This window comes from Gilliamella bombi (assembly GCF_900103255.1).
GTDB lineage: Bacteria > Pseudomonadota > Gammaproteobacteria > Enterobacterales > Orbaceae > Gilliamella > Gilliamella bombi.
The window spans coordinates 1-45962 of sequence record NZ_FMWS01000002.1 but is presented as its reverse complement, the minus strand read 5'-3'; the positions used below and the strand labels follow the sequence as shown (position 1 = coordinate 45962).

The following is a 45962-nucleotide window of genomic DNA, read 5'->3' as shown; positions in this document are numbered from 1 at the left end:
CCGTAAATTACTTGACGAAGGTCGTGCAGGTGAAAACGTTGGTGTATTACTACGTGGTACAAAACGTGAAGAAATCGAACGTGGTCAAGTACTTGCAAAACCAGGTTCAATCACTCCACATACTGATTTTGAATCAGAAGTGTATATTTTAAGCAAAGATGAAGGTGGTCGTCACACTCCATTCTTCAAAGGTTACCGTCCACAGTTCTACTTCCGTACAACTGACGTAACTGGTACTATCGAATTACCAGAAGGTGTAGAAATGGTAATGCCTGGAGATAACATCAAAATGACAGTATCATTAATTCACCCAATCGCAATGGCAGACGGCTTACGTTTTGCGATTCGTGAAGGTGGTCGTACTGTTGGTGCGGGTGTTGTTGCTAGGGTTATTAAATAATCTAGTATTAGCTACCAATAGAAAGGGTATCAATAGATGCCCTTTCTTATCTAGTCTGTTTAGCAAAATGTTTTTGATAAAAGAGCATTTTGGAAAATAGATATTACTATAAATAACATAATTATGGGTTTTATATGCTAGTAAGTAACGAGAGTCAAGATTCAAATACTATTCTAGACAAATTTAAGTGGTGTTTAGTTTTAGTATTGATTGCATTTGTTGTTTGGGGAAATTTTTATTTTGCTGAACCAAATGATATATATCAACCTAATACAATCGTTCGGATTATTGCAGTTGTTGTAATTTCGTTATTAACGCTGTTAATTGCGATTACAACAAACATGGGTAAGTCATTTTTGTTATTTTTACAAGAATCTAGAAAAGAATTAAGAAAAGTTGTATGGCCAACACGTAAAGAAACAGCACAAACAACTTTACTTGTTGCAGCTATTACACTTTTTGTTGGTTTAGCGCTTTGGGGGATGGATACAGTATTCCGTTTAGTCATCTTTTATTTAACATCAATAGGGCGTTAATATGAGCGAAACACAACAAAAGCGATGGTATGTTATTCAAGCTTATTCTGGGTATGAAGCGAGGGTTGCACAATCATTACGTGAATACATCAAATTACATAATATGGAAGATGCATTTGGTGAAGTTTTAGTACCCACTGAAGAAGTTGTTGAAATGAAAAGTGGTCAACGCCGTAAAAGTGAACGTAAATTCTTTCCTGGTTATGTGCTAGTTGAAATGATGATGAATGATGCAACTTGGCATTTAGTAAAAAGTGTACCAAGAACAATGGGATTCATTGGCGGTACTTCGGATCGACCAGCGCCTATCAGCCAACGTGAAGTTGATGCTATCATGAATCGTTTACAACAAATAGGTGATAAACCACGCCCTAAAACACTATTTGAACCAGGCGAGCTTGTTCGTGTTAACGAAGGTCCATTTGCTGACTTTAATGGTGTAGTAGAAGAAGTTGATTACGAAAAAAGTCGCTTAAAAGTATCGGTTTCTATTTTTGGACGTTCAACGCCTGTAGAGCTAGATTTTAGTCAAGTTGAAAAAAGCTAATCTTTTGATATAGTTTTTCACTGAATTAGCTGTATCTTTTAGAAAACCACAAGAGTCTATCTTGTGGTTTTTGTTTTTATGAAAGAAATATAATGCCTTTAGAAAATTTGAGAATAATAGTTCTATTGCCAATATATTTTATTAAAGTGAATCGCCAAGGTAGATAAAACCACTATAGAATCATAATTTAATTTATTATTAATATAATACAGGTAATCTATTCTTTTTTAGATTTTTTTATTCTTTTACCCATATCAAAGTGATATCCCAACCAATAGTTAGGCCAACGTGCTTCGATTCCTATATTATTAACTATTAAAGCAACCATGACTAATAAAACTGAACCTATAAGTACTGGTGTTATCAAGAATGAATAGTCAGTAATTCCAGACATCATGATTAAAATAGGGTTTGCACCAGCTGGAGCGTGAACTACACGTAGTAACTGCATCAATGCGATAGATGTCCCAACTGCTAATGCTATCGGTATAATTCCATTACTAAATAAATTAATGAACAACACACCTATAAAAGACGAAATAAAATGCCCTCCTATAACACTTCTTGGTTGTGCTAATGGAGATTTAGGTGCAGCAAATAACAAGACGCATGTTGCACCAAATGGAGCCATAATTGCTAATGTATCTCCCCACTGAGTGATTACGAGCAAAGTTAAAATCCCTAAAGTACCCCCAATAAATCCTCTCAATATAGCTACTGCGTTAGGTTTAGGTGACATCACCTCTCCTCCTTTTAATTTTTCTAGCATAAATCTTTCCTGTTTGGTTAATGTGGGATTTTAATAAAACTAGTAAGTCTATTAAGTAAACTGTATCGTTTACTTAATGTATATTTATTAACTATAAAGGTCAAACATTATTTATAATTAACTATATTAGAGTTGTTGTGATAGAATCAAAAATATTCTAGCAATTACAAATAATAAAAAATGAAATTGAAGCCTGAAATTGTTGATATGATACTTGCTGCGGCTGAATCGCTGTTTAATGAATATGGTTATCATCCTGTTAGTTTAGAGCTTATTGCAGAAAATGCAGGTGTATCAAAAAGAACATTATATAAATATTTTGGTGACAAAAATGGGCTTGTAAGTAAAGTGTTACTTAGGCGGAATGATTGTTTTAAAAAATCACTTACAGATGTTATCGCTGTTTTTTCTGAAAAAAAAGACAAAATCAATGCAATTATTTCATGGCATATAAAATGGTTTAAGAATGATAATTACCGTGGTTGTATGTTTGTACGAGCCAAGTCTGAATATAACAATAAAAGCGAAGAAATATGCGCTATTGTTAGTGAACATAAAAAGTGGATTCAAGATAGGATTTTTGAATGTCTAGGAGGCACAAAGTCATGTGAACAAGCATCTTGCCTAATTATGTTAATACTTGAAGGTATGATATCTTGCACATCCGTTTTTGGTATTGAGGGATATGATTTTGAACAGGCAAAAATGTACATCTATGATATCGTCGATAACATTGGCGAGGATAACCTATGAATTTAAATAGCTGGCTTATAGACAATGGATAGCCATTACCTCAAGCCTATTAACCGAAATGATCAATTTAATCTAAGTTAAACGATTCCAATTGTTGTTGTAATTCTAACCATTGTAGTTCTGTTTCTTCTAATTGATTTTTAAGTTGGCTTTGCTCTAGTAACAAAGTTGTAAGTTCGTTTTTTTTGCTCGCATCATAGATTGCAGGATCAGACAGTTGTTCTTCAATTTGCTTTAATTGATGGGTTAATTTATCAAGCATCTGTTCTTCTTTTTGTAACTGTTTTTTTATTGGCTGCATTTGTGCACGTAATTCAGCTTGTTTACGTTTTTGCTCTTTACGATCTTGAGCTGATATATTACTTGTATTTTCTTTTTTTGGTGAATTTATTTCGTCATTTGATTGGTTATCATTTTTTTGTGCTTCGGCTAACCATTTTTGATAATCATCAAGATCACCATCAAAAGGTTCCACTTTATGATCATGGACTAAATAGAATTCATCGGTGGTCGAACGTAGTAAATGGCGATCATGTGACACCACAACTAATGCACCATCAAAATCAATTAGCGCTTCAGTCAACGCTTGTCGCATATCTAAGTCTAAATGATTGGTTGGCTCGTCTAATAAAAGAAGATTCGGTTTTTGCCATACAATTAAAGCTAAAACAAGTCGCGCCTTTTCACCACCCGAGAAAGTTTTAACTGGCTCGGTGACTTTGTCGCCTTGAAAATCAAATCCACCTAAATAATTACGTAGTTCTTGCTCTGTATTTTTCGGTTCGGCAAGTTGCGTTAAATGCCAAAGTGGTGACTCATCGGGGCGTAGATATTCTAATTGATGTTGAGCAAAATAGCCTAATTGAACACCTTTAGCGAGATTAATATGGCCTTCTTTAGGTGCAAGTTCACCAGCTAGCAATTTAATCAGTGTTGATTTACCTGCACCATTGCGTCCTAATAAGCCAATGCGTGAACCAGGGACTAAATTAAGCTTAATTTTTTCTAGTATAATTTTATCATCATAACCCGCTACAACTTTTTCCATCCTTAACAAAGGACTTGGTAAGAATTCTGATGGTTTAAAATTAAAATGAAATGGATTATCGACATGCGCAGGTGCAATTAGTTCCATTCTTTCTAGCATTTTTATACGGCTTTGCGCCTGTTTAGCTTTTGTTGCTTTGGCTCTAAATCGATCAATATAATTTTGTAAGTGTGCAACTTTAAGTTGTTGGCTTTCATAGAGAGATTGTTGTTGTGCTAACTTTGTAGCTCGTTGAATCTCAAATGAGGAGTAGTTACCAGTGTATTCAAATAAACTTTTTTGTTCAATATGAATAATTTTATTGACTAAAGGATCTAAAAAATCACGATCGTGAGAAATTAAAATTAAAGTTCCTTGATAGTTGCTTAGCCATTTTTCAAGCCAAATGACAGCATCTAAATCAAGGTGATTGGTTGGTTCATCAAGCAATAATAAATCAGAACGACACATTAACGCTTGTGCCAAATTCAATCGCATTCGCCAACCACCAGAATAGGATTTAACGGGTGACATTAATTGCTCATTAGAAAAACCAAGACCATGTAATAATGTTGCAGCTCGTGCACGAATTGTCCATGAATCTATGGTATCAAGCTTTTCATGAATGACCGCAATTTGTTGACCATTATTTTGCTCATTGGCAATATTTAACTGCTTTTCTAATTGACGATATTCACGATCGCCATCAATCGCATATTCAATCGCAGGAATATCCAAGGCTGGTGTTTCTTGATTGACCCAAGCCAGTTGCCAGTGAGAAGGAACACTCAATATGCCTGCATCAGCTTGGATTTCACCTTTAATTAGCGAAAAAAGGGTGGATTTTCCGCAGCCATTTTTACCCACTAACCCCACTTTTTGTTGAGGATTAATGGTTGCTGATGCATTATCTAATAGCAGGTTAACGCCACGGCGCACTTGGATCGAATCAAAAACTATCATGATATTTATGTCTATTATTCAAAATAAAGTAGGTTAATAAAAATTGTTTTAATCATCTAAAATCAGGAACGTTATAAAACAATCAATTTAAAAAAAAGCCCTTTGTTGAAACGAAAAGGGCTTAAATTTAATTATTCGTAGGCCTATTTTTTAATTGCTGATAAAGCACGACGGATAAAGAACGTACATATACCAACAAAAACAAAAAGCCCTAAAAGTTGCGGTAACATACCTAAATCGAACGGTATTGCGAGTGGAGCATCATTTCCGCCATTGGTGATACTAATCACAATTACAATAGCCAATAACACGCCAACTAAGCTCTCACCAACAATCAGGCCCGATGCAATTAGCGCCGCTTTACGATCAACTTTTTTGTATTGTTCTTCTGGATCTAAATTTTGCGCTTGGGCTTTTTTGTACGCATTACGTTTAATTATCCATGATAAAAAAGTACCAATAATAATTGGTGTTGTAATGCTTGGCGGTAAATAAATGCCTAACCCAACAGCAAGAGCTGGTATGCGAAAATTAGATTTATTTTGGGCAAGAATTAAATCAACAATAATAATAGCAGCACCTAAAGCAAGTCCTATTAAAATCATCGTCCAGTCAAGTTGATGAGCAAAAATTCCCTTAGCAATTGTTGTCATCAATGTTGCTTGTGGTGCAGCTAAAACTTGGCTTACATCCATATCTTGGCGAGGTAAAGCACCAGTAAAGCCATAAGCGTTATATAAAATCTCTAAAATAGGCGCAATAACAATTGCACCAACAACACAGCCAAGTAATAATGCGACTTGTTGTTTCCAAGGGGTAGCATTAACCAAATGACCTGTTTTTAGGTCTTGTAAATTATCATTTGAAATACAAGCGATCGCCAATACAGCACTAGTTGTAAAGAGCGCAAGTGCGGTTGCAAAATTAGAACCTTCAATAGAAGATAGCATACCATTAGCTTCGCCTAAACCTAATAAGATCAATGAAATGACAACCACAGCAACAATTGCTATTCCTGATATTGGGCTTGCTGATGAGCCAACAAGTCCAGCCATATAACCACAAGCGGCAGCCACTAAAAAACCCATAATAAAAGCAAATAATACAGCGCAAAAAACTAATGTCCAAGCGACGCCTGCTGATAACCCACTATTGCCAATGAAGCTATAAAATGTCACTAACAAAATAGCTAACATACTGCCCATAATGACTAAAATAGTTTTAGGTGATAAATCCCGCTCGGTTGATGCAATATCACTGTCAGACGCATCTGAACGCATACTTTTAAACGAGATTTTTAACCCTTCGGCCATCGGTTTGATTAACGTGAGTAATGTCCAAACGGCTGCAATTGCGATTACCCCTGCACCAATAAAACGAATATCTTTTGCCCAAAATCCCATAGCAACTTCAGATAACGGTTGACTAGTATCATAATCGGTAATTGCACTTAAAATTGGAACGCCAAATACCCAACCAATAATAGTACCAATTAAAATAGCAATTCCAGACATAATTCCGATTAAATAACCAGCACTAAGTAAAGCTAATGAGAACCCCATAGGCAGTTGAAAAATAGACTTACCAGCAGTAAACCAATAAGCAGTGCTTTCTGATAACGCACGAAAACCATTAGTAAAAAGGCTAACAATGGATGCAATCACGCCACCAAATAAAATATCTTTTAGCCCATCATTAGCTTCATTATTATCGGTTTTAGATCCAGCTTTTAAAATTTCAGCGGCAGCCACACCTTCAGGATAAGGTAAATTACTTTTAACGACCATTACATGACGTAAAGGAATTGAAAATAAAACCCCAAGCATTCCGCCTGCGGCACATATTGCAAAGGTTAGCCAAAAAGGAAAGTGTTGCCAATAACCAATCATTAACAACCCTGGTAGCACAAAAATAATTGAAGATAAAGTGCCAGCTGCTGATGCCTGAGTTTGCACCATATTATTCTCTAAAATAGTTGAACCTGAAAACAGTTTCAATACAGCCATTGAAATTACTGCAGCAGGGATTGCTGACGAAAAAGTTAATCCAACTTTTAAGCCAAGATAAACATTCGATGCAGTAAAAATAACAGTAATAAGAGCGCCGAGAATGGTACCTCTTAAAGTAAGCTCGCGTAAATTATTCATATTGTTTAATAACGTTAAATTAATAAGCAGGTATTATATACTTAATTCACATTTATCGGCTAGAAGTTCCGTCTTTAAGGCTATTTTTACAATTTATATTATTATTTTTGGTGAAATAATTATCAATAATAGCAAAATATATAAGCGCCAATGTTTAAAAGAGTAACCGTTTTGCTATGAAACCATTTACAATAGTTCAATCAATGATTGATTTATGAGAGATATTTTGAACGCATTACAACGCTTACAAGCCATAACCAAACAACTTCGTGATCCTGTTAATGGTTGTCAATGGGATCGGCAACAAACTTTTGCATCACTAAAATCGTATACTTTAGAAGAAACCTATGAAGTTTTAGATGCAATTGATAAACAAGACATGGATGAGCTAAAAAAAGAACTTGGTGATCTACTATTTCACATTGTCTTTTATGCTGATTTAGCCCAAGAACAAGGAAGCTTTAATTTTGATGAGATTTGTTTATCGGTTGTAGATAAATTAGTTTATCGTCATCCTCATATTTTTACTGAAAAAAAGAATGAAAAAACTAACTGGGAACAACTTAAACAAAAAGAACGAGACCAAAAAGCGCAATACTCATTGCTTGACGATATACCCCAAGCAATACCAGCGTTAATGCAAGCAGAAAAAATTCAAAAGCGTTGTGCCTCGGTTGGTTTTGATTGGCATGATATAAAACCTGTGCTTGATAAAGTAAAAGAAGAAATTGGTGAAGTCGAGCAAGAATTAGAACGCACTAAACAAGATCCACAAAAAATTGAGGAAGAACTTGGTGATTTATTGTTTGCGACTGTCAATTTAGCTAGACATTTAAAGGTTAAATCAGAACTCTGTTTACAGCAAGCCAATAAAAAATTTACCCGACGATTTCAACAAGTAGAATCGATACTCAAACAAAAAAACTTATCTTTAATTGATGCAACGCTTGAACAAATGGAAGACGCGTGGCAAAGTGTTAAGCAATTAGAACAGATTAAACTCAATAGCGAAGTGAATAAAAATGACTGAACAAAAAAATGAATTATATCAAGAGATCGAAGCATGGGCACAAAATGCGATATTAAATAGTCCAAAATGGAGCATTAATCAGCTCGATTACTCTGAAAAAAGTATTACGGTTGTTGAAATGATCATCAGTGAACTGGCTGAAAAAAACTTTAGCATTCCAGAAGAACAACTCAACATGATATCGCAAGAATACGGATGTTATTTATTGCTCACCGCACATAAAATATACGGAGGTGAGTTTTATTGGAACGAAGAATTTCAACAACCCATGTTAATTTGCTGTGAACCTGATGCCATGATAGTCCTCATGACATGGAACAAAGTAAAAGGACGATTAGTAGGGGATAAAGCCGATCATATTGCTTATTTCTTAGATGAATTTGGCAAAGCTACTTTTCAACCCGAAAAAGGCACTCATGTGGTTTATTTGTAATAAAAATAATCATTCTTAAAATTCTTTACCAATAAAACTAAGCAAGTAGATAAATATTAACAAACTTTACATTACTGAATTGGATGGAGATTGAAAGTGAATTACAAACTTTATATAGGCAATAAAAACTATTCAACGTGGTCTATGCGCCCTTGGGTTGTAATGAAACACTTTGGTATTCCTTTTGATGAAAAGTTTGTTAGATTTGATAACCTTGACGATAAATCTGCTTTTAAAGCAACAATATCCTCAATATCGAAATATGGTACAGTACCAATTTTAGTTGATAATGATGTGGTGATATCTGATTCTTTGGCTATTTGTGAATACTTGGCTGAAAAACATCCCAACTTAGCTTTATGGCCGATAGATACTAAAAAAAGGGCTAATGCTCGCAGTTTAGTGGCTAAAATGCATTCAGGATTTTCTGCTATTAGAAAATATTTACCAATGAATATTGAAGCTGAGTTTTTTGAAATTGGGCAAATTATTTTACGTGATCATGCTGATGTCAAAAATGAAATTTCTCTTGTTGATGAATTATTATCTTCTTTCTTAAATTTTAATTTACCTCAATCTAACTACTTATTTGGTGAATTTACTATTGCTGATGCTTTCTATGCACCAATGTGTTTAAGGCTAAAAAATTTCGGTATCAAAACATCGGCAACGTTAACCAACTACATTAACACTATTTGTCAAACTCATAGTGTTAAAGAATGGATAAGTGAGGCAATGCAAGAAAAAGATTTTATTGTGGTGGATGAACCTTATCGTCTACACCGTTAATTAACAAATTCTAAGATATTTTTAAATTACTCGTGTGATAGCCTCGAATCTTTGAGGCTAAACAGATACTTTGTACACTAAAAGCAACGTTATTACTGTCTAAATAACTTAATTATTCATAAATAGTTGTTAATCGAGAAAATCTTGTTCTTAATGAAATATAATCTTTTGAAAAATAATTAAATTTAATTTCTATCTCTTGGTTTATTAATTTAAATTTCATAATAACATAAGGATGAAAATCAAATTCTATAATAAAATAAGAATGAAAATTAAATTTAATAGTAAAATGAGGATGAGAATTAAATTTAGCTGAGAATAAATCATCATAATTAAGCCTTGTTACAATTTTATTTGTATCTTTATCTGTAAAACAGATTTGTTTGTTCATTCGATCAAAATACATAAAATTCTCGTAGGTTTTATCGCAATAAAAATTTGAACGCACAAACTCATCCTTAAACTCACTTTTAAAAATTTTAATATGTTTATTAATAATAATATTTGTGTATTTAATAAATACCAGATAGTAAGCTAAAACGCCAATAATGATAAATATGAGTCCAATATAATAATTTTTGAATAAAAAACTGCAAAAAGAAAAGGCCCCCAAAAGTGGCAAACATCCGCCAGCAATAAATCTTGTAATTGAAAATAACACCTATACCTCCTTTGTATTATGTGTAAATTATATTTTGAAAAAGATATTCAATATAATCAAGCTTTAATTCCTATAGTTAAACGTATAACAGCCTGAACATTTTTATTTTTTTAATGCTTCTTAAGCTTAGTAGGGTTTAGAACATTTTGGCCTTTTACGCAAGTTAATAATATCAGTGATATTGTCCAAATTAGGTTATTTTTATGCAAAATTTCATAATGCCTAGCGACACCTCCCTGATTGAAATACTAAACAGTTTTAGTTATCGACAGTCGATAATGTGCAAAAAATTCCCTATCCCTAAAGTTGAATTATTTTCATCTTTACATTTCTTTACAAAAAAGTCCGCCAAAAAACTAGCCAACAATTTTTAAAATGATTATACTTTTATCGCTATAGGAAAACAAGCTTATTAAATAAGCAAATAATTATAAAAATTTAAATAAAACAAATAATTACTTGACAGGTGAACCATAATGCATTATCATTTTAGACACCAGACACCAGACACCAGCACTGGCAAACCTATGTCTTAAATTTATTAAATAATCTTATTCGACGTGTTTTTACACTAAGCTCATTTATACCTTCCAAATTATTTCTCAACGAATTATCGAAATTATCGAAATTATCGTTCAAATCACCTAAAACAGCTTTGCTAGTATTAGCACTGTTATTATTGTCATCGTCATGGAATGTTCAGGCGAATGGTAAAAAGGCTCGAGCGGGTAATCGTAGTGATGCAATAATAATACCGTCGCCAGTTATCAATTATGCAAGGCCGAATCTACATGTGGGTACGGGCTTCTCCGCAGGCCCAGCTGACATATGGAATCCTGATAAGGGCTTTTTAGTACAATCAATCAATCCTGAGTCATACAGCCTAAATTTTCCGACTACAGGTGCGCATAATTTATATTTTGATTTACTCATAAGTGGAGTAGATATAAATGAATTGACATGGGACCCCGTTACTTTGGGGGGAATCACTGCAACAGTGACAAATGTTGTAGCTAATGATAGGTGGATTCCTCAAGAAGATAAAGGAGAAGTAGTTGTACGCGTTAAGCTAACAGGTCCAGATGCAAGAAATCAATGGCCTAATCCGAATCCTAACCCAATTGTTATGCCGCAGTTACCACAGACGTTTGAGTTAGTGGGTAGAGATATTAATACTGGTGATGAGGTAGTAAAATATGGATTTGAATTGAGGCAGTGGTTCTTCCCTCGGTGGGGGGATTGGTTGAGATATGATCGTTATAGTGAGGCGTCAGCATGGTGTAATGGTTTGGGTTATCGCATGCCGAGGGTAAACGATTTAACCAATACAATATGTAGTGAGCTCACGGGTTTCCCCTGTATACATGGTGTACGTGGCGCCAAGCCGTGGTCACGAACTTCGTTTTACATGCGTTACATAGGTGCAGGATTTTTCACGGAGTGGGGCGACGTGGGCTACTACGCTGATGCGAACTTCATCGACGCCAAGCCCTACTCCGTCAAAAGCTACTGGACAAGCGACGAGGCAGGAGGTATAGAAGGTATCTATCGATTCGCTGTCGCCTCGGGCAACAACGACGAATTTGATTACAAAGGCAACGTCTTCCCCGTCCAAGCCGACCTTGGCATTTACACTATGTGCACCGCACCTTAGTTTTTAGCGTTTAGCCCTTAATCCTTAGGGCGCGGGGGGAGGTTATGGTGCTTGAGGGGACAATATAGACAAGAATAAAGCCCCCGCGCAAGTTGGGGCGCCGAGCTGGCAAAGCCTGCGAGGCTAGTATTTTAATGACTAAAAGTCAAAAAAGCTTCTGACTGATGATGCCAAAGCAATGATAACTTAATATAATTAAATATTATCATAATAAATATTGAGTAAAATTAGCAACAAATAAAACAGGTTATTTTGTAGCTTACTTTTTTGTTTAAATGTCAAACATTTTTTTTATAAAAATATTAAAAAGTGATGATATACGATTCTAGTAAGGTAATTTTTTGTGGCGTATAATTTGGTTCCATTAATCACTTTCTAGCTGTAAAACCAAGATGAAATTTAATGCAATAATTGTGGCTTTAATGGTTACCAGTCTATCTTGTGCTGCAACAGAACCTGCCCTTCATTGGGGTTATGAAGGCGAAAATAATCCAGAAAATTGGGGACACCTTTCGCCAGAGTTTTCAACCTGCGAAACAGGAAAAAATCAATCACCAATTAACATTGAACATGTTTTTAAAACGCACCACGATAAACTTAAACTGACGTTTAAACTAAGCAAGCAGGAAATCATTAATAACGGTCATACAATTCAAGTTAATGTTAATGATGGCAATACGCTTGAAATTGACAACGAGCTGTTTACGTTACAACAATTCCATTTTCATACGCCAAGCGAAAATAAAATTAAAGGCAAATACTTCCCGATGGAAGCTCATTTTGTTTATAAAAACAAAAATGGCGACTTAACGGTTGTTGCCTTGATGTTTAATAAAGGAAAACCTAATCCTGAATTAGCGAAAGCTTGGCAACAAATGCCAGAAGACGAAGGCAGTACCGCCACATTATCTCAATCAGTCGATATTAAGGCTTTATTGCCAAATAGATTGGATTTTTACCGCTTTAGCGGTTCACTAACAACTCCACCTTGTACTGAAGGCGTTCGATGGATTGTGTTAGAACAAGAAAGCAGTGCATCTGCTGAACAAATCGAAAAATTCCACTCAATCATGCATCACAACAATAATCGTCCAACGCAACCTTTGAATGGGCGAGTGATTGTTGATTAGTGTTTCTAGGCTCTGTTTAGTGTGAATAGAGCCTTGAATTTGTGCATTTATTATCTATCAACAAGTAAGATATATCGCTTATTTTTTAAGTAATTTTCTGCCTTGATAGTCACAACTCATATTCTATAAATACTATTAGTTAGCTTAAATTAGTTCACTTAACTATCGTTGTCTTTCTTAATTGATGAAGGCGATTATATTTAAATTAAGCTAGCAAAGAAAAGTTTTCTAACGATAGGATATTATCTTGTTTGCTAATATAACAATATTAAAAATCCCTAGAATAAACTAAAAATACAACTTAGGTTTGTAATAATACTTAATCAATAATCGATTAGATAATGCAGTTAATTAATGAATTAACTTATTAAAAAAGTTATATTATCTTCCAATAAAAATTACGTTTTATGATTAAAAAGGAATAGTTAACATGAAAGATAAAATTTTTACTATTACAGTAATATTATTAGCTGGGTTTGGCATGTCCTTTTCGGTTAACGCAATTTATGAGATAACTTGCCCCGATTCAGTTCAAGTAAAATCCATTCCGACGGAACTAGAAATATTGCCTGAAGGGTGGCAAATATTCGAACAAAAAAATCAGTTTTTGCAGGTTGATGATGGTGAAGTATATTCTGGTAAACCAGTGAATTTAGGACAGATGATACCTTTTACAATTACTATTAACGGTAAAAAATATAAACATTCATGGCATGTTGATACTAGTTATAATACATCCAATGATACTGGCTACTGGTTTAATTGTTCTTATTCATTTAATCGAGTTCGCCTGATAAAACGTATCGATTCGACCATGAAAACTTGTTGGGTAATAACTTCAAAAGATGCAAAAGGTAAAATGAAAGTAAAACTAAATTGCGATAAAAAAATACATGAAGGTCCACAATCTTTTTATTAAACGTGATGATAAAGTTAGTTTAAGTTTTCACAGTGAGTAAATTAGACAGTAAAAATAACCTTGGCTTGGATAGCTAATAGTCAATGCATTTTTTTTAATAAGATGATGTTAATTAGTCAAAATCATCTTATTTTTATACGATTAATTAGGAATAGAAAACGTGAAAAATAAAATTTTAAATTTAGCAACAATAGCCATAATAGGGGCAAGTTTTTGTGATTCAGTTAACGCAAATGAAGAGATAGTTTGTCCCGAATCGGTAACAATAAAATATTCTAAACCTGATTTAGAAGTTGTACCTGATGGTTGGGAAGTGTCTGAAGAAGGCTATGATATGAAAAAAATTGATAGTTTAATTTTGCCAGAAGATATTGCTCACAGTACTTCTTTACGTCGACTAAATCAAGTAGAAGTATATTCAGGAAAATCAGCCGATTCCGCAAAACAAATAAAACCTAAGCCAGCGACAATAAATGGGAAAAAATATAAGGCAGTTTGGTTGTTAGATGGTAGTAATGATACCAATAAATTGAGCTTTTGGGCTAGCTGCAATTATAGCTATAATAACAAAGTACAACTGATAAAGCCTATTGATGCCTCGCTGAAAACTTGTTGGGCAATTTATACCCAAGATCAGCAACAAGGAACACTTGCTAAATTAGTGTGTAGCGCTGAAAAGGTAAAATAATTTTAGTTTGGATATTCGGGAATGTGTTCAAATTTACCACAAAATATTGTCCATTAAAGATTAATTAAGATGGTCGGTTGTGCCCCCCCTTAATTTTTTGGGATTAGATCGTTATAGATTACTTTTGTATATGTTGATTTATAAAATGAATGACAGGTCGCCAGACTTCCTGTTCTGGTGCTTGATAATCCCATAAAGGTGTAACCAGATCATCTAATATTTTTAATTTAGTGATAAAATTTTTTGAGTAGGTTTGACGTTGTTCTTCCGAAATGGCTAATAATCTTTCTGAAGAAATATATTTGCGCTTTTGCCGTGGGTTTTCAATAAAATTGGCTAAACTACATAATTCTTTTTCATTTTCACATTCTGAATAGGAAAAGGGATAAGTTTGTTCTACTTGTTCAAAAGCATCTGCAATTTGTGGTAAATTTACCGCTTTCATTGCGGGTACGATATATTTTGCTGTAGCATAATTCCATAAAAGATTACACCAACCATCACTTTGCCAGTGGCTGATGGTATGAATGACAACAAAAGCATAAAAGGCATCGCGATCCAGCTTTGTGCTTAGATCAGATTCGCAAGGTATATATTCATAAATTTTATCAAAGATTTCTATTACATCCTCAAAATCAGATAGCTTTTTATTCTGAGTTAACATATTAATTGTTATCATTCTATTTCCTTATCTTATTTTATTTGAATTTTAACATATTTGAAAAGTAATGATATTTTATTTAGTTGCTGTCTTAAAACTATACTTTTTATTGGGTATGTAAAAATTGTGTTGATAATTAAATTTGGATAGATTTTAAAAGGTTTTAATCATTGGATTGGCGTAAAACAGTAAGATTAAATTTATGCTGTTTAGATGAGCAAGAGAGGTTAGTGCAACCTCTCTTGTTCTGCGATAAATGTTAATTTATTTTACGCGTGATACGTATTCACCTGAACGGGTATCTACTTTAAGGATCTCGCCAATTTGTACAAATAAAGGCACGCGAACAACTGCACCTGTTGATAATGTTGCTGGTTTACCACCTGTTCCTGCTGTGTCGCCTTTTAAACCTGGATCAGTTTCGATTACTTCAAGTTCAACAAAATTTGGTGGTGTTACTGCAATCGGTTGGCCGTTCCATAAAGTTAAAATACATTCCGCTTGATCAACTAACCATTTTGCATTGTCGCCAACCGCTTTGGCGTCAGCCGAAAGTTGCTCAAATGTATCGTTATTCATAAAATGCCAAAATTCACCATCGGTATAAAGATAAGTTAAATTCATATCAACAACGTCAGCGGCTTCAACTGATTCGCCTGATTTGAATGTTTTGTCGACAGTTTTGCCTGAAAGTAATTTTTTAATTTTTACACGATTAATAGATTGACCTTTACCTGGTTTATAAAACTCATTTTCAACAATGACACACGGTTCGCCGTCTTGCATTATTTTAAGACCAGCTTTAAACTCATTAGTACTATAAGATGCCATAAAAGCTCCAACTAAAATTCTGAATTACAAAAAATGAGTCGTATTATACAGCAAAAAGTTGAACTACCAAATAATAAAGATGAGTGGATTTTTGATCTGGCCAATGTTGTGACAGATATCAACGTTTTATACTCCTATTTAGGACTAGATCCCAATACCATTTCAATCCGCATGCAACAAGCAAAAAAGGCGTTTCCGCTTCGAGTTCCTAGGGCTTTTATTAATCGAATGGAAAAGGGTAATAGTAATGACCCACTTTTGTTACAGGTGCTTTGTGATGATAGGGAGTTATTAAAAGTTGAAGGGTATAGTCATGACCCATTACAAGAGCAAGATAATGCCATTCCTGGATTATTGCATAAGTATCACAATCGGGCATTATTGATCACTAAGACCGCTTGTGCAATTAACTGCCGTTACTGTTTTAGACGGCATTTCCCTTATCATGATAATCAAGGATCTAAGAAGAATCTTGCCATTGCGCTTGAATATATTGCAAATCATCCTGAACTTGATGAAATTATTTTATCAGGAGGTGATCCGTTAATGGCAAAAGATCATGAAATGGCTTTTTTGATTAATGCACTTGAAAAAATCCCTCATGTTAAGCGTTTACGGATTCATACGCGTTTGGCTGTTGTTATTCCTTCACGAGTAACGGCTGAACTTTGTCGGTTATTTGTTGAAAGTAGGTTGCAAATTGTAGTAATTACTCACATTAATCATTCAAATGAAATTGATAATGCAGTTGCTGACGCAGTTGGGCTTTTAAAAAAGAGTGACGTGATTGTGCTAAATCAAAGTGTATTACTGAAAAATATTAATGATAATGCCAATGTTTTGGCTCAGTTAAGTAATAAACTTTTTGATATTGGCATTTTGCCTTATTACATTCATTTATTAGATAAAGTACAAGGAGCTGCTCATTTTCTAGTTGATGATAACTCAGCTAAATTAATAATGAAACAGCTTGCCGAGCAAGTATCTGGTTATTTAGTGCCTAAATTAGCGCGCGAAATCGGTGGTGAGAAAAGTAAACAAGTACTTACTTTTTGGAATTAGTTAATTGTTTTTTTAGTTATAACTTATTATTTTATAATCTATTTATTCTATTTTATTTTATCGTATGGTAATTAAGGGTTAATGGGATTTATCTGTAAAAATCTCATTGACGAAAAATAAAATAGGCACTATAATTCCGACCTCTTTAATTAATGCTGTGGAGTTTTTACTCTGCAACCTGTTGATAATTAGATTTGGATATAAATCGTCATGAAACGCACATTTCAACCATCAGTATTAAAACGCAATAGAACTCACGGTTTCCGTGCTCGTATGGCAACTAAAAACGGTCGTCAAGTTCTTGCTCGCCGTCGTGCTAAAGGCCGTGTTCGTTTAACTGTTGCTAGCTGATTTAAAGTTGGGTGATTAAGTTCACTTTTCCTCGGGAGTTGCGGTTGTTAACTCCCTTTGATTTCAATCATGTCTTCCAAGAGTCCATTCGGGCTGGTTCTCCGTTTTTAACTTTAGTTGCACGAAAAAATAACTACAATCATATGCGGTTAGGGTTTGCTATAGCTAAAAAACAAGTGAAACGAGCTCATGAGCGTAATCGTATAAGGCGACTGGCTAAAGAGTATTTTCGGCTTCATCAACATCAATTTCCTAATATTGATTTTATTGTGATGGCCAAACAGCCAGTTATCGACTTAGATAATCAGCAACTCGTTGAAACACTGAATAAATTATGCCAACGAATCATAGCCAAATACGAGGCTTGAATAAATTTAAATTGATTATTAAACAGCATACTTATGCATTTAACTATATGATAGTTAATGTTTTTGTGTTTTTTGTTCGTGTTTATCAACGTTTTATTAGTCCTTTATTAGGTCCTAAATGTCGCTTTACACCGACATGTTCACAGTATGCAATAATTGCACTGAGACGCTTTGGATTAATAAAAGGTGGTTGGCTAACCGTTAAACGTGTATTAAAATGTCATCCTTTACATGAAGGAGGAGAAGATTTTGTTCCTCCAAAAATTAAAACCAATAGAGAAAAACACTAATGGGATCTCAACGTAATATTTTAGTCATTGCTTTACTTTTTGTATCTTTTTTTATTTGGAAAGCGTGGGAAGAAGATCACACACCTAAACCCCCGATCGAAAACCAATTAACACAACAAAGTGATGATGGCTCAATAGCTGGCGCAGTAGGTAAAACAATTACTGTAAAATCAGATGTGCTGTCACTCACTATTAATACTTATGGTGGGGATGTTCAGGCTGCACAATTATTGAAATATGAGCAAACGCTTCATTCTGGTACGCCTTTCCAATTATTAACATCTCGTCCAGATTTTGTTTATGTTGCTGAAAGCGGATTAACAGGTAAGGATGGTCCTGATAATGCAAATCAAGGATCAAAACGCCCAGTCTATCAAACTGAAAAGTCAGAATATGTTTTAGCTGATGGGCAAGATGAATTGCGTGTTCCTCTTACTTATCAAGTTAATGGTGTAAGTTATACTAAATACTATATATTACACCGTGGTAGTTATTCTATTGATGTTCAGTATGATATTAATAACCAAAGCAGTGCACCTGTTGATGTTGCCATGTATGGTCAATTAAAACAAACAATTAAATTACCTGATGATATTCCAACCGAAGGTGGTAGTGGATTAGGACAAAGCGCATTCCGTGGTACAGCTTACTCTAGTTCTAGTTCTAATTATAGTAAATACAGTTTTGATGATATCAAAGATAAAGCTTTATCGGTTGAGACTCAAACGGGTTGGATTGCGATGTTGCAACACTATTTTGCTTCCGCATGGGTACCCGCACAGGATAAAAATAATCTATTTTATTCTCGTGCAACGACTAATAATTCTCAAGCAACAATTGGTTTCAAAAGTGAATCAGCAGTTATTCCTGCGGGGAGTTCACAAATTATTGGTGCAAAATTATGGTTAGGACCAGAAATTCAAAGCCAATTGAAAGAAACAGCCAATCATCTTGATTTAGTTGTTGACTATGGATGGTTATGGTTTTTATCACAACCGTTGTTTTATTTGTTGAAGTTTATTCAGAGTTTTGTTGGTAACTGGGGCTTCTCAATTATTGTTATCACATTTATTGTTCGAGGTATTTTATTCCCATTAACTCGTGCTCAGTATCGTTCAATGGCGAAAATGAAGTTGTTACAGCCTCGCATACAAGCTTTAAAAGAGCGTTATGGTGATAATAGGCAAAAAATTAGTGTAGAAACAATGGCGCTTTACAAGCAAGAAAAAGTAAATCCATTAGGTGGTTGTCTGCCATTAATTATCCAAATGCCGATTTTTTTATCATTGTTCTATATGTTAAGTAGTACAGTTGAACTACGACATGCGCCATTTGCGCTTTGGATTTATGATTTATCAGCGCAAGATCCATACTATATTTTGCCTTTATTAATGGGTGTCAGTATGTTTTTAATTCAGAAAATGTCACCAACACCTGTTACCGATCCACTACAACAAAAATTAATGACTTATATGCCATTAATTTTTACGTTGTTCTTCTTATGGTTCCCATCAGGCTTGGTTTTATATTATATCGTCAGTAACTTATTCACAATTGCTCAGCAACGAATTATTTACTGGGAACTTGAGAAAAAGGGACTTCACGAGAAGAAAAAGAAATAGTATCGATTAAAAGGAGGAGTAATCCTCCTTTTTTGTTTTTATCTTTGGTGTTAATAATATGAATATACAGCAACAATTTAATTTAATAGGTAATGAAAACGGTTATTGGTTTGTAAGTGCTAATGGACGATTATGGCTGCCTAATGGTGAAGTTCCTGTTGGGTGTGCTGATGAATTTGGTTTTACCAATAAACTTGCTCAACCAATAGGTGAATGGAATGGGCAAACAGCTTGGCTGATTTGTGATGAAATGAAAAATGCGATGAGTTCAGTTCGTTCATTACTTGATAGAACAGATCAATCATTATTTAATTTAGCTGGTCGGGCTGTGCAACTTTCTGAATTTTATCGTTCCCATAAATATTGTGGATATTGTGGGCATGAGATGTATATCAGTAGCACAGAATGGTGTTGTCTATGCGATCACTGTAAAGAGCGTTATTATCCACAAATTTCGCCATCTATTATTGTGGCAATTCGTCATAATAATAAAATTTTATTAGCAAAACATGTTAGGCATAATCAAGATAACTTATATACCGTTTTAGCTGGTTTTACTGAAATCGGTGAAACAATGGAAACAGCCGTTGAACGAGAAGTATTTGAAGAATCAAAAATAAAAATTAAAAATATTCGTTATGTTGGTTCGCAACCTTGGCCATTTCCAAATTCATTAATGATGGCTTATTTAGCTGATTATGATAGCGGTGAAATAGTGGTAGATAAAAACGAACTCATTGAAGCAAATTGGTACCATTATACAGAGTTACCTAAAATTCCTGAGTATGGCACCATTGCTAGACGCTTAATTGAGGATACAATTATACTTTGCCGCGAATATGATGAATATGGCAATGACTAATTATATTGAATTGTTCTTGTTAGATTAACTGTTTTTGATTCGTCACCTGTTGTAATACACACAGCTTTAGTCCAATCACTGTTTGGATTATAATCTGAATAAGTACAAGTTTCTATTAGTTCTACCTCTTGTTCGTTTTTATCATTAATGATGATGTCTCCATTTGATGATAATTTAAAGGTTTTGATAATAGTTTTTTCTAATTGATTGTTTGCGTTATATACAAATTCTTTTTCTTGAGCCAACACAGGGAATTTTGTTTTTTCATCTACAGGAATATAGGCATTATATAACACGAGTTCTACACGATTGTTGTCATAAATAATTTTGCTGTTAAAAATGATATTATTTTCTGCAAAATGCGATAGAGTTGTTTCAACTAAACGATCTTGTTCATCGAACTCTGAACTTGCGACGATATCATTTTCATTGTTTTTCATACCTAGTATATTTTGTGAAGAATCAAAAGTAATATCGTAAACGTTTCTGGTATCGCCCATGCCGTAGCTATATTTAGCTGTGTCGTAGTTAATTTCGCCATGTAGCCCTTCTAAATCATAATTAGCTACAAAGCCTTTGTCATTGTAGTTAATTATCTTAGTTGATGAGCCTTGAATATGCTGTTGTTTAATCATTTTACTAAATGGTAAGAGCTCTGGCTCAGTATGGAAAAGGTAGCTATTAATAACTGCTGTTGGTAGTTGTGGTAAGGATTTTTTGTCAGATGTTTTTTTATCATCGCAACCGTTAATTAGTAATGTACTGCTAATTATGCACGTATATAAAAATAAATTATTTTTTCTCATAGTTCTATTTTCCTTTTATCCTGTTTTCTTATTTATTTTTGCACCATACTGCAAGTGCTTCACATTGCCAATCTTTCATCATATAGTACCAAGCAGAGCGCCATTTACGTACTGTATCATTGTGTAAATTTAAAGCTTTTCCTATTTGTGAGTTATTAGCCCCAGAAACAAGTAACTCAATGAATTGTAACCACAATTCAGGTTTGGGTATACGGTTTAAACTAGTGTTGCTTAAAAGACTAAAGCTATGTCGACACCGTTTGCAGCGATAGCAAGTGCGAGAACCAATTTTGGTTGTTTCGTTAGAACCACAGTGTTTACAAGTTGGATTTTGTTCATTCAATAAGGCAGTTACTTTAGCTTTAATGGTATTGTATTGTTCCACTAAAGATGGCATTAGTTTTGTTTGTTTTTGATGTGTATACCAGTTATGTAATGATGGATAATAGCTTTGAAGATAGTTAATAATAGCTCGATCTCGTCGTATAACTTTTTCGAGCGATGTTTCGAGTCGGTCCGCAATTTCTTTATAGCCCATTTTATTTATTCGGTTGGTAAAAATAAACTCTAACCAATTATAGGGCATTAAACGATAGAAAGGAGTATTGGTTGAAACGGTAAAATATTTATGACAGTCTTTACAACGATATGTTTTATTAGGTTTTGAACGAATTATATAGAATTCAGTTTTTTTACAGAAGGGACAAGATTGCACATGTTGCGATGTTATTTCTTCTAGGTCATGATGAAAAGCTTTAAATTCATCATGTAATTCGTTTGGTACGAGTTCATAAATCATTTTTTATTCCCTTATCACTTATCCCCGTAAATATTATCAGATTTTTACATAAACATATAGCTTTCCTGAAACTTTTTTACATTTTCTAGTAAAGTACAATAATTGTCCAAGTATAAATATGATAATTAATGTTTATCTATAAATTTCTTATACTGGTGAATTAAAAAGAAGTGTAAAAGTGCTATTAAATAATATGATTAATAATGTGATTTGATGAATATGAGATACTAGATAGGTAATTAAATGCTCCTTCCAATTTGAAAAGAGCAGTATTTCAAAAAATATTATTTTTGTTGATGCAACCATTCGGCTACTTGTTTGGCAAAATAGGTTAATATTCCATCGGCACCAGCACGTTTAAAGCAAAGTAAAGATTCCATAATTGCTGATTTTTCATCTAACCAACCATTTTGAATTGCCGCTGTTAACATAGCATATTCGCCAGAAACTTGATAAGCAAAAGTTGGGACAGCAAAGGTGTCTTTAACTCTTCGAACGATATCAAGATAAGGCATACCAGGTTTAACCATGACCATATCTGCACCTTCACTTAAATCTTGATAGATTTCTTGTAATGCTTCATTACTATTAGCAGGATCGAGTTGATAAGTTTTTTTATTACCACCTTTAATATTTTTCGCAGAGCCGACAGCATCACGAAAAGGTCCATAAAAACTTGATGCGTACTTTGCGGAATAAGCCATAATTTGTGTGTTAAAAAAACCGTGCTTTTCGAGTTCGTTACGTATTGCTCCAATGCGTCCATCCATCATGTCACTTGGTGCGATAATATCCACACCTGCTTGAGCTTGCATTAATGCTTGTTTAACAAGCGTTTCAACAGAGATATCATTTTGTACATACCCTTGTTCATCAATAATGCCATCTTGTCCATGCGTGGTATATGGATCAAGTGCGACATCAGTTAATACACCGAGCTCTGGAATTTCTTTTTTTAATGCTCGAACAGCTTTTGGTACTAACCCATTTTCGTTATATGCTTCTTGTGCTAATGAGGTTTTTTTTGATGGTTCAATAGCGGGAAATAGTGAAAGAACAGGAATTCCTAATTTAGCTACTTGTTCCGCTTCTTTTAACAATACGTCAATACTCATTCGATTAACGTTTGGCATCGAGGTAATTGATTCAGTAATATTATTTCCTTCAACAATAAAAACCGGATAAATTAGATCGTTGGCCGTCAAACTATGTTCTGCAACCATACGACGACTAAAGTCATGGGCACGATTACGGCGTAGGCGGCGCTTTGGATATTGACCAGTAATTAATGATGGCATGAAATACTCCTGTTTATTCTCAATTAGATTTGATTTATTATCTGACTCTATATGCTGATTAGCAAATTAATTTGTTATCTTGTAATAATTCTATTTTTTACTTTACAACATATATCGATTGAGGGTAAAATTGCGCACTAATTTTAATCCCTTGTGATATTAAACAAATTTGAGGTGAGAGGCACATGCCAGTAATTAAAGTACGTGAAAATGAACCTTTCGATGTAGCGTTACGTCGTTTCAAACGTTCTTGTGAAAAAGCAGGAGTTTTAGCTGAAGTTCGTAATCGTGAATTTTACGAAAAACCAACTACTATTCGTAAACGAGCTAAAGCAGCAGCTGTTAAACGCCATGCTAAAAAATTAGAAAGAGAAAACGCTCGTCGCACTCGCTTATATTAATATTTTAAGATTATTTATACTGAAAACTAAAATTGATATTAAAAATCAATTTATTATCTTTTTGATATAAAGAATTCTAACAAGCCGTATTTTGATACGGCTTGTTGTCTTTTTATAACACCATAACTGGTTAAAGTTTTATCATGAAAGGTCTTATTCCTCGCGATTTCATCTTGGATTTAACTGCTCGAACTAACATTCTTGATGTGATTGGTAAACGCGTTAAAATGAAAAAAAAGGGGAATAATTATTTTGGTTGTTGCCCTTTTCATGATGAAAAAACAGCTTCGTTTTCTCTTAATGAAAAAAAACAGATCTTTTATTGTTTTGGATGTGGCGCATCAGGATCTGTTGTTAATTTTTTAATGCAATATGAGCGGTTATCTTTTCCTGAAGCTATTGAGGAGTTAGCTAGCTTGCAAGGGATTCGTGTCCCTTATATTGATAACGATAAAAATCAAATTGATCAATCAAAGCACATTGAATCTAGAAATGTACGTCGAGATCTATATACTTTGATGGGCAAAATCACTGATTTTTATCAGCAACAATTAGCATTATCTACATCTACTGATGCTCAAAAATATCTTGAGCAACGGGGACTCAATGCAGAAATTATAGCACGGTATAGAATTGGTTTTGCGCCTAATGAGTGGCGTTTAACTTCACAAAGTGTGGTTAAAACAAAAGCTGAAGAAGCACTTTATGAACAAGCCGGCATGCAAGTCAGCCACGATAGGGGTAATCAATATGACCGTTTTCGTGGAAGAATCATGTTTCCTATTCGCGATAGACAAGGCAATGTTATCGCGTTTGGTGGACGAACTATCATTAATGATTCTGCAAAATATATTAATTCACCAGAAACCCCCATTTTTCATAAAGGCTTTCAACTTTACGGACTTTATGAAACGCTAGAAGTCAATCGTAATCCTCAGCAACTGATGGTGGTTGAAGGCTATATGGATGTGGTTTCGCTTGCTCAATATGGCATTGATTATGCTGTTGCTGCTTTAGGTACGGCTACATCAGAGGAGCATATTAAATTATTATTTAGAGCAACAGATTCGGTAATATTTTGTTATGACGGCGATAATGCTGGACGAAGCGCTGCTTGGCGGGCACTTAATGTTTTATTACCTTGCTTAATCGATGGTAAGAAAATAACTTTTGCTTTTTTACCTCAAGATGAAGATCCTGATAGTTTTGTGCGTAAAGTCGGTAAGGATAATTTTGAAAAATATTTAAATGAATCTTCAAATTTGTCGAAATTTTTATTTGATGAACTTTTGAAACAGGTTGATTTAAAAACGGCTGAAGGAAAAGCAAAATTGAGTTCGCTAGCTTTACCGCTACTTGATCAAATTAAGGCAAAAGCCTTTAGATTAAATTTACTGCAGAAGCTCGGTAATTATTTAGGTTTACTTGATGTATCTCAATTAGAACAATTAATTCAAGAAAATCGTTCCCAACGTGATGAAAAGGCAAATGAAAAAGCGCCTACATCACAAATGAAATTAACAACGATGCGAGTTTTAATTGGTTTATTACTTCAATATCCTAATCTTGCTGAGCAAGTTTCCGATATAAATGTGATTCGCCAGGTTAAAATGGCCGGGATCGAGATTTTTGTTGAATTACTTGAACTATGTCAACGTTATCCCAATATAACTACTGCACAAATATTAATAGAGTGTATGGATAGACCGTTTTATAAGCAGTTGAATCGTTTATCCACCTGGGAGTGTCATTATCAAGATGGCGAAATAGGCTCAATTTTTTCACATACTTTAAAAGAGTTATATGATAATATACTCGCCCAAAGGCAAGATGAACTAATCGCAAAAGAGAGAGTCTCCGGCTTAAGCACCGCAGAGAAAAAAGAATTGGCGACTTTAATACTTGTTTTATCAAAAAAAGACTAAATATATAGAGTACGTGTAGATTCCAGATATTGTTCTACATGCATAATATAAATGACCAAATAACTAAAATGGATACCTTTATGGAGCAAAATTCTCAATCACAGTTAAAACTCCTAATCATTCGAGGTAAGGAGCTAGGATACCTGACCTATGCTGATGTCAACGATCACTTGCCTGAAGAGATTATTGATTCAGATCAGATTGAAGATATTATCCAAATGATTAATGATATGGGGATTCAAGTTCTTGAAGAAGCCCCTGATTCTGATGAGTTATTACTTTCAGATAATGTCCCTGATGAAGAAGCTGTTGAAGCTGCAACAGCATTAGTATTATCTAATGTTGAGTCAGAAATTGGTAGAACAACTGATCCTGTTCGTATGTATATGCGTGAAATGGGAGCGGTTGAACTGTTAACGCGTGAAGGCGAAATCGATATTGCTAAGCGTATTGAAGATGGTATTAATCAAGTTCAAACTTCGGTATCCGAATATCCAGAAGCTATAACTTATCTTTTAGAGCAATATAATTTAATCGAAAGTGGACAAGTTCGTTTATCTGATTTAATTACAGGTTTTGTTGATCCAAATGCTGAAGAAGTTGTTGAAGAGTTACCTGAAGATTTAGAAGTTAGTGAAACCGAAATTGAAATCGATGATAGCGATGATGATAGTGAGGATGATGAAAACGAGGCATCAACTGATGATGATGTTTCTATCGATCCCGAAGTTGCTAAAGCTAAATTTGCCGAATTAAAAGAGCAACATGATAAAACGTCTGATGCTATTAAAAAATATGGCCGTGCTCATAAAAAAGCACAAAAAGAGATCGAAAATCTATCAGAAATATTTAAACAATTCCGTTTAGTTGCTAAGCAGTTTGATATTCTTGTTAATAACATGAGAAGCATGATGGAGCGTGTTAGAACTCATGAACGTGTTATTATGAGGATTTGTGTTGAAAAATGCAAAATGCCGAAAAAACTATTTATGACTTATTTTACTGGCAATGAAAATAGCATGGATTGGTTTAAGAAAGCTTTATCATCGAAAGGTGCGTTTGCGGATAATCTAAAAGATTTTGAAACTCAAATTGCTGCGCAAGTTGATTTGTTACAACAAATTGAAACTGAAACAAGTCTTTCTATTGAGCAAATCAAAGATATTAATCGACGTATGTCTATTGGCGAAGCTAAAGCACGTCGAGCTAAGAAAGAAATGGTAGAAGCTAACTTACGACTAGTTATTTCTATTGCGAAAAAATACACCAACCGAGGATTACAATTCTTAGATCTTATCCAAGAAGGTAATATTGGCTTGATGAAAGCAGTTGATAAATTTGAATATCGTCGTGGTTATAAATTCTCAACTTATGCAACTTGGTGGATAAGACAAGCGATTACTCGTTCTATAGCTGACCAAGCAAGGACAATTCGTATTCCGGTACATATGATTGAAACAATTAATAAGTTAAATCGTATTTCTCGTCAAATGTTACAGGAAATCGGTCGTGAACCAACACCTGAAGAGTTATCTGAACGCATGCAAATGCCTGAAGATAAAATTCGTAAAGTGCTTAAAATTGCTAAAGAGCCAATTTCGATGGAAACACCAGTTGGTGATGACGAAGATTCGCATTTAGGTGATTTTATTGAAGATACAGCTCTTGAGCAACCGCTAGATGCGGCGACTTCTGAGAGTTTACGTAGCGCAACTCGCGATATTTTATCAGGATTAACGCCTAGAGAAGCGAAAGTGTTACGTATGCGATTTGGTATTGATATGAATACAGATCATACGCTAGAAGAAGTTGGTAAGCAATTTGATGTAACTCGTGAACGTATTCGTCAAATTGAGGCTAAGGCGCTGAGAAAATTACGTCATCCAAGTCGATCTGATGTGCTTCGTAGTTTCTTAGAATAAATTTTATCTTTCTTGTATATCGCCACTTTTGTGGCGATTTTTTTATTCTTGTTAATCAAAGATATTAAAAATCATGAATATATTTCAACGTGTTAAGATTGATTCATTCTTATTGATTCTAATTTGTGTTGTGATTACAGCTAGCTTTTTTCCTTGTGAAGGACAGGCTAAAACGGTTTTTGAATACCTTACAACTTTTGCTATTGGCTTGCTATTTTTTATGCATGGCGCAAAACTTTCTTTTCAAGCAATTGTCTCTGGTATAAAAAATTGGCGATTACATTTGTTAATATTTACAACTACATTTGTAATATTCCCAGTTTTAGGCATGATGATGCAGTTATTAGTGCCCACTTTTTTATCACATGATATTTATTTAGGTTTTGTTTATCTTTGTGTTTTACCAGCAACAGTGCAGTCTGCAATAGCATTTACTTCAATAGCTAAAGGTAATGTGGCAGCAGCTATTTGCAGTGCCTCAGCATCAACGTTATTGGGGGTGTTTATTACCCCGCTTTTAGTTGGATTGTTAATACATACTCAAACCTCGGCATCAATGAACATAATTGATGCCATTACCTCTATTATGCTGAAACTGATGTTGCCTTTTGTTGTCGGGCATTTATCTAGACGTTTTATTGGTCAATGGGTAGATAAGTATAAAAATATTATTTCTAAAACAGATCGTTTGTCGATTTTATTAGTGGTTTATGTCGCGTTTAGTGATGCAGTTGTTAATGGTATATGGTCGCAAGTCGGTTTTTTATCTTTGTTAAATATTATATTTTTCTCAATTATTCTGTTAGTTATAGTTTTATTTATTACCACTTATAGTGCAAGATTTTTTGGTTTTAGCAAACAAGATGAAATCACAATTGTATTTTGTGGTTCAAAAAAGAGCCTAGCAAGCGGTATTCCAATGGCAAGTGTTATCTTCCCCATGTCGATGATGGGTATTTTGATCCTACCTTTAATGATCTTTCATCAAATCCAATTAATGATTTGTGCTTTTTTGGCTGCACGTTATGCTAAACGAAAAATGTAAAAAATTGTTTTGCTCATTAGCTTATTCTCAAGGATAATAGTGGCGCTAATTAACAACAGAAAGATATATTATGTTTCATCTATTTGCTGATTTAGAATTTTCAACCATTATATTATTAGTCTTAGCTTTACTTTTTGTACTCTTTTATGAGGCTATTAATGGATTTCATGATACTGCTAATGCTGTTGCCACTGTTATTTATACAAGGGCATTGAAAGAACAACTTGCCGTTTTTATGGCCGGAGTATTTAATTTCTTTGGCGTACTACTTGGTGGGCTTAGTGTGGCTTATGCCATTGTGCATTTGTTACCAACTGATTTATTACTTAATGTAAGTTCTACTCATGGGCTTGCTATGGTATTTTCTATTTTATTTGCAGCAATCATTTGGAATTTAGGTACTTGGTTTGTTGGTATTCCTGCATCAAGTTCACATACTTTAATTGGTTCTATTATTGGCGTAGCACTTGCAAATGCATTGGTTATGGATACATCAATTATTGATGCGCTTAATATTCCTAAGATGATTCAAATCTTTTTATCCTTGATTGTTTCACCAATAGTTGGTCTTGTTATTGCTGGGTTAATGATTTTTTGTCTGCGTAAGTATTGGACACGTAAAGGGCAAAGTAAAAAAAGTAGTAAAAAAAGAGAACGCATCTTTATGACTCCAGAGCAGCGAGAAAAACTTTATGGTAAGAAAAAGCCACCTTTTTGGATCCGAATAATGCTTATTATTTCTGCTGCAGGTGTGAGTTTTTCTCATGGTGCTAATGATGGACAAAAAGGTATTGGTTTATTAATGTTAGTATTGATGGGTATTGCTCCTGCTGGCTTTATTGTTAATATGAATGCGTCTACCTATGATATTACTAACACTCGTAATGCTATTGATAATATTCAGGAGTACTTTGTTACTCACAATGATGATCTAACTACGATAATAGGTAAACAACCTGCATTAGACACAAGTATTCCAGAAGGCGATTTGAATAAGTATCATTGTGACTATTCACATTCATTTATCACACTGGGTATTGCTCATAATTTATTTAATAAAATGAATAATTATGAATCACTCACTGTTGAACAACGTTCACAAGCTAGACGCATATTATTATGTTTATCGGATACTGTTTCGCATGTTGCTAAACAAGCTAATGTAACAGCAGAGGAAAAACAATATCTGAAATCTTTGAATAACGATTTACTTAAAACTGTTGAATATGCGCCGATTTGGATCATTATTTCGGTAGCTTCAGCACTAGCAATTGGAACAATGATAGGATGGCGTCGTGTAGCTATTACTATTGGTGAAAAAATTGGTAAAAAAGGGATGACTTACGCACAGGGCGTGTCGGCACAAATCACTACGGCTTTATCAATTGGGATTGCAAGTTATACTGGTATGCCTGTATCAACAACTCAAGTTCTTTCTTCATCTGTGGCAGGTACAATGATTGTTGATGGTGGTGGCGTTCAAAGTAAGACCATTAAAAATATTGCATTAACTTGGATTTTAACACTTCCAATTTCAATTTTGTTATCTGGGTCACTTTTTTGGCTTGCTCAAAAATTGATTTAGTAGTAAAAAGAGAGTATCAATTTTGTAGTTTTATCTGACCGTTAAATTGGAAGGAGTAATGTATCATGGCTTATAAACACATATTAGTTGCAGTAGATTTATCACCTGAAAGTGAAGTTCTTGTCGAAAAAGCAGTTTCTATGGCTAGGCCATATAATGCTCAAATATCTTTGATTCATGTTGGTATTAATTATTCTGATCTTTATACTGGTTTAGTTGATATTAATATGAATGATATGAAAGACCGAATTACTGAAGATGCGCATATTGCATTAAATAAACTAGCCAATGATGCGGGATATCCTATAGCTCATACTCTTTCTGGGAATGGTGAATTTGACCAAGTATTAATCGAAGCAATTCATGAATATGGCGCTGATCTTGTAGTGTGTGGTCATCATCAAGACTTTTGGAGTAAGTTGATGTCTTCTGCTCGTCAACTTATCAATAATACACATATTGATACCTTGATTGTTCCGCTAAAAGATGAAGAACCAGCAGAAGAACCTGCTAAATGAAGTATTAAATATCAACCCGCTTAATTAGCGGGTTTTTTATAGATATTAGATAGTTTTTTGTAAAAAACTTTCAGGTAACTATGTGTTTCAGTATATTTTATTTACTACTTTTTGTTTGTGCATATAGTCGTTTATCGAAATATACTCCAATTTTAACTTAGTTTATAAGGGGATTTAATATGAATATAGCTTTGGTTACTGGTGCATCCTCTGGATTTGGGCAAGCTATCTGCCGTAAACTTATAGCAGATGGTTATAAAGTTGTAGGCTTAGCTAGACGTGCAGATAAACTGCAAAACATTGCAGATGAGTTAGGTGCTAATTTTCTTTCATTACCATTAGATATAACTAAAAAAGATGCAGTAAATACTATTTTATTGCAATTACCAAATGAATTTAAGCCCATAGATATTTTAATAAATAATGCAGGTCTAGCATTAGGTTTAGAACCTGCTTATGAAGCAGATTATAACGATTGGGAAACAATGATTGAAACTAATATTATTGGGCTAGTAAATCTAACTCGACAAATATTACCAGAAATGGTTGAGCGCAATTTTGGTTATATTATTAATCTTGGATCTGTGGCTGGTACTTATGCTTATAAAGGCGGAAATGTTTATGGTGCATCTAAAGCTTTTGTTAAACAATTTAGTGCTAATTTGCGTACCGATTTATTAGGGAAAAAAGTTAGAGTTACTAATATCGAACCGGGATTATGTGGTGGTACAGAGTTTTCAAATGTTCGCTTTCATGGCGATAACCAGAAAGCCGCACAGGTTTATCAAGGTGTTGAATTTATTACTCCAGAAGATATAGCTAATACTGTGTCTTGGTTAATTAATACACCAAATCATTTTAATGTTAACTCAATTGAAATAATGCCTGTTGCACAAGCATCGGCAGGATTGTCTGTTTGTAAAGAGGCTAAATAATATAACTTCCATTATTAAGTTTTTTTGCTGATTTTTAGCGAAAATTAAAAAAATTTGTTTGGCAAACAAAATAGACTTGCACTTATGCTAATGGGTTGTTATTCTTTCCTCTTGTGATTTTGATTGAGGTTTATGGCAATGACATTTTCTGAAGTAACGAAAACATTTGCGACAAGTTTGCCTGGTACTGATAGTTATGTAAAGTTAAGAAAGGCAATGAGAACATTAATTCAAGAAGATCCAAAAAATGCATCGGTTTATTTTTTGATTTTTGGATTTGCTCGTACATATGTTATGTTATATGAAGATCAAGAAGTATCGCCGCAATTTGCCGAAGATAATCAAAAGCTAATGTTATCGTATCTTAATATTTTAGATGAAGCATTAAAAAAACAAGATGAAAAGTGCATATATCAAGCATTGAATAATGTTGTTAATGAATACGAAAATAGTAAAAAGGTTTTTTAAAATTATAGCCTGACATGAAAATGTCGGGCTGTTTTGTTTTTAGTTTAATTAAATATTTCTTAGGAAAAATCATGATAATTTTAGTTAGTATGACAGGAATTATTAACACCTTAGGTACTATTATGCGATCTAGGGCGGGTTGATTTTTTCAATAAATATTAAAAAACCCGCTCCTTAAAGGCGGGTTTTTATTTTGCATGGAAATAAAGTAGTTAACCTGTGCAAAAAAATTAAAAACAGAATTAGCATGATAAGACTACAAGATTTTTAATACCTATAAATAAGTTCTAAAAACTATAATTATAGATAGTAATGGGCATAAACTAAGATAATAAGTAAGGTGTGATATGAAAGTTTTAAAATTTGGAGGAACATCTGTTGCTAACGCAGAACGCTTTTTGCGAGTTGCAGAAATTATTGAAAATAATGCTAAACAAGAGCAAACCGCCACTGTTTTATCGGCACCTGCTAAAATTACCAACCATTTAGTAGCCATGGTTGAAAAAACGGTTGCTGGGCAAGATATCAAAAGTAACATTTATGATGCTGAAAAGATATTTGCAGATCTATTAGCAGGTCTTGCAAAAGCTCACCCTAATTTTGCTTATGAAGAGATGAAGCATTTTGCTCTTAATGAATTAAAGCATGTTAAGCAATTACTTGAAGGTATCCGTTTACTCGGTCAATGTCCTGATAGTATCAATGCATCAATTATTTGTCGTGGAGAAAAGCTATCAATTGCTATTATGCAAGAACTTCTCAAAGCAAGAGGCCATACGATCACGGTAATAGATCCTGTTGCTATGCTTATTGCAGAAGGTGGTTATTTAGAATCGACTGTTAATATACCTGAATCGACTCATCGAATTGCTGAAATGCACATTCCACAAGACAATTTTATTCTAATGCCCGGTTTTACCGCTGGTAATGAAAAAGGTGAATTAGTTGTGCTTGGACGAAATGGTTCTGATTATTCTGCTGCCGTATTAGCAGCTTGTTTAAGAGCAAATAGCTGTGAAATATGGACCGATGTTGATGGAGTTTATACTTGTGATCCCCGTATTGTACCAGATGCCAAATTACTAAAAACAATGTCTTATCAAGAGGCGATGGAACTTTCATATTTTGGAGCAAAAGTACTTCATCCAAGAACTATTTTACCTATTGCCCAATTTCAGATTCCTTGTTTAATCAAAAATACAAATAATCCTGATGCGCCAGGCACATTAATTGGTGCTAATATTGTTGACTCAACCACACCTGTAAAAGGTATTACCAATTTAAATAACATGGCAATGATCAATGTTTCAGGTCCTGGATTAAAAGGTATGGTTGGTATGTCGGCACGTGTTTTTTCTGCGATGTCTTATGCTGGCATTTCAGTTGTACTTATTACTCAATCATCATCTGAATACAGCATTAGTTTTTGTGTGCCACAAACAGAACTTTATCGTGCAGAAGAAGCTTTAAGTGATGAATTTTTCTTAGAATTAAAAGATGGATTACTTGAACCGATCGAGGTGATTGAAAGGCTTGCTATTATCTCTGTAGTAGGCGATGGCATGCGTACCTTACGTGGTTTATCAGCTAATTTCTTTACAGCATTAGCCAGAGCTAATATTAATATTGTTGCTATAGCACAAGGTTCATCTGAACGCTCAATTTCAGTTGTAGTTGATAATGATGTTGCTGTAATGGGCGTTCGTGTTGCGCATCAGATGTTATTTGGTACTGATAAAATGCTTGATGTCTTTGTTATTGGTGTTGGTGGGGTTGGTGGTGCGCTTGTCGACCAAATCGGACGTCAACAGAAATGGCTTAAAAACAAACAGATTGATTTGCGAGTATGTGGTTTGTTTAACTCTAAACACAGCATAACCAATAGAGACGGTATTGATCTTAGTAATTGGCGTGATCAAATCAAACAGAGTGATACTAAATATTCATTAGATAGTATTATTGAGTTTGCCAAATCTAATCGATTACTTAATCCGATTCTCGTTGATTGTACTTCTAGTAGCGAAGTATCTGACAAATACGCTGATTTTTTAGCTAATGGCTTTCATGTCGTTACACCAAATAAAAAAGCAAATACCAGCTCAATGGCCTACTATTTACGCTTACGCCAAGAAGCTGCAAAAAGTAAGCGTAAATTCCAATATGATACCAATGTAGGGGCAGGGTTACCGGTAATTGAAAATCTTCAAAATCTACTTAATGCAGGTGATGAGTTAATCAAGTTTTCGGGAATTCTATCTGGATCGCTTTCTTTTATATTTGGTAAACTTGACGAAGGCATGTCACTGTCTGAAGCAACTAAATTGGCTAAAGAGAAAGGTTTTACTGAACCTGATCCTCGAGACGATCTATCTGGAACCGATGTAGCTAGAAAGTTACTTATTTTAGCTAGAGAATCAGGTTTACAATTAGAATTGGATCAAATCAATGTCGAATCCGTATTACCTCCTGAATATGCACAAGATAGCATTGATGATTTCATGACCAAATTACCGCAGTTAGATGCACAGTTTAAAGCAAAATCTGAACAAGCAGCAAAAGAAGGTAAAGTTCTACGTTATGTGGGTAGCATAGAAAACCATCAATGCAGTGTTAGAATTGAAGCTGTCGATAGCGAAGATCCTCTTTATAAAGTCAAAAATGGCGAAAATGCCTTAGCTTTTTATACTCGTTATTATCAACCTATTCCTCTTGTATTACGTGGTTATGGTGCTGGTAATGATGTTACTGCAGCAGGTGTTTTTGCTGATATTTTACGTACAACATCAGGTAAAATCGGAGGTTAAATGAGTCATAAATCTTTAACTGTTTATGCGCCTGCATCAATGGCTAATATTAGCGTTGGTTTTGATATATTGGGCGCAGCAATTAGCCCGATTAGTGGCGCTATGCTTGGTGACTGTATTACTGTTAAATCTGCTAACGAATTTTCCCTTACTAGCAAAGGTCAATTTGTCAAAAAGCTACCACGTGATCCAAAATGTAATATTGTATTTCAATGTTGGCAGCGATTTTGTCAAGCAATGGGGAAAACTTTACCTGTTAGTATGACTCTTGAAAAAAATATGCCAATTGGCTCTGGTTTAGGTTCAAGTGCGTGCTCAGTAGTTGGTGCATTGGTTGCATTAAATGAGTTTTTTGATAAACCTTTTAATGAATTTGAAATGTTATCCATGATGGGAGAACTTGAAGGTCGTATTTCGGGCAGTGTGCATTATGATAATGTTGCGCCATGCTATTTAGGTGGGATGCAACTTATTCTTAATGAGATGGGTATTATTAGTGAGTCGATTCCGCATTTTGATGATTGGTATTGGGTGATGGCTTATCCAGGAATAAAGGTATCAACGGCTGAAGCACGTGCAATTTTACCTGCTCAATATCAAAGGTCTGATGGTGTAGCACATGGTCGCTATGTGGGGGGATTTTTGCATGCTTGTTATACCAAACAACCTAAGCTGGCTGCCACAATGCTTTTTGATAATATTGCTGAGCCTTATCGTAAACAATTATTACCTAATTTTGATGAAACTCAAAAACGGGTTAAGCAACTTGGTGCTTTGTCATCGGGTATTTCAGGTTCAGGGCCAACAATATTTGTGATTGCAGATAAACTTGAAACAGCTCAGCAAATTGAATTATTACTTAAAAAATATTATTTGCAAAATGATGAAGGTTTTACTCATATTTGTAAAATTGATACTCAAGGAACAAGAGTTATTTAATGTTTACTATAAAAAGTAGAGTTAAATATAACAAAAATGCCAACTATTATTGAACAAGTTGATATTACGAAGAGTGAAATATTACAGCATAAAGATAACCGGAAAATATTATGAAATTATATAACTTAAAAGATCATTCCCAGCAAGTTAGCTTTGCACAAGCAGTTCAACAAGGATTAGGAAGAGGGCAAGGTTTATTCTTTCCTCAACAATTACCTAAATTTTCATCATCCGAAATTGAGTCGTTATTAAAACTTGATTTTATTACTCGAAGTGCCAAGATCTTATCTGCTTTTATTGGTGATGAGATTAGCTGTGATGATATGCATAGACTTGTTAAAAATGCATTTCAATTCCCTGCTCCAGTAACTTCTGTGGAAGCAGACATTGGTTCATTAGAACTATATCATGGACCAACATTAGCATTTAAAGATTTTGGTGGACGCTTTATGGCGCAAGCTTTAGTGCAAGTCGCTGCTGACAAAAAAATTACTATTTTGACTGCTACTTCTGGCGATACTGGTGCGGCCGTTGCTCATGCGTTTTATCATTTACCAAATATTCGCGTCGTGATTTTATACCCAGAAGGTAAAATTAGTCCATTACAAGAAAAGTTATTTTGTACTTTAGGTGATAATATACATACAATTGCTATTCAAAGTGACTTTGATGCGTGTCAAGCCTTAGTTAAAAAAGCATTTGATGATGAAGATTTGAAAAAAACAATCGGTTTAAACTCCGCTAACTCAATTAATATTAGCCGATTATTAGCACAAATCTGTTACTATTTTGAAGCTTTTGCACAACTCACATCAACCCAACGTGAACAGCTGGTTATTTCTGTGCCGAGTGGCAATTTTGGTGACTTAACAGCAGGTCTACTTGCGAAAACAATGGGATTACCTATTAAACGCTTTATTGCCGCAACGAATGCCAATGATACAGTACCTCGTTATTTAGAAACTGGTAAGTGGGAACCTCACGCAACCATTGCAACATTATCGAATGCAATGGATGTAAGCCAACCAAATAACTGGCCACGTATCGAAGAGATTTATAAGCGTGAGGGATGGGATCTTAAATCACTCGGTCATGCTACTGTTTCGGATGAAGTTGCTAAGCAAACTGTTTGTGAACTTGATCAAAAAGGTTACTTATCTGAACCTCATGGTGCAATTGCTTATCGAGCACTGTGTGATCAGTTACAAGAGGGTGAATATGGACTATTTTTAGGTACGGCACATCCTGCTAAATTTAAAGAAGTGGTTGAAGATATTTTAGGTAAATCAGTTCCATTGCCTAAAGAGTTAGCAGAGCGAGCTGATATGACATTGCTTTCTCATTGTATGCCTGATGATTTTGCTAAATTAAGAGATTTTCTCATTAAATTAAATTGGTAAGTATTTTATGCCACCAAATAGGTGGCTAATTTTTGAATGTTTGGTGAATCTTCATCATCATATATTTTAATACTATCGATGATAAAACTAACATTTAAGGTGAATAAACCATACCTATTTTTCTAGTATAATGATTAACGTCATAACAATTAGACCCTTGTTTAAATCAAAATTTTCAGATATTGTAATGATTATTTTGTTGCCATAAGGATACATTTATGCACTGTCCTTTTTGTAATGCAGATGATACAAAGGTGATTGATTCACGTCTTATCGGTGAAGGATTTCAAGTCCGTCGTAGACGGCAATGTGTTGAATGTAATGAAAGATTTACTACATTTGAAGTTGCTGAATTAATTATGCCTAATGTCATTAAAAGCAATAAAGTTCGCGAACCATTCAATGAAGATAAATTACGCAATGGTATGAAAAGGGCTCTTGAAAAACGCCCAGTGAGTTTTGATGCCATTGAAGATGCGATTACACGTATAAAATCTAAACTAAGAGCAACAGGTGAACGTGAAGTCCCAGCAAAATTAATTGGTGACTATGTGATTGAAGAACTTAAAAATCTAGATAAAATTGCTTATATTCGTTTTGCTTCGGTTTATTTTAGTTTTGACGATATCGAACAATTTAGTAATGAAATTGCTAAGTTACAACAAAAATAATCAACAATATGACTGCAATTTGCAATAAAGATCACTTCTATATGCAACAAGCCATTGATTTGGCTAAGCTTGGTCGTTTTACAACAACACCAAATCCTAATGTTGGCTGTGTCATTGTTAAAGATGATCAAATAATTGGCAAAGGTTATCACCAAAAAGCTGGTGAGCCTCATGCCGAAGTTCATGCACTAAAAATGGCTGGTGGTGAGGCAATCGGCGCAACAGCTTATGTGACATTAGAGCCTTGTAGTCATTTTGGTCGAACACCTCCTTGTGCTGATGCGCTTATTAAAGCTGGCATCATTCGTGTAGTAATTGCGATGCAAGATCCTAACCCTAATGTTGCAGGTAATGGTATTAAACGCTTAAAAGAAGCAGGAATAGATGTCACCATTGGCGTTTTAACTGAGCAAGCAGAAGCTATTAATAAAGGCTTTTTAAAACTCATGCGAACAGGTTTGCCTTATATTCAACTTAAACTAGCCGCCTCATTAGATGGTAAAATTGCCATGGCATCTGGTGAAAGCAAATGGATAACATCAAATAAGGCAAGAGAAGATGTGCAACAGTTCCGAGCTCAAGCAAGCTGTATTTTAAGTACTCGTGCGACTGTGCAAGCTGATAATGCAAGTTTAACAGTTAGATATAACGAATTACCTGATGAAATAAAAAAAATCTACCTTCCAGAAAAAATTCGGCAACCTGTTCGTGTAATTATTGACAGTCAAGATCAGCTAACAGGTACTGAAAATATTTTCAATCAGCCAGGTGAAACATGGGTAGTACGAAAAAAAGATAACCTTATTGCAAAACAAAATACCAAATTAATTATAGAATCATCTAGTTGTAAACAAATAGATTTATCTAAATTGTTTGCATTATTAGCCGAAAAACAAATAAATTCGGTTTGGGTTGAAGCTGGTGCTCATCTGGCTGGAGCTCTAATAGAACAAGATTTAGTGGATGAATTAATTATTTATTATGCACCAAAATTACTTGGTCATAATGCGTTAGATATGTGTATATTGCCAAATCTGCAAAAGCTTTCATTAGCACCACAATTTCAATTTGAATCGATTGCTATGGTGGGCGATGATCTTCGACTTATTTTAAAAAGAAAATTACTTGCAACTTTGTAAACAGTTAATAACTTTTTTCAGTAACATTCAAAACTAAAAATTTAATAGTAAGTTAGCCGGTATGTATCAAATAACAAGATTCGCCACACTTGATATCGATCTTTTTTTTAATTTAGATGAGTATCGTATTATCGAAGACTTCGGTTATGCTGATATTTCAGGAATAGGAAAAGTCTGTGGTTATCAAATTCTCTTTTTTTATATTTCGGATAATGTTGAGGCATTATCAATTGATGAAGTTATAGACAACACTTTCTTATGTGATAAAGCAAATCAAATTTTAGATTTTCTTGGTTTTGACTTTAAAATTGGTCAGCCGTTTGAGTTAACCAATCAGTTTAATCATAATTATAGATTTAAAGATCATATCTATGAAGAGCACATGCGTTACTATTATGTTTTCGATAACATTTTGATTACTCTAGGTATTAATTTGGAAGGGGTTTTGGTTTCATTTGAAATGGTTAAAGATCAATGTATTATCAATAATCGCCTTGAAACTTTTAAATCTTAGCTTCGTCTTCAAATTTTATTTTATTGGTAACAAATAAAAAAAGCGCCATTAATAGCGCTTTTGATTAAAAATTACTGTGCTTATTTTTTAAGTTCAGCGATTTTTTTACGAATGTTGTTTGCACGATCTGTTGAAGATGGATGGCTACTTAAGATTGAAGAGTCACCACCACCTAATTTATCAAATGCAGATGCAAGTCCTGCTGGATTAATTTTTTTCTTAACTAAGAAATCGAAAGAATAGTTATCCGCATCTTGTTCTTGTTTTTGTGAAAATTGAGAATTAATCACTGCTGATGCTAACGCACCTAAGCTAGATTTTGATAAAGAAGCAATTTTTGCATTACCAGAAGCAGCTGCTGCATCACGTGCTATTTCAGTTGCATAAGCAACTTGTATTGCTTTTTTACTATGACCTAAAGCTACGTGACCTAATTCGTGACCTAAAACACCTTGAATTTCGTTATCAGTCATCATATCCATTAGACCACTATATACACGAACACAGCCATTAGCCATTGCCCATGCATTAACATCTTTTGTGATGTATACTTTATAGTTGATTGGTGTACCGTTTAGATTATTACCAAGTGTTTTTGCAATTTTATTTAATCGTTTAGTATAAGCGCTTTTTGCTGGAGCAATTCTTGATTGAGCATCCATTTCAGCACATGATTGTTGACTTAATGCTTTAACATCATTATCACTTAGAGTAGCAGCTTGCAAACTTTTCATGCCAAGGCTAGTTAAGTCATCTGCGCTCATATTTTTACAACCAGCGAGTGACATTGCTGCAACTAGAGGTAGTGCAACTAACAATGTTTTTTGATGTTTATTCATACTCTTTTCCTTATATTAATATAAATGTCAAATGCCTAATTTCTTTAGACAATTTAAATTTTAACGTAACTTTTATAATAATCAACAAATAATTGCTTGATTAGACAATATCCGGGCTTTAGACTAATGCCTCATTTTTGAGGAACACGATTATGCAACTATCCGATTTTGATTTTTATCTTCCTAAAGAACTAATTGCCAAACATCCTTCAAAAAACAGAAGTGCATGCCGACTTTTATCTCTTGATAGCCATACAGGTAAAGTTGAAGATAATGTATTTACTGATATTATCGATAAAATCAATCCGGGTGATTTACTTATTTTCAACAATACTAAAGTTATTCCTGCTCGCTTATATGGAAAAAAAGCTTCAGGTGGAAAAATTGAAATATTAATTGAAAGAATATTAGATAATAACCGAGCTCTAGCGCATATTAGAGCTTCAAAATCACCCAAAGCAGGTGCTGAACTAATATTAGGTGAAAATGACCCTATTAAGGTTACCATGCTAACACGCCACGATGCTTTATTTGAATTGCAATTTCCTGACGATGTGCTTAGTGTTTTAAATAAGATAGGTCATATTCCATTACCGCCATATATTGATCGCCCAGATAATGAACAAGATCGTGAAGTTTATCAAACAGTGTATAGTAAAGTGCCAGGAGCCGTTGCTGCACCCACGGCGGGTCTTCATTTCGATAAACCTTTATTAGAAAAACTAAAACAGAAAGGCGTCGAAATGGCATTTGTCACTTTACACGTTGGAGCAGGAACATTCCAACCAGTTAGGGTTGAAAACATTGAAAACCATATTATGCACTCTGAATATGCTGAAGTGCCAGAAACTGTTGTGGAAGCGGTGTTAGCATGTAAAGCACGAAACAAAAAAGTTATCGCTGTGGGAACAACTTCTGTTCGAGCTTTAGAAAGTGCAGCACAAAACACAGGAAAAATAGTTCCTTTTTTTGCCGATACCCAAATTTTTATTTATCCGGGGTATCAATTTAAGGTCATTGATTCGCTCATAACTAATTTTCATTTACCTGAATCAACTTTGATTATGCTTGTTTCTGCCTTTGCTGGTTATGAAAACACCATGAAAGCTTACCAACATGCTGTTAAAGAAAACTATCGATTTTTTAGTTATGGTGATGCTATGTTTATTACAGCGAAAAGTAATAAATATTAATAAATATCAAATAAATATCCAATTTAATTAAGCTAATTTCAAACTTTATGGCTATATTAAGCTTATCTATATAAATACTTATTTATTGCCTAATTGCTCTAAAATACGCTCAATACGTTTTGTATTTGATGGATGCGATGTTTTTGTTTTTGAATGAATCGGCATTTTTTTTAACATAGTTACAAGCCCGATTGGGTTAATATTACTGCTCATTAATAATTTCAAGGCATAATGGTCGGCTTCAAACTCATATTGTTGAGCAATATCTTCTTTAACAAGAACTATTACCTCTTTATTGGTTATCCCAACATAAGGGGCTAGTTTAAATGATTTTATAGCATGCTTAAGAGCAATATGAGCTTGTTCATGAGCTAAAACTGCCTGTAATTCATTATCGTTTAATAATTTTATTAATCCACTGTTTATGCGAATACAACCATTAGCTGTTGCCCATGCATTAGGATCAGTATTTAAATAAACTTTGTAATTTACTTCAATATCATTAATCTTTTTAGGCAACGTTTGAGTTAGTTTTTCAAGTTTTTGGGTAAGCCAACTACTTTCATTAGCAATAACAGATCGTTTATCTGAGTCAGCACACGCTTGTGCTCCAATAGCCTCGATGTCTTGTTCAGATAAATGTTTAATTTTGTCTGATGTAATAATTAGCGCAACTTCATTATTGAAGTTTTGACAACCAACTAATAAACTAATTGAAAAACATGATATTAAAAATAAATTAATATGCTTCAAATGTCTTAAATCCTTTCAAATATTGTTTATTGATGCCTAGCACGATAAACTAACACCGAAAATTAATGATACGGTGACGTATTATAACAATAATTCGCGCCAAACTGTTTATTTGGTCGCAAGAGGTTAACAAAAAAATGAAATTTGAACTAGACAATACCGATGGGCTTGCTCGTCGAGGACGTATGAAATTCGATCGTCGTGGAGTTGAATATACCGTTGAAACACCAGCATTTATGCCTGTTGGTACTTATGGCACGGTAAAAGGTATGACCCCTGAAGAGGTTACTGCAACTGGAGCTCAAATATTACTAGGCAACACATTCCATTTATGGTTAAGGCCTGGACAAGAAATCATGCGAAAACATGGTGATTTACATGATTTTATGCAGTGGCATGGCCCAATTTTGACCGATTCGGGAGGGTTTCAAGTCTTTAGTTTAGGTGATATCCGCAAAATCAAAGAGGAAGGTGTCTATTTCCGTAATCCGATTAATGGTGATTCGATTTTCTTATCACCTGAGGTTTCAATGGAAATTCAATATGATCTTGGTTCTGATATTGTGATGATTTTTGATGAATGCGCCCCGTTTCCTGCTGATTGGGATTATGTCAAAAAATCAATGGAAATGTCTTTACGTTGGGCTAAACGTAGCCGAAAGCGTTTTGATGAATTAGGCAACAAAAATGCACTCTTTGGTATTGTGCAAGGCGGAATACATCAAGAATTACGTGATATCTCAATTAAAGGATTGACCGAAATAGGCTTTGATGGCTATGCTGTTGGTGGATTAGCTGTTGGAGAGCCTAAAGCTGATATGCATCGCATTTTGGAGGGTACTTGCCCACAATTACCAGCCGATAAACCTCGTTACCTAATGGGCGTGGGTAAACCTGAAGATTTAGTTGAAGGTGTACGTCGAGGTATTGATATGTTTGACTGTGTGATGCCAACCCGTAATGCACGTAATGGTCACTTATTTGTCACAAATGGTGTAATTAAAATTCGTAATGCAAAATATAAAGACGACACTACTCCGCTTGATCCTCATTGTGATTGTTATACTTGCAAAAATTATACTAAATCATATCTTCATCATTTAGATAAGTGTGGTGAGATTTTAGGTGCACGACTAAATACCATCCACAATTTACGTTATTATCAACGTTTAATGGCTGAAATTCGTGAAGCTGTTGCGAATAAACGTTACGAAAATTTTGTCATTGAATTTTATCAACGAATTGGTAAAACACCAGCACCTTTATCGAAATAAAGACATAGCAGATATAAATTTTTATCGTAGGTATTGACACTTTTTAGGAAGCGCAGTATTATGCGCTTCCAACGGCGAGTAGCGCAGCTTGGTAGCGCAACTGGTTTGGGACCAGTGGGTCGGAGGTTCGAATCCTCTCTCGCCGACCATTTTTCCTTTCAAAACCCTTTTTTAACATCATTAATACCTTAAAAAATAACATAATTACATTATTTAATAAAAATAAAAAATTAAAGCTAACTTATTATAAAATAAGTTATTTTTTATATTTTAGCAGAAGTGAAATTACTAAAAAATGTAATTTGAAAGAAAAAGAGTATTTATTAAATAAGTTTAAAATTGAAAAAGAAGAAGATATACAACATATACAAAATAAAAAGGTAAAACTCCCAACAATTTTATAAAAAGAGGGAATCCCCTCTTTTTATTATTACTTATAAACCAATTATTTTCTCTCTTGAATTAAAGAGACCGCAATCGTCATAAATTTCTTTATCTTTTGAGTGACATGAGCTTTTTGTTTTTTCTGCATTTTTTTTCATTTGTTCATCTGTATCACCTGAAATTTTATAATATACTTTGTTAGTGTTAAAGTTAAATAGATAATTAAAATCATTATCAAGAATATTTTGATCATATGATGATTTTTTACCAACAATTTTCACTTTTACTTTTAAATCACCAACAAAGTATGAATCACAAGTTAAATTAATTGAATCGTCAGATAATATTACTTTATTTATTTCTTCTTTTGAAACTGAGCAATTTTTCAATTCACGATCAATTATAAAAGATGGTTCTTGATTTTTACGAATTGAATAAGTATGATACTGATAGAATTTGTTATTTTTAAAATCATAAAGCATAGCCCATTCTTTTTGATCTTTTATTGCTTCTTTAGCAAATTTTACAAACTCATCATCACCACAACCAACCAACACCATGCTTAAAACACTAATACAAAAAAAACTAATTATTTTTTTCATTATTTAACCCCTTTCTTTTTTACTTAGCATTAATTAATTTGTAAGTAATGCCGTTTTTACATACTTTTGTTGTGTATTTACCATCAGTATTTAAATTTATAGCAAGTGTTACAGTATCAAGATTACAATTTTTACTAATCTCATTCATTATTTTCATATAACCAACTCCAGTTAAATCTGGAGCTTGAGAATCAAAACCACTTGCTGTTGCTTTACCTGTTTTTAAATCATAAATAATTGTGTTTTTATCACCACATCCCACCAAAACAAAACCTAAAACACTAACACACACAAAACTAATTATTTTTTTCATTATTTTATTCCTTGTAATTAACACAAATAAGCCTCATTATTTAAATAGTTATTTATTTACCAGATAAGTTTTCTAAAATTTTTAAAATTCTTAATGTAAACATGCTTGGAAGCCAACCAAAAATAAAGCTAGTAAAGAAAAAGTAAATAATTAAAATCCCAAACCCTTGTAAACCGCCTAAATTATGAAACATATCGTAAAGTGCCATAAAAACTTTAATAGGATTATCTAGTCCCAAAAATTTATCAAAAATAATTAAAGTAAACCCAATCCAATAAAGCAAAGCTATACCATCTCTAACTAAAGGATTCGTTGTAATATAATAATCTCCGTCAAGATCAGAATAATAACCGTTCAAAATTCTACCAAGCATCATTTTCTCCTTATCTATAAAAATTTATTAAAAGTAAAGTAAAGGTTGAGTTAAAAAGATTGACTATTGTATTATGATCGGTTTCGCAGATCAATAAAATATATTATAATAGTTTTTATCTATCGCAATTAACCTTACTGATCGTTATAATCTTTCAAAAATTTTTAAAAAGTAACAAGTTAAGTTAATTGCGTGTTTAATTTATATATTTTAATTAATCAATGGGATGGGCGAATGATATATAATGTTTTTCAATAATAAGGATAACGTGGATAATTACATTAGTTAGTTTTCTTATTTTTTCCATTTACAAAAAAAGCATATTAACATCGGCAGGTACGTTCATTTTTGATTTTGTTATTAATTTTATTTTAATTAGCGTTGTGGTATTTCTTTCTAAAAAGATTAAAAATAATTTAAAAAAGAACAAGCCAAATACTAGAGCTAATGCAACAACTTAAAATGGATGAACAAAAACTAAGAAGAATGGTAGCTAGCTGGCTAACAGCATAAAAATGCAGGAGGATTTAGGTAAATTAACGGGTTTTATTGTAAATACCCCAAACTTA

The 45962-nt window shown here is 33.9% G+C and carries 47 protein-coding genes and 1 tRNA gene; 34 read left to right on the top strand and 14 right to left on the bottom strand.

The features are described 5' to 3' along the window. From B9N71_RS00590 to nusG, 3 genes are all read left to right on the top strand, one after another. Nucleotides 1-400 (top strand): EF-Tu C-terminal domain-related protein (locus B9N71_RS00590; protein WP_503100222.1); only part of this gene is annotated, 400 nt, incomplete at its 5' end. Between the two features lie 134 nt (nucleotides 401-534). After that, nucleotides 535-936: a preprotein translocase subunit SecE gene (gene secE / locus B9N71_RS00585; RefSeq protein ID WP_034913628.1), complete on the top strand. Its 402-nt coding sequence runs from the start codon at nucleotides 535-537 to the stop codon at nucleotides 934-936. A gap of 1 nt (nucleotide 937) precedes the next feature. Next, nucleotides 938-1483 (top strand): transcription termination/antitermination protein NusG, encoded by a 546-nt coding sequence (gene nusG, locus B9N71_RS00580; protein WP_034913625.1) that lies wholly within the window; start codon nucleotides 938-940, stop codon nucleotides 1481-1483. A 217-nt stretch (nucleotides 1484-1700) separates the two neighbouring features. On the opposite strand, the gene B9N71_RS00575 is transcribed toward nusG, so the two are convergent. Next, complete coding sequence (locus B9N71_RS00575) at nucleotides 1701-2252, bottom strand: HPP family protein (RefSeq protein ID WP_085163737.1); 552 nt, start codon at nucleotides 2250-2252, stop codon at nucleotides 1701-1703. Between the two features lie 180 nt (nucleotides 2253-2432). Here B9N71_RS00575 and B9N71_RS00570 point away from each other — a divergent pair, with 180 nt between their 5' ends. Beyond that, a complete protein-coding gene (locus B9N71_RS00570) occupies nucleotides 2433-3005 on the top strand; it encodes a TetR/AcrR family transcriptional regulator (protein WP_065560458.1) in 573 nt (190 codons plus the stop codon). 67 nt (nucleotides 3006-3072) lie between these two features. On the opposite strand, the gene B9N71_RS00565 is transcribed toward B9N71_RS00570, so the two are convergent. Both B9N71_RS00565 and B9N71_RS00560 read right to left on the bottom strand, forming a co-directional pair. After that, complete coding sequence (locus B9N71_RS00565) at nucleotides 3073-4995, bottom strand: ABC transporter ATP-binding protein (RefSeq protein ID WP_085163736.1); 1923 nt, start codon at nucleotides 4993-4995, stop codon at nucleotides 3073-3075. Between the two features lie 143 nt (nucleotides 4996-5138). Further along, nucleotides 5139-7142: an OPT family oligopeptide transporter gene (locus B9N71_RS00560; protein WP_085163734.1), complete on the bottom strand. Its 2004-nt coding sequence runs from the start codon at nucleotides 7140-7142 to the stop codon at nucleotides 5139-5141. A 214-nt stretch (nucleotides 7143-7356) separates the two neighbouring features. Between B9N71_RS00560 and mazG the strand changes: the two genes are divergently transcribed. The 3 genes from mazG to B9N71_RS00545 all read left to right on the top strand — a co-directional run bounded on the left by mazG (nucleotide 7357) and on the right by B9N71_RS00545 (nucleotide 9394). Continuing rightward, the gene (gene mazG, locus B9N71_RS00555; protein WP_065589849.1) at nucleotides 7357-8172 is read left to right on the top strand and encodes a nucleoside triphosphate pyrophosphohydrolase; all 816 of its coding nucleotides are present in this window, start codon (nucleotides 7357-7359) and stop codon (nucleotides 8170-8172) included. Beyond that, nucleotides 8165-8605 (top strand): phage holin family protein, encoded by a 441-nt coding sequence (locus tag B9N71_RS00550; RefSeq protein ID WP_034913613.1) that lies wholly within the window; start codon nucleotides 8165-8167, stop codon nucleotides 8603-8605. The genes mazG and B9N71_RS00550 overlap by 8 nt, the downstream gene beginning before the upstream one ends. A 96-nt stretch (nucleotides 8606-8701) precedes the next feature. Further along, nucleotides 8702-9394, top strand: coding sequence for a glutathione S-transferase family protein (locus B9N71_RS00545; protein WP_208610394.1), 693 nt, complete (start codon nucleotides 8702-8704; stop codon nucleotides 9392-9394). Nucleotides 9395-9506: 112 nt separating this feature from the next. On the opposite strand, the gene B9N71_RS00540 is transcribed toward B9N71_RS00545, so the two are convergent. Next, entirely contained in the window at nucleotides 9507-10055 is a 549-nt protein-coding gene (locus B9N71_RS00540) for a hypothetical protein (protein WP_085163733.1), read from the bottom strand. A gap of 679 nt (nucleotides 10056-10734) precedes the next feature. Between B9N71_RS00540 and B9N71_RS00535 the strand changes: the two genes are divergently transcribed. From B9N71_RS00535 to B9N71_RS00520, 4 genes are all read left to right on the top strand, one after another. After that, nucleotides 10735-11709 carry a hypothetical protein gene (locus B9N71_RS00535; protein WP_085163731.1) on the top strand — a complete coding sequence of 325 codons (975 nt, stop codon included), beginning with the start codon at nucleotides 10735-10737 and terminating at the stop codon, nucleotides 11707-11709. Between the two features lie 392 nt (nucleotides 11710-12101). Further along, the gene (locus tag B9N71_RS00530; protein WP_034914950.1) at nucleotides 12102-12839 is read left to right on the top strand and encodes a carbonic anhydrase; all 738 of its coding nucleotides are present in this window, start codon (nucleotides 12102-12104) and stop codon (nucleotides 12837-12839) included. A gap of 430 nt (nucleotides 12840-13269) precedes the next feature. After that, nucleotides 13270-13758 (top strand): STY0301 family protein, encoded by a 489-nt coding sequence (locus B9N71_RS00525; RefSeq protein WP_034914955.1) that lies wholly within the window; start codon nucleotides 13270-13272, stop codon nucleotides 13756-13758. A 160-nt stretch (nucleotides 13759-13918) separates the two neighbouring features. Then, a complete protein-coding gene (locus tag B9N71_RS00520) occupies nucleotides 13919-14446 on the top strand; it encodes an STY0301 family protein (RefSeq protein WP_085163730.1) in 528 nt (175 codons plus the stop codon). A gap of 118 nt (nucleotides 14447-14564) precedes the next feature. On the opposite strand, the gene B9N71_RS00515 is transcribed toward B9N71_RS00520, so the two are convergent. Both B9N71_RS00515 and efp read right to left on the bottom strand, forming a co-directional pair. Further along, nucleotides 14565-15125, bottom strand: coding sequence for a hypothetical protein (locus B9N71_RS00515; protein WP_065589853.1), 561 nt, complete (start codon nucleotides 15123-15125; stop codon nucleotides 14565-14567). Between the two features lie 246 nt (nucleotides 15126-15371). Continuing rightward, entirely contained in the window at nucleotides 15372-15938 is a 567-nt protein-coding gene (gene efp, locus B9N71_RS00510; protein WP_034914965.1) for an elongation factor P, read from the bottom strand. A 33-nt stretch (nucleotides 15939-15971) separates the two neighbouring features. On the opposite strand from efp, the gene epmB reads away from it, so the two are divergent. The 6 genes from epmB to nudC all read left to right on the top strand — a co-directional run bounded on the left by epmB (nucleotide 15972) and on the right by nudC (nucleotide 20493). Continuing rightward, nucleotides 15972-17000, top strand: coding sequence for an EF-P beta-lysylation protein EpmB (epmB, locus tag B9N71_RS00505; RefSeq protein ID WP_085163729.1), 1029 nt, complete (start codon nucleotides 15972-15974; stop codon nucleotides 16998-17000). A 210-nt stretch (nucleotides 17001-17210) separates the two neighbouring features. Further along, the gene (gene rpmH / locus B9N71_RS00500; RefSeq protein WP_025314679.1) at nucleotides 17211-17351 is read left to right on the top strand and encodes a 50S ribosomal protein L34; all 141 of its coding nucleotides are present in this window, start codon (nucleotides 17211-17213) and stop codon (nucleotides 17349-17351) included. An 11-nt stretch (nucleotides 17352-17362) separates the two neighbouring features. After that, a complete protein-coding gene (gene rnpA, locus B9N71_RS00495; protein ID WP_080702383.1) occupies nucleotides 17363-17719 on the top strand; it encodes a ribonuclease P protein component in 357 nt (118 codons plus the stop codon). A 47-nt stretch (nucleotides 17720-17766) separates the two neighbouring features. Further along, nucleotides 17767-18009, top strand: a complete 243-nt coding sequence (gene yidD / locus B9N71_RS00490; RefSeq protein ID WP_034914994.1) for a membrane protein insertion efficiency factor YidD — start codon at nucleotides 17767-17769, stop codon at nucleotides 18007-18009. Then, on the top strand, nucleotides 18009-19631 hold the full coding sequence (gene yidC, locus B9N71_RS00485) for a membrane protein insertase YidC (protein ID WP_085163727.1): 1623 nt from the start codon (nucleotides 18009-18011) through the stop codon (nucleotides 19629-19631). The genes yidD and yidC overlap by 1 nt, the downstream gene beginning before the upstream one ends. 58 nt (nucleotides 19632-19689) lie before the next feature. Continuing rightward, the gene (nudC, locus tag B9N71_RS00480) at nucleotides 19690-20493 is read left to right on the top strand and encodes an NAD(+) diphosphatase (protein ID WP_065589856.1); all 804 of its coding nucleotides are present in this window, start codon (nucleotides 19690-19692) and stop codon (nucleotides 20491-20493) included. Here nudC and B9N71_RS00475 read toward each other — a convergent pair. From B9N71_RS00475 to hemB, 3 genes are all read right to left on the bottom strand, one after another. Next, entirely contained in the window at nucleotides 20490-21299 is an 810-nt protein-coding gene (locus B9N71_RS00475) for a hypothetical protein (RefSeq protein ID WP_065589857.1), read from the bottom strand. The genes nudC and B9N71_RS00475 overlap by 4 nt on opposite strands. Before the next feature lie 28 nt (nucleotides 21300-21327). Further along, nucleotides 21328-22098: a hypothetical protein gene (locus B9N71_RS00470; protein WP_085163726.1), complete on the bottom strand. Its 771-nt coding sequence runs from the start codon at nucleotides 22096-22098 to the stop codon at nucleotides 21328-21330. Nucleotides 22099-22382: 284 nt separating this feature from the next. Then, a complete protein-coding gene (gene hemB / locus B9N71_RS00465; protein WP_085163724.1) occupies nucleotides 22383-23396 on the bottom strand; it encodes a porphobilinogen synthase in 1014 nt (337 codons plus the stop codon). Between the two features lie 185 nt (nucleotides 23397-23581). Here hemB and rpsU point away from each other — a divergent pair, with 185 nt between their 5' ends. The 14 genes from rpsU to B9N71_RS00395 all read left to right on the top strand — a co-directional run bounded on the left by rpsU (nucleotide 23582) and on the right by B9N71_RS00395 (nucleotide 39662). Continuing rightward, the gene (gene rpsU / locus B9N71_RS00460) at nucleotides 23582-23797 is read left to right on the top strand and encodes a 30S ribosomal protein S21 (RefSeq protein WP_034882800.1); all 216 of its coding nucleotides are present in this window, start codon (nucleotides 23582-23584) and stop codon (nucleotides 23795-23797) included. 143 nt (nucleotides 23798-23940) lie between these two features. Continuing rightward, complete coding sequence (gene dnaG, locus B9N71_RS00455; protein ID WP_085163723.1) at nucleotides 23941-25722, top strand: DNA primase; 1782 nt, start codon at nucleotides 23941-23943, stop codon at nucleotides 25720-25722. A gap of 80 nt (nucleotides 25723-25802) precedes the next feature. Then, nucleotides 25803-27644, top strand: a complete 1842-nt coding sequence (gene rpoD, locus B9N71_RS00450; RefSeq protein WP_244178504.1) for an RNA polymerase sigma factor RpoD — start codon at nucleotides 25803-25805, stop codon at nucleotides 27642-27644. 73 nt (nucleotides 27645-27717) lie between these two features. After that, nucleotides 27718-28689 carry a bile acid:sodium symporter family protein gene (locus B9N71_RS00445; protein WP_034914119.1) on the top strand — a complete coding sequence of 324 codons (972 nt, stop codon included), beginning with the start codon at nucleotides 27718-27720 and terminating at the stop codon, nucleotides 28687-28689. A 70-nt stretch (nucleotides 28690-28759) separates the two neighbouring features. Next, nucleotides 28760-30274, top strand: a complete 1515-nt coding sequence (gene pitA / locus B9N71_RS00440; RefSeq protein WP_065589862.1) for an inorganic phosphate transporter PitA — start codon at nucleotides 28760-28762, stop codon at nucleotides 30272-30274. Nucleotides 30275-30339: 65 nt separating this feature from the next. Then, a complete protein-coding gene (uspA, locus tag B9N71_RS00435; RefSeq protein ID WP_065589863.1) occupies nucleotides 30340-30792 on the top strand; it encodes a universal stress protein UspA in 453 nt (150 codons plus the stop codon). A 179-nt stretch (nucleotides 30793-30971) separates the two neighbouring features. Then, a complete protein-coding gene (locus B9N71_RS00430; RefSeq protein ID WP_085163721.1) occupies nucleotides 30972-31727 on the top strand; it encodes an SDR family oxidoreductase in 756 nt (251 codons plus the stop codon). 138 nt (nucleotides 31728-31865) lie between these two features. Further along, nucleotides 31866-32195 (top strand): hypothetical protein, encoded by a 330-nt coding sequence (locus B9N71_RS00425; RefSeq protein WP_085163720.1) that lies wholly within the window; start codon nucleotides 31866-31868, stop codon nucleotides 32193-32195. 347 nt (nucleotides 32196-32542) lie between these two features. Beyond that, complete coding sequence (gene thrA / locus B9N71_RS00420; protein ID WP_085163719.1) at nucleotides 32543-34999, top strand: bifunctional aspartate kinase/homoserine dehydrogenase I; 2457 nt, start codon at nucleotides 32543-32545, stop codon at nucleotides 34997-34999. After that, complete coding sequence (gene thrB, locus B9N71_RS00415; RefSeq protein ID WP_085163718.1) at nucleotides 35000-35938, top strand: homoserine kinase; 939 nt, start codon at nucleotides 35000-35002, stop codon at nucleotides 35936-35938. A gap of 110 nt (nucleotides 35939-36048) precedes the next feature. Next, nucleotides 36049-37338, top strand: coding sequence for a threonine synthase (thrC, locus tag B9N71_RS00410; protein ID WP_085163716.1), 1290 nt, complete (start codon nucleotides 36049-36051; stop codon nucleotides 37336-37338). A gap of 218 nt (nucleotides 37339-37556) precedes the next feature. Continuing rightward, complete coding sequence (gene nrdR / locus B9N71_RS00405) at nucleotides 37557-38009, top strand: transcriptional regulator NrdR (RefSeq protein ID WP_034914085.1); 453 nt, start codon at nucleotides 37557-37559, stop codon at nucleotides 38007-38009. 8 nt (nucleotides 38010-38017) lie between these two features. Further along, nucleotides 38018-39148, top strand: a complete 1131-nt coding sequence (ribD, locus tag B9N71_RS00400) for a bifunctional diaminohydroxyphosphoribosylaminopyrimidine deaminase/5-amino-6-(5-phosphoribosylamino)uracil reductase RibD (protein ID WP_085163715.1) — start codon at nucleotides 38018-38020, stop codon at nucleotides 39146-39148. 61 nt (nucleotides 39149-39209) lie between these two features. Continuing rightward, nucleotides 39210-39662, top strand: coding sequence for a hypothetical protein (locus tag B9N71_RS00395; protein WP_065589868.1), 453 nt, complete (start codon nucleotides 39210-39212; stop codon nucleotides 39660-39662). A gap of 80 nt (nucleotides 39663-39742) precedes the next feature. Here B9N71_RS00395 and loiP read toward each other — a convergent pair whose 3' ends face one another. Beyond that, nucleotides 39743-40501, bottom strand: a complete 759-nt coding sequence (gene loiP / locus B9N71_RS00390) for a metalloprotease LoiP (protein WP_085163714.1) — start codon at nucleotides 40499-40501, stop codon at nucleotides 39743-39745. Between the two features lie 152 nt (nucleotides 40502-40653). On the opposite strand from loiP, the gene queA reads away from it, so the two are divergent. Further along, a complete protein-coding gene (gene queA, locus B9N71_RS00385; protein ID WP_085163713.1) occupies nucleotides 40654-41694 on the top strand; it encodes a tRNA preQ1(34) S-adenosylmethionine ribosyltransferase-isomerase QueA in 1041 nt (346 codons plus the stop codon). Between the two features lie 78 nt (nucleotides 41695-41772). Here queA and B9N71_RS00380 read toward each other — a convergent pair whose 3' ends face one another. Then, nucleotides 41773-42447, bottom strand: coding sequence for a M48 family metalloprotease (locus B9N71_RS00380; RefSeq protein ID WP_085163712.1), 675 nt, complete (start codon nucleotides 42445-42447; stop codon nucleotides 41773-41775). 137 nt (nucleotides 42448-42584) lie between these two features. Here B9N71_RS00380 and tgt point away from each other — a divergent pair, with 137 nt between their 5' ends. Together tgt and B9N71_RS00370 are read left to right on the top strand one after the other, a co-directional pair. Beyond that, the gene (tgt, locus tag B9N71_RS00375) at nucleotides 42585-43721 is read left to right on the top strand and encodes a tRNA guanosine(34) transglycosylase Tgt (RefSeq protein ID WP_065589872.1); all 1137 of its coding nucleotides are present in this window, start codon (nucleotides 42585-42587) and stop codon (nucleotides 43719-43721) included. Nucleotides 43722-43793: 72 nt separating this feature from the next. Next, nucleotides 43794-43870, top strand: a tRNA-Pro gene (locus B9N71_RS00370). A 285-nt stretch (nucleotides 43871-44155) separates the two neighbouring features. Here B9N71_RS00370 and B9N71_RS00365 read toward each other — a convergent pair. Genes B9N71_RS00365 through B9N71_RS00355 form a run of 3 tightly spaced genes read right to left on the bottom strand, consistent with a single transcriptional unit; the run spans nucleotide 44156 to nucleotide 45396 of the window. Next, nucleotides 44156-44707 (bottom strand): hypothetical protein, encoded by a 552-nt coding sequence (locus B9N71_RS00365; RefSeq protein ID WP_085163711.1) that lies wholly within the window; start codon nucleotides 44705-44707, stop codon nucleotides 44156-44158. Between the two features lie 19 nt (nucleotides 44708-44726). Beyond that, nucleotides 44727-45020: a hypothetical protein gene (locus B9N71_RS00360; RefSeq protein ID WP_065589874.1), complete on the bottom strand. Its 294-nt coding sequence runs from the start codon at nucleotides 45018-45020 to the stop codon at nucleotides 44727-44729. A 52-nt stretch (nucleotides 45021-45072) separates the two neighbouring features. After that, nucleotides 45073-45396: a hypothetical protein gene (locus B9N71_RS00355; protein WP_143421966.1), complete on the bottom strand. Its 324-nt coding sequence runs from the start codon at nucleotides 45394-45396 to the stop codon at nucleotides 45073-45075. Nucleotides 45397-45962: the final 566 nt, after the last annotated feature.

What these genes read in the sequence shown, in the direction of transcription:
- secE (WP_034913628.1), top strand. Translation starts at nt 535, where the DNA reads ATGCTAGTAAGTAACGAGAGTCAAGATTCAAATACTATTCTAGACAAA.
- nusG (WP_034913625.1), top strand. Translation starts at nt 938, where the DNA reads ATGAGCGAAACACAACAAAAGCGATGGTATGTTATTCAAGCTTATTCT.
- B9N71_RS00575 (WP_085163737.1), bottom strand. Translation starts at nt 2,252, where the DNA reads ATGCTAGAAAAATTAAAAGGAGGAGAGGTGATGTCACCTAAACCTAAC.
- B9N71_RS00570 (WP_065560458.1), top strand. Translation starts at nt 2,433, where the DNA reads ATGAAATTGAAGCCTGAAATTGTTGATATGATACTTGCTGCGGCTGAA.
- B9N71_RS00565 (WP_085163736.1), bottom strand. Translation starts at nt 4,995, where the DNA reads ATGATAGTTTTTGATTCGATCCAAGTGCGCCGTGGCGTTAACCTGCTA.
- B9N71_RS00560 (WP_085163734.1), bottom strand. Translation starts at nt 7,142, where the DNA reads ATGAATAATTTACGCGAGCTTACTTTAAGAGGTACCATTCTCGGCGCT.
- mazG (WP_065589849.1), top strand. Translation starts at nt 7,357, where the DNA reads ATGAGAGATATTTTGAACGCATTACAACGCTTACAAGCCATAACCAAA.
- B9N71_RS00550 (WP_034913613.1), top strand. Translation starts at nt 8,165, where the DNA reads ATGACTGAACAAAAAAATGAATTATATCAAGAGATCGAAGCATGGGCA.
- B9N71_RS00530 (WP_034914950.1), top strand. Translation starts at nt 12,102, where the DNA reads ATGAAATTTAATGCAATAATTGTGGCTTTAATGGTTACCAGTCTATCT.
- B9N71_RS00525 (WP_034914955.1), top strand. Translation starts at nt 13,270, where the DNA reads ATGAAAGATAAAATTTTTACTATTACAGTAATATTATTAGCTGGGTTT.
- B9N71_RS00515 (WP_065589853.1), bottom strand. Translation starts at nt 15,125, where the DNA reads ATGATAACAATTAATATGTTAACTCAGAATAAAAAGCTATCTGATTTT.
- efp (WP_034914965.1), bottom strand. Translation starts at nt 15,938, where the DNA reads ATGGCATCTTATAGTACTAATGAGTTTAAAGCTGGTCTTAAAATAATG.
- epmB (WP_085163729.1), top strand. Translation starts at nt 15,972, where the DNA reads ATGAGTCGTATTATACAGCAAAAAGTTGAACTACCAAATAATAAAGAT.
- rpmH (WP_025314679.1), top strand. Translation starts at nt 17,211, where the DNA reads ATGAAACGCACATTTCAACCATCAGTATTAAAACGCAATAGAACTCAC.
- yidD (WP_034914994.1), top strand. Translation starts at nt 17,767, where the DNA reads ATGATAGTTAATGTTTTTGTGTTTTTTGTTCGTGTTTATCAACGTTTT.
- yidC (WP_085163727.1), top strand. Translation starts at nt 18,009, where the DNA reads ATGGGATCTCAACGTAATATTTTAGTCATTGCTTTACTTTTTGTATCT.
- nudC (WP_065589856.1), top strand. Translation starts at nt 19,690, where the DNA reads ATGAATATACAGCAACAATTTAATTTAATAGGTAATGAAAACGGTTAT.
- B9N71_RS00475 (WP_065589857.1), bottom strand. Translation starts at nt 21,299, where the DNA reads ATGAGAAAAAATAATTTATTTTTATATACGTGCATAATTAGCAGTACA.
- B9N71_RS00470 (WP_085163726.1), bottom strand. Translation starts at nt 22,098, where the DNA reads ATGATTTATGAACTCGTACCAAACGAATTACATGATGAATTTAAAGCT.
- hemB (WP_085163724.1), bottom strand. Translation starts at nt 23,396, where the DNA reads ATGCCATCATTAATTACTGGTCAATATCCAAAGCGCCGCCTACGCCGT.
- rpsU (WP_034882800.1), top strand. Translation starts at nt 23,582, where the DNA reads ATGCCAGTAATTAAAGTACGTGAAAATGAACCTTTCGATGTAGCGTTA.
- dnaG (WP_085163723.1), top strand. Translation starts at nt 23,941, where the DNA reads ATGAAAGGTCTTATTCCTCGCGATTTCATCTTGGATTTAACTGCTCGA.
- rpoD (WP_244178504.1), top strand. Translation starts at nt 25,803, where the DNA reads ATGGAGCAAAATTCTCAATCACAGTTAAAACTCCTAATCATTCGAGGT.
- B9N71_RS00445 (WP_034914119.1), top strand. Translation starts at nt 27,718, where the DNA reads ATGAATATATTTCAACGTGTTAAGATTGATTCATTCTTATTGATTCTA.
- pitA (WP_065589862.1), top strand. Translation starts at nt 28,760, where the DNA reads ATGTTTCATCTATTTGCTGATTTAGAATTTTCAACCATTATATTATTA.
- uspA (WP_065589863.1), top strand. Translation starts at nt 30,340, where the DNA reads ATGGCTTATAAACACATATTAGTTGCAGTAGATTTATCACCTGAAAGT.
- B9N71_RS00430 (WP_085163721.1), top strand. Translation starts at nt 30,972, where the DNA reads ATGAATATAGCTTTGGTTACTGGTGCATCCTCTGGATTTGGGCAAGCT.
- B9N71_RS00425 (WP_085163720.1), top strand. Translation starts at nt 31,866, where the DNA reads ATGACATTTTCTGAAGTAACGAAAACATTTGCGACAAGTTTGCCTGGT.
- thrA (WP_085163719.1), top strand. Translation starts at nt 32,543, where the DNA reads ATGAAAGTTTTAAAATTTGGAGGAACATCTGTTGCTAACGCAGAACGC.
- thrB (WP_085163718.1), top strand. Translation starts at nt 35,000, where the DNA reads ATGAGTCATAAATCTTTAACTGTTTATGCGCCTGCATCAATGGCTAAT.
- thrC (WP_085163716.1), top strand. Translation starts at nt 36,049, where the DNA reads ATGAAATTATATAACTTAAAAGATCATTCCCAGCAAGTTAGCTTTGCA.
- nrdR (WP_034914085.1), top strand. Translation starts at nt 37,557, where the DNA reads ATGCACTGTCCTTTTTGTAATGCAGATGATACAAAGGTGATTGATTCA.
- ribD (WP_085163715.1), top strand. Translation starts at nt 38,018, where the DNA reads ATGACTGCAATTTGCAATAAAGATCACTTCTATATGCAACAAGCCATT.
- B9N71_RS00395 (WP_065589868.1), top strand. Translation starts at nt 39,210, where the DNA reads ATGTATCAAATAACAAGATTCGCCACACTTGATATCGATCTTTTTTTT.
- loiP (WP_085163714.1), bottom strand. Translation starts at nt 40,501, where the DNA reads ATGAATAAACATCAAAAAACATTGTTAGTTGCACTACCTCTAGTTGCA.
- queA (WP_085163713.1), top strand. Translation starts at nt 40,654, where the DNA reads ATGCAACTATCCGATTTTGATTTTTATCTTCCTAAAGAACTAATTGCC.
- tgt (WP_065589872.1), top strand. Translation starts at nt 42,585, where the DNA reads ATGAAATTTGAACTAGACAATACCGATGGGCTTGCTCGTCGAGGACGT.
- B9N71_RS00365 (WP_085163711.1), bottom strand. Translation starts at nt 44,707, where the DNA reads ATGAAAAAAATAATTAGTTTTTTTTGTATTAGTGTTTTAAGCATGGTG.
- B9N71_RS00360 (WP_065589874.1), bottom strand. Translation starts at nt 45,020, where the DNA reads ATGAAAAAAATAATTAGTTTTGTGTGTGTTAGTGTTTTAGGTTTTGTT.
- B9N71_RS00355 (WP_143421966.1), bottom strand. Translation starts at nt 45,396, where the DNA reads ATGATGCTTGGTAGAATTTTGAACGGTTATTATTCTGATCTTGACGGA.